Below are 57671 nucleotides of genomic sequence, written 5' to 3'. Positions count from 1 at the left end.
CGGTCCGGCGAATGGCGCATCTCCTCCGTCCCCAGCCCCATCATCTCTTCTTCGAGGGCGACAAAGCGGCCCGTATGGACCACCCGCCCCTGTTCGTAGAGCGCGGCGACCGGCTCGGCGCGGGCGCGTTTGCCGACGCGGGCGTGGACCAGTTCGACCGGCGCGTCGCACCCGGCACCGACCAGCACCTGACGGACCATGTCGCCGCCCTGATTGGCTTCGGCGACGACGCGATGGGCGTCGTATTCGGCGATCTTCGCCGCCACCACCGCTGCCCAGCCCTGCGGCGTGGCCCCCGACAGGGTCGCGTCTTCGAGCACATAGGCCCGATTGTCACGTCGTCCGGCGACCACGATCCCGCAGGCGTCGCCCGTGCTGGACACAGGCGGATCGACCGCCACCACCAGATCGTCGAACGCCGGGGGCCGGTTGCCCAGACAGCGGCTGAGATCCTCGGCTCGCCACAGGGCGCGGCGGTCGTCCTCGACCACCAGCCCTTCCAGTTCCTGCGCCGCCAGCCGCGTCCCGCCGTAGAGCCCTTTCAGGCCCTCCAGAAACGGATCGGCCAGATTGAAATAGTTGCTCGCCGTATTGGACCGCGTCATCACCGTGCCTTTTTCGGCCATCAGCGTCTTCAGCGCCCGCCCCGGCTTCGGCGTCGTCGTGACGCACAGTTGCGGTGCATTACCCAGTCGCAACCCCATCCGTAACATCGCCAGAACCTCCGCCGGTTGCCGCCAGGCGCAGAACTCATCCGCCCAGGCGTAGTGAAATTGCGGGCCGCGCAAACTTTCCGGGTCTTCCGCCGAATAGGCGTAGGCCACGGCCCCGTTCGGCCACCTCAGCCGCTTGCGCGACACCTCGTAAGACGGGCGATTTTTCGGGTCAGCGATGGCCTTGAGGCCCGACGGCCCTTCGATCATCACCTCGCGCACATCGTGCAGGGTCGGCCCGACGAGGGCGAAGCGCAGCCCCTTGGCGATCAGCGACTTGACCCACTCGGCCCCGGCGCGCGTCTTGCCCGCGCCGCGCCCGCCGAGAAACAGCCAGGTCAGCCACTCACCCGGCGGCGGCGTCTGGGCCTCGGTCGCGTAAAACGCCCACTCCGTCATCTTGGGCCGCCAGGTCGCGCTGTTCTGCTGCTTCCGCCAGAAGGAAATTTCTTCGTTGCTCAGCCATGCCAAAGAGCTTGCGTTCAAGCTTGAGTCCCCAGCTTTCGCGAGCGTCCTGATCGTCTCCAGATCCGTCGGTTTCGTCGGTTTCCATGTCGTTGTCTCCGTCATCGCCCACCATTTTGTGGATTTGCTCGGCCGCCTTGGCGACGACCAGAACGACCTTGGCCCTTTTTTCCAGCAGATTGAGCGCGTTCAGCGACGGTGCCTGTTCGGCATCCTTAATCAGGCTGTCAGCCAGCGTCATAAGCTGGCTGATCTGCTTTTGGCGGATGACCTTGAGGTCGGCGGGTTTGAAAGGCGTGTCGTTTTCCATGCCTCAACAATAAGCCGCCGCCGGAGTGCGGGGAGATTTGGGCGTGATAAAAACGCAACCCTCTGATCGGATTTATATAATTCTTATCTGAGCCGGGGACAGGCCTATGTCGCGCTTATCCGCTGCGGTGCAAAAACTGTCACACAATTCGCCTATAACGACGTCATTGGAACTTCTTGATGCGGGCGTATTCAGCATCGCGACTTTAGTTTGCGTCTTTTTATTTAAGTGTTTCAAAACCAAAACAAGCCGCGGTTCGCCGCGGCTTTTTATTTGGACAAAGGTGAGGCTTCCCCCTTCATACCTCCCCGGTGTACCGGGGAGGGGGACCGCACGACGCGCGAAGCGCTAGATGCGGTGGTAGGGGCCTTCTCTGTCGTGACACCGCGCTCATCGGGCCACAGATATATTCGCGACCTCTACGCGAGCCCCCCACCGTCTGCTCACTTCGTTCGCTTCCACCTCCCCCGGCACGCCGGGGGAGTAGAAGATGCTATTCCTCGTTATCCGTCTTGTCTTCCAGCAGGTCGAACGCCGCAAAATCAAGCGCGTCTTCCGGGTCATCCAGCGCGTCTTCGGAGATCGTCTGACCGCGCACCGACACCCCCGCGCGGTGGACGCTTTCGCGGTCCCCCGTCAGCAGATAGTGCCAGCGCGGCAGGTCCTTGCCTTCGTGCAGGCGACGATAGGCGCAGGACTGCGGCATCCATTCCAGCGCCTCGATGTTGTACGGCGTCAGCTTGATGCAGTCGGGGACGTATGTGTGCCGCTGCGGATAGTTGGCGCAGGCGCAGGTCTGGCTGTCGAACAGCTTGCAATGGACGCGGGTGGGGATGATCTCGCCGGAGTCTTCGTCCTCCAGCCGGATCAGGCAGCACAGACCGCAGCCGTCGCAGAGCGATTCCCACTCAGGTACGGTCATTTCAGCAAGCGTTTTGGTCTGCCAGAAGGGTTGGGTCATGGAGGTTTTCATCCTCCCCTGTAGCGCAGCGTACGAGGGAGGTGGCTGCGAATGGAATGAGCAGACGGAGGGGGGCAAACCTTGTGGCCTGCCCCCTCCACCACTTCGTGGTCCCCCTCCCCCGCTCCGCAGGGGAGGATTTAAGCGGCTTATCTCTTTGACAGAGGATAAAATCAAGCGCTTTGCAAAATCCCTTTCACCCTGTACACCGCCGCCATGAACGCACGTGCCCCCCAAAAAGCCCCGCTGATCGCCCTCAAAGACGTCCGCCTGATGGACGGCATGAACCCGCTGTTCGACGGTGTCGACCTGGCGCTGGACAAGGGCGTGCGCGCCTGCCTTGTCGGTAAGAACGGCGCGGGCAAATCCACCCTGATGCGGCTGATGGCCGGGCTGATCGACGCCGACTCCGGCGAGCGCGTCGTCATGCAGGGCCTGCGTTACGCCTATGTGCTTCAGGAACCCGAGCCCGTCGGCGAGACCGTGCTCGACTGGCTGGTCTCCAACGGGGCCGAACACTACATGGCCGAGGCCGAACTGTTCGCCTTCGGCCTTGCGCCCGACACCAAGTGCGCCTCATTGTCCGGCGGGGAAAAGCGCCGCGCGGCGCTGGCCAAGGCCTTTGCCGAAGAACCCGATCTGATCTTCCTCGACGAACCGACCAACCACCTCGACATCTTCGCCATCGAGACCCTCGAAGACCAGTTGCGTCAGTTCAAAGGCGCGGCCCTGATTGTCAGCCACGATAGAACCTTCCTTGAGCGCGTCACCCAGCGCTGCTACTGGCTCTACGACCGCAAGATCATGCGGCTCGACAGCGGTTACACCAACTTCGAGGCCTGGTCGGACAAGATCGTCGAGGAACAGGCCGAGTCCCTGCGCCGTCTCGAAAAGGCCATCGAGCGCGAAACCAAGACCTTCTATAGCTCGATCACCGCCCGCCGGACGCGCAACGAAGGCCGCGCCGCGCGGCTGAACGCCATGCGCGCCGACGCCGCCGAACGGGTGAAGAACCTCGGCAAGACGATGGAAATGAGCATCGATTCCGGCAGCACCTCGGGCAAGCTGGTCGCCGAACTGAAGCACGTCTCGAAGGGCTTCGGCGACAAGGTTCTGCTCAGCGATTTTTCCACCCGCATCATTCGCGGCGACCGGCTGGCCATCGTCGGCCCGAACGGCGCGGGCAAATCGACCCTCGTCAAGCTTTTGATCGGGCAGATCGAGGCCGATGCCGGGGAGATCAAGCTCGGCACCGCGCTGGAAGTCGCCTATCTCGATCAGGGCCGCGACACGCTGAAAGGCGACGAGACCCTGTGGGACGCGCTGGCCAATTCCGGCTCGGATCAGATCATGGTGCAGGGCAATCCGCGCCACGTCGCCGCCTACGCCAAGGACTTCCTCTTCCGCGACAATCAGTTGCGTCAGCCGGTCAAGTCGCTGTCGGGCGGGGAACGCAACCGCCTGCAACTGGCCCGTTCGCTGGCCAAGGCGACCAACCTGCTGGTGCTCGATGAGCCGACCAACGACCTCGACATGGACACGCTCGACCTGCTCGAAGACATGCTGTCGGATTACGACGGCACGCTGATCCTGGTCAGCCACGATCGCGATTTTGTCGATCGTCTGGCGACGTCCACGCTGGCCCTGAACGGCAAGGGCCGCGCGGTCGAAACCCCCGGCGGCTGGCAGGATTTCCTGCGTCAGAACCCGGATTTTTTCGAGGAGCTAAGCCATAAGGCCCCGACGGTGAAGGCGGTTAAAGCCGCACCGAAACCCGTGGCTGCACCGGTCAAGGCGCCTGCCAAGAAGCTCAGCTATAAGGATCAGAAGCGCCTCGAAGACCTCAACGCCTTCATGCCGAAATGGCAGGCCGAGATCAAGAATACCGAAGCGGCATTGAGCGATCCGAACCTCTATGCGCGTGATCCGAAAAAGTTCGATGCGCTGATGACGGCGCTGGATAAACTCCGTACCGATCTCGAAAACGGCGAGATGGAGTGGTTGGAGCTTGAGGAAAAGCGCGAGGCACTCAACCGCTGATAAAGACGGGGATAAGAATCGCGTGACTTTTTGAGTGGGATATGATAACTCTAAACGGCAAGGCGAGAGGCTTTACGGCCCCTCACCCCGCCGCTTAGAGTTTGAGTCTCACTTGACTGATAATCAATTTGCAGGTGACAATCAGTTTTGTGAGGCTCAACCTAGCGGAGACGCTGAAACGAAGTTTCATAGCGCTCTCCATTAAGCTACCGGATGAAATTACCCGGCGCACCACCATAACGCACATGGTTAAGGCTGCATAGAAAATCATTTCAACTTATGATTGCGCGCCTGATGCGGCATCCTGTCACCGCAAAAAAATCACTGTTCCATTAGGTCAATATTAAATCGTCTTGGTTAAGCTCGTGAGGTTGCAACACCTCCGCTTAAGGCCCCAGCCTATGATGAACCGCTTTCACACGCCGTATCTGACCGTCACTTTGACGGGGATAGGCCTTGTGCTGGGCGGTTCCGCGCTGGCCAATCCGGGCCAGTTGACGTGGTCGAACAAGCGTCCCCTGCCGTCTTCGGTCAGCGAGACTACTCCGGCCCCCGACGCTCAAAAATTCGAAAAAGCCCTGCCCAATGCCGCCACCGGCAACGAGGGCTTCCAGATTCCCCCCTCACCCTATGGTCAGGTCGGCAATCCCTATCGCCGCGAACTGAACTGGTCGAACAAGGGCAAAGCCCCCACCGAACAGGTCGCCCGTCAGGTGCCCGCGCCACAGCCGCAAATGCAGTCGCAGCCTAAATTAGAGGCACGCGCCGAACCGAAGCCAGAGCCTAAGCCTGAGCCAAAAGCGGTTCAAAAGGTTGAAAAGCCGGTCGAACTGACCGCGAACTGGACGCCCGCCCCAACACCGCGGTTTGAGCCGAAAGCGCCTGAAATCAAACCTGATATCCGCCTTCAGGCCGCGCCTCAGCCAAAAGTCGAACCCAAGGTCGAGCCGAAAATCATTGCCGCACCAACGGTCGAGACGGTCAAGAAAATCGACTCGCCGATACCGCTGCCGACGCCCAAGCCCCCGGTCGTCACCGCCGAAAAGCTGGGAACGCCCAAACCTGAGGTAAACCCTCAGCCGAAACCGGCGACCGACGGCACCTATCAACTGCCGGCCAACAGCAAATACGCTGGCAAGGTCGCGCCGGTACTGGAAGGCAAGGAAGTGCCGAAAGTCGTGGCAAAAGCCGAACCAAAGCCCGATCCCAAGACGGTCTCTGCCGCTCAGAAGGAAGTCGCCAAGCAAGCCGACGCCGCTAAGACCGTGGCCAAGACCGACGCGAAAAAGGCCCCAGAAAAAGACCTGAAACTGGCCGCCGCGACCGAAAGCGAACCCCTCACTCAGGCCGTCGAGCAAGACCCCTACGTGCCCTTCGTCCCGGGCAGCCGCGCCACCAATGCGTCGCAAACGCCGCGCTATTACTCCTTGCACCGCGCCTATGGCTACGAGCCCGATCCCGCCCCGCACGCCGGTGGCGAACTGGCGCTCGATCCGGCTACGGTTCAGACCAAAGACAAACCCAAAACGCCTGCCAAAGACGAGGTGCAAAAAGCGCCCGTTCCCACATCGCAAGATACCTCTAAGAAATAGGGCCGCCTCCATGTCCGCAACGCTCAACCATCTGATCGAACTGGCTCAGGAACCGTCGTCGGCCAAGCGCCGCGAACTGCTGCGTCAGGTGACCAACGTCTTCATGTCGCACCCCGAAGAGATCGCGGGTCCGGAAATGGCGCTGTACGACGAGGTGATGAGCCAGTTGTCGGCCGAGATGGAAACCGTGGTCCGCGCCGAAATCGCGCTGAAGCTGGCCAATGCCAAGACCGCGCCTCTGGGCCTTCTGCGCCGTCTGGCCTCGGACGACATTTCGGTCGCCGAACCGATCCTGACGCGCTCGAAATCCCTGTCGGAAACCGACCTGCTGCACGTCGTCTCGACCCAGGGTCAGGACCACCTGCGCGCCGTCTCGCGCCGCGAAGACGTGCCGGAATCGGTGTCGGGCGTTATCGTCGAGCGCGGCGACGACACCACCGTCAACACCCTTCTGCGCAACGATGGCGCGCGCCTGTCGCGGGCGACCAACGAAGCCGTCGTCCAGCGCGCCCAGACCAGCCCCGCCCTGCACGAAGCCGTCGTCAACCGCAAGGACATGCCGGCGGATCTGATGAACGACATGTATTTCGTCGTCGAAGCCCGTCTGCGCGAACGCATCATGCAGGAAAACGCCAAGCTCGATCCGTCGGTGATCGAACAGGCCCTGTCGAAGAGCCGCAACACGGTGGCCATCGCCAACGGCTCCTTCCCGGCGGACTATGAGAAGATCTGCGCCGAGGTCGAAGCGCTTTATACCAACCACAAGCTGACCCCGTCGCTGCTGGCCAAATATATGCGCGACCCGAACCCGACCTGGTTCCTGTGCGCCCTGGCGACCATGGCCGACATCGATTTTCTGACGGCGAAACACGTGGTCGAAAAGCGCGAGATCGACGCTTTGGCCATTGCCTGTAAAGCCGCCGACCTCGAAAAGTCGCTGTTCCTGACCTACGCCATGATCATGCTGGCGACGCAGGAAAACGCGATGGGCCGCGCCTCGGAATACGGCAAGCTGTACGAAGCCCTGCCGAAGGAAACGGCGATGCGCACGATCCGCTTCTGGCGCCTGCGCCGCGCCGAAGGTCACGCGGCGTAAGTCAGGTCTCTGTTTCCAGAGCCCTTCGGTCCTCGGCCAGTTTAACGAGATCGGCAAGGATGCTTTTATCGGTTCTTTGGGCCGCCGCATCGCCGTGGGACCGCGACAGAGCCCAATGAAACGCCAGTCGAGCCAATTGAAGACAGTCTTTTGACCGAAAAGTTTTACCGAGTTCCCAGTACGCACCGGCAATCGTCTGGTAAACGCTCTGGATCATAAAATCATCCTGATGGCTCTGCGCCAAACTATACTGCGTATCGAAACGAAGCCCCGCCATGGCCAGTTCAAGGTCGTCGCGTTCGACGCCTCTGCGATAATAGTAAGCCCGGTTATTCGGGTTTTCCCCCAGTGCCAAAACCACCGCATAGGCCTGATCTGATTTTGTAGGGAGTGGCAGCAAGGGCAGATTTTCCCCCTTGCGCAATTTCCATACCGTCGCATCTTGATAAAGGCGGTCGGCTTCCATTTGGGCTTCTGAAGCTGCCGGATAGAAGATCTGACGATTTATACGCACGCCATTCCGATCTTTCGTAGGCCGTATAATCAGCAGTCCCAGAAAGATTCCCCCCACCGCAACCAGCCACCACACATGCGGAGCAAGACTTGTCATCAACGCTTCGATAAACGCTATAGCTGACGTAATCATCTTTCCCCCATCCATCTCAATCGTAAACTGGCGTCCAGAGAATGACAATATCGGGCGATGATTAATGGGGTATGGCGCAGGTTGCAATTCCACACTACGCTCTCGCTTATGACATCCCGCCTGAAATACGAACTCGCCCGACAACAGCGCAGGGCCATGAGCCCGCCAGAGGTACGGCTTTGGGTCAGGCTGCGCAGTCGCGCCACGGGCAATCTGGTCTTCCGACGGCAGCATCCGGTCGGGCCATATGTGCTGGATTTCTACTGTGCCGAGGTCAAGTTGGCCGTCGAAGTCGATGGCGTTCACCACACCGAAGACGACCGGCGTGTGCGCGATGAAATGCGGGATAAGTGGTTGGCCGAACAGGGTATCCGCGCCCTGCGCATTCCGGCGTTCGAGATCATGCTCGATGCCGACGAGGTTGCGACGGGTGCCTATGCGGTCGCTCTGGAGCGCGTCGGGAAGGTCTGAGTCATACCCCTCCGTCAGCCCTGCGGGCTGCCACCTCCCCACTGCGTAGGGAGGAGGGAGCGTGTTGAAACGCCCTCCTCCCTATCGAGCGTTAGCGATGATGGGGAGGTGGCAGCGAGCCAAAGGCGAAGCTGACGGAGGGGTATCTAACCTATTTCTTCTGCAATTCCGCCTTGAACGCCTCCAGACTCAAGGGCCGCCCAAGGAAGTTCTGGATCAGCACATTGGCGTCCTGCGACCCGCCGGGCTCAAGGATTAGTTTGCGGTACTTCATCGCTACCGCCGGGTTGCGCATCCCCTGCGCCTTGAACTGCGTGAACAGGTCGAGCGCGATCGCCTTCGACCACACATAGGTGTAATAGATCGCCGAATAGCCATCCAGATGCCCGAAGCCCGCATAGTCGTGCGTCCCCTGCATCGGCGGGAAGTTGGAATAGCGCGCGATCTGGCTGTTGTACATCTGGCTGAGGTCGAAGTCCGGCTTGCGGTTATAGAAGTTGAGCGACACCGCCGCCAGACCGAGCTGACGCTTCCACTTGCCCGGTTCGCCGAAGCGCCGTCCGGCGTTCATCTTGTCGACCAGCGCCTTCGGAATCGGCTCGCCCTTCGGGTTCGAGGCGAAGGTTTTCAGCGTATCGTAGTCCCAGGTCCATTCTTCCAGCAGTTGCGACGGGGCCTCGATGAAGTCCCATTGCAGATTGCCCATCGACTGGTTCGCATACTGCGTATGGCCGGAATAGAGGCTGTGGATCAGGTGCCCGAATTCGTGCAGGAAGGTCTCGGCGTCCTCGTGGTCCATCGGGCCGGTGGCCGGGAAGTTGCAGATCAGCGCGCCGATGGGGGTCTGCTTGCCCTTGACGCCGGTGCGGATCGGGAACTGCGCCGCGTGGTTATACTTGCCGTCGCGCGGGTGCATGTCGAGATAGAAACGGCCGATCAAAGCCCCGCCCTTATCGTGCAGCTCCCACGCCGTGACGCTCTTGTCCCAGACGGGTGTCGCCCACGGCTTGAACTCGGCGCCGAACAGGTCGGAGATCAGACCGAATATGCCCTTGCGCGTTTTATCGTAGGTGAAATACTGCCGCACCGCCTCGGCATCGACGGCGTATTTCTGGATACGCAGCTTGTTGCTCATGTACGAATTGTCGTAGCGCTCCAGCGTCGTGATCGACGGATCGACAGTCTTGGCGAAGGCCAGAAGCTCGGCATAGTCGGCATCGGCGGCGGGCTTGGCGGCGACATTGACGTCGTCGAGGAACTGCGCGGCGCGTTGCGGCGAGCCGATCATCTTGTCGGCGGTGATCAGGGTCGCGTAGTCGGGATAGCCGAGTGTGGTGGCCAGCTCATACCGCTTCTCAAGCAGCGATTTCAGCACGGCTTCGTTGGCCGGATAGCCGCGGTTGGCAAAGCCGGTGACGGCCTTTTTCCGCGTGGCGCGCACATCGGCAAAGTCCATCAGCGGGAAGATGTCGGGATAATCATAGGTAACGTGGATCAGGCCGTCGGCACCGGGCTTATGCGCGTCGAGATAGTCCTGCGGCAGGCCTTTGAGATCTTCAGGTTTGAACGTCAGATCGCCCTTGTCGTCGCGGATATTGGCGCCGAACTTGATACCGATTTCGGTGATTTCGGTCTGGAGCTTCGTCACCTTGGCGCGCGTCGCGGCGTCCTTATCGACCCCCGCCAGCTTATAGTTGGTCAGCACCTTTTGCAGCGTAAACAGGGTCTTGGCATCCAATCCCTTCTGCGGAATGGCCGACAGGCGATCATAGATCGGCCGCGACAGAGAGATCGAGGTGCCGAGGTCCGACAGCTTGGGCAGGACGGCTTCGGCGGCGTCGCGCACGGCCTTGTCGGTCGCGGTCTGCGACAGGAGGTACATGTCGTTCGAGCCGTCGCCCAGGACCATGACCAGCGTATCGAAGGCGGCGAAATCCCCGGCGACGGTCGCCGGTCCCTTGCGCGCTTCGAGGGCGATTTTCAGCTTGGTCGACAACGCCAGGAGGGCCTCGGCGCGTTTGGTGACGCTGGCCGCCGTCTGCCCGGTCAGGGGCCGGATCGCGAGGAAGGCCAGCACCTCGACATCCGGTCCGGCGGTCGCCGCCAACGACGGCGAGGTGAAGAACGTGGCGGCCATAAGGCCCGCCATAAGCGAACGACGCGAGGTGTGCATGGTGGCTCCCAACCCTGATTGAACAGGCGCGAGGCTATGCCGAACTGTTTTCTTTGGCAACCATCCTTTAAAAAGGCACAAATTCAGGGGTGAAATCAATTTTCATGGACGGATTTTCTTTTGCGCTGCGTAATGCTACCTATAGCAAAAATCAAAATACTCAGGGAAAACGCCATGAACCGCCGCCATCTGCTCGCCAGCCTTGCGCTGATGCCCCTTCTGCCGGTCGCGGCGCAGGCGGCGAAAATCGGCACCAATACGCCGTTCCTGCCGTTGAGCGCCGAACGCATCGCCAAACTGCCTGCGGCCGAGCGGGCGGCATGGACGGCCTATCTCAAGCGCTCGGCGGCCCAAATGGCAGCGGACAAGGCCGCCTTGCGCGCCGAGCGCACCGGGCTCAAAGAATTCCCTGCCGACCCCAAGGACGGCAACGGCAAGCCGACCATGCCGCTGGATAAACCCGACGCGTGGTACGCCTCCGACGAAGCGAAGATCGTCACCGCCAATATCCTCAGCTTCCAGACCCCCGCCGGCGGCTGGGGTAAGAACCAGCCGCGCAACGCTCCGCCGCGTCAGCGCGGTCAGGCCTATGTCATCGGCGAAGAACCGGTCAAACCGGCCGGCGATTTCGACATCCCCGCCGATCCGAAGTGGCACTATGTCGGGACCACCGACAATGGCGCCACGATCATGGAGACGCGGTTTCTGGCTCGCGTCGCCACCGCGACCGGCGACAAGGCCGCGCAAGCCGCCGCCATTCGCGGCCTCAACTGGTTCCTTGAGGCACAGTTCCCCAATGGCGGCTGGCCGCAGGTGTGGCCGGTCGAAGGCGGCTACCACGACGCCCTGACGCTCAACGACAATGCCATGATTTCGGTCGCCTCGATCGTCGGCGACGCCGGAACCGGTCAGGGCGATTTCGCCTTTCTGCCCAAGGATTTGCAGACGCGATTGGCCGCCGCCGAACAAAAGGCGCTGGCGGTTTTCCTCAAAACGCAGGTGATCATCGACGGCCAGCCGACGCTTTGGGCCCCGCAATACGACGCCCTGACCCTGACGCCCTGTTCGGCGCGCAATTTCGAGATGCCGTCGCTCAGCTCGACCGACAGCGGCGCGGTGTTGCTCTATCTGATGAAGCAATCGACGCCGTCGCCAGCCTTGAAAACCGCCATCCACACCGGTATCGCGACCCTGCAACGCCTCGCCATCCCCGACATGGACTTCACGTATGTCGAGGCCATCGACGCCCGCCGCTTTATCGACAAGCCCGGCGCCAGGCCGATCTGGGGCCGCTATCTCGATCTGAAGACGCTGAAACCGATCTTCGGCGACCGCGAAAAGAACATCTACGACTCGGTCGCCGACGTCGAAAAGCAGGGCAAAAAGGGCTATGCCTGGTACAGCCGCAACCCGCAAAAGGCGCTGGACGCCTATGTGGCGTGGAATGCGGCAAATAGCTAAACGCAAAGGCCATAAATCCGCTTTGGCGCACTTGCCTAATTTTTCCTTTATAATATTTGCGGCATAACCTTATATAATATGCGCGCAGTCAGCCGCGGCATTATCGACAATCCGAGCCCGGTCCCTGTATGCGTCTTCTCGAAGCCCTCCGTCTCCATACCCGCGCTCAGCACGACGCCCTGCACCGGCATCCTCTGCTGGCCGGGCTGTCGCCGGACGGACCGGCCCTGACCCTCACGGACTTCGGTCGCATCGTTCAGGCCTTCGAGGCCTGCTACCGTCACGTCGAAGCGGCCTTGACGACTCCGCTGCCCGACGACGTACCCGATGCGCCGGTCCTCGACTGGCTGAGCCGCGACCTGAGGCATCTGGGCCTCCCTCACCGCACGATCGCCTTCGATCATCCGCCGGTCGATAGCCTCGCCAAACGGCTTGGCTATCTCTATACCAAGCAGGGCTCGACGCTCGGCGGCCACGTCATCTCGAAGCATCTGGAGCGGCAACTGGGCCTCAGACCCCATGTCGACCAATGGTTCTTCGCCGGGTACGGCACCGACAACGGCCCGCAGTGGAAGCGCTTCGTCGCGGCCTTGGACCACCATGCTGCCAAGGTCTCCGCCGACGAGGTCATCGCCGCCGCCGCCACGGCCTTCGAGACCATTGCCCATTTTTGCGACACGACCCTCCTCCAGACGACAGAGACCCTGCATGAAGCTTGAGCCCCGCATCGAACTCAGCGAGACCGAGCTGGAAGACGCGCTGAAGGAATGCGCCCGCGAACCGATCCACATTCCGGGCTCGATCCAGCCCTACGGGATGCTGTTCGTGCTGGAAGGCGACGACCGCCGCGTCATTCAGGTATCGAGCAATGTCCAGACCTGGCTGCCGCAGTCGTCCGTCGAAAGCGTGCTCAATCGCCGACTGGAGGACATCATCGGCAAGGAACAGGCCGAGCAGATCCACCACATCATCGTCGAACGCAGTCTGATGCCGATCCAGTCGACGATCATCAGGATCGACGACCTGTGGTTCGATGCCGTGGCGCACCGTGCCGGGGACAATGTCATCCTTGAGCTTGAAATCGTCGACGACAAGAAGGCGATCGTGCGCGACTTCTTCTACGACGAACTGCGCGATTTCGCGGTCGGCCTGCGCAACGCCGCAACCCTGCCGGAGCTGTTCGACTTCGTGACGGGCAAGATCCGCGACCTGACCGGCTTCGACCGCGTCAAGCTCTACCGCTTCGACGAGAACTGGAACGGCGAGGTGGTCGGCGAATCCAAGGCCGAATACATGCCCAGCTATCGCGGCCTGCACTTCCCCGCCTCCGATATCCCGGAGCAGGCGCGCAAGCTCTACATGACCAACTATATCCGTCAGATCGCCGACGTGAGCTACGCACCGGTGCCGATCATCCCGCCGCTGCACCCCGATACCGATCAGCCGATCGACATGAGCTTAAGCGTCCTGCGCTCGGTATCGCCGATCCACGTGCAGTATCTGGCCAATATGGGCGTCGCGGCTTCGATGTCGGTATCGATCATTCAGGACGGCAAGCTGTGGGGGCTGGTCGCCTGTCACCACAATGTCGGCTACCACGTCCCTTACCGCGTGCGCATGGTGTCGGAAATCATGGGCCATATCTTCTCGGCGCAGCTCTCCTCGATGGAGGGCCTGCGCGACCGTCAGGCGCAGGAACGGCGCAACCTGATCGTCGAGCGCCTGAGCGCCGGACTGAAGACCGATTTCAACCTCGAAGAACTGCTCAAGGGCCGCCAGACCCTGGCGCTCAGCGCGCTCAACGCCACCGGTATGGCCGTCATGACGCGCAAACGCCTGCTGCGCTTCGGCGACACGCCATCGGAAGAGACGATCCACGCCCTGGCCGACTGGGTGCAGGACCAGACCAGCGGCACCTATTCGACGCAGGAGGCCGATGTCGCCTGCGCCGGTGTCCCCGCTCTGGCCTTCCTGAAAGGCGGTTTCCTCGCCGCCCCGATCAGCACGACCAAGAAGGACTATATCGTCTGGTTCCGCGGCTCCGAGCAGCAGCAGGTGAGCTGGGCCGGCACGCCGGAAAAGACCTCGGTCAAGACCAAGGCCGGCTACCGCCTGATGCCGCGCTCGTCCTTCGAGCTGTGGAAGGAAACCGTTCAGCACCGCTGCCTGCCGTGGACGCGCGACGACATGGAAACGGCGCAGAACATCGTGCAGGTCGTGCTGGAAGGCGAGCGCCTGACCGCCGAACACGCCAATGTCGCCAAGAGCGAGTTTCTCGCCAATATGAGCCACGAACTGCGCACGCCGATGAACGCCATCATCGGCATCGTCTCCCTGCTCGACAGAGGCGCGCCGCTGGACGACAAGCAGAAAAAGCTCCTCAGCGTCCTGCGCCTGTCGTCGGATTCGCTGCTCAACCTGATCAACGACCTGCTCGATGTCGCCAAGATCGAGAGCCACGAACTGGTGCTCGAATCGAGGCCGGTCAATGTCGGCGATATCGTCGCCGAGGTCGGCTCGATCATGAGCGTGCGCGCCGCCGAAAAGAACATCATGCTCAATATCAAGAGCGCCCCACGGTCGACGCTCGATATCTATGGCGACCCGATGCGCTTGCAGCAGATCATCACCAATCTGGTCAGCAATGCGGTGAAATTCACCGACGAGGGCTTCGTCAATATCCTCGTCAAGAGCGAGCCGGACGGCACGGGCCAGCGCCGCATCGTCCTCGACGTCGTCGATTCCGGCATCGGCATGTCGACCAAGCAGGCCGACAAGATCTTTGAAAAATTCACTCAGGCCGACCCCAGCATTTCGCGCCGCTACGGCGGCACCGGACTGGGGTTGGCCATCACCAAACAGCTGACCGAGCTGATGGGCGGCACCATCACGGTGCAGAGTCGCGAAGGCATGGGCAGCCGCTTCACCGTCAGCTTCGCGGCCAGGGCCGTGGCGTCCGCCGCCGCGCCGGACGAAGAGACGCCTGAGGCCGAAGTCCCCGACCGCCGTGACGACGCTCGCGGTCGCATCCTGCTGGCCGAAGATTACGAGGGCAATATCATCGTCGCCACCGCCATGCTTGAAGCGCAAGGGTTCGAGGTCGTGGTGGCGCGCAACGGGCGCGAAGCCGTCGAAGCGGTCACCTCGTCCGACTTCGACCTGATCCTGATGGATGTTCAGATGCCGGAAATGGACGGCTACGAGGCGACGCGCCGTATCCGCGACAGCGACAAGGGCAAGGCGATCCCGATCATCGGGGTGACCGCCAATGCCCTGACCGGCGACCGGCAGAAGTGCCTCGACGCGGGCATGGACGAATATGTGTCAAAACCGTTCAGCGCGGCGCAGCTCGACTATCTGATCGGCAAGCTTTTGTCGGCATGATCAACCGGCGGCGCGGACGCGGCTGAGGTTCTCTTCCGCCGTCGCCGCCAGCGCCATCAGGCCGTGTTCGACGAAGATTTCCTGCGCCGCTTCGAGGGCATAGGCGGCCTCGGCGCGTTCCATCATAAAGCCGGTAATGTCGCCGCGCGCCACGTAAAGCCGCCCCAGATTGGTTTGCAGGATCGCCCAGCCGACCGGGTCCTCATCAGGTTTCACCAGACGCAGTTCGCTTTTGAACGCCGTCTCGGCAGCGTCCAGCGAGACAAGATCGCCCTTCAGCTCGGCGCGGCGCGCCAGACAGCCGGCACGGTTGTTGACGATCTGCGCCCGCAGGCTCAGTTCCTTTTGCAGCGGCTTTGCCAAGGCCAGATCGTAGGCCTTCAGCGCCTGCTCCGACAGGCCGTCCTCATTGATCAGTTCGGCCAGAGACTGCAAGGCCAGCGCCCGCGAATGCGTATTGACGACCCAGTCGACCGGCGAATGCTCGTAGAACATCAGCTCTTCCTGCGGCGTCAGGGCGGCAATGCCTTCGGAGATCATCTGCGGTACGCCGTCGATCTGCCCCATCCACACATGCGCCATTGCCAGTCGCTGCGAGACGCGGCTGAAGGTCACCGGCTCGTAGTCCGGATCGAGGCGGGCCTTCACCGCACTGAGGTCGCGGATCACCGCCCCGATCAGGCGGCTGTCGCCCCGGTCGAGCCCGACCAGCACCAGCAGATCGGCGCGCTCGATACGGGCATCGGCGGCGTTGATCTTGTCGCGGGCGGCCTTGGTCAGGCGGACCTGCGCGTCGAAGCGCTCGATAGCGCGGTCCAGATGCGCCATGGCCAGCAGCGCCGGTTCCAGTTCTTCGCCGATGCCCGACCGGACGGCCAGACGCGCCGCCAGCCGGCCCTCGGCGAGCGTATAGGCGGCGATCAGGCCGGGTTCGCTATCCAGCACCGCACGGCCCGTGGCCAGCAGGGTTTCCGCCGATTTCAAGAGTTCGGCGGTCTCGAACAGGTCGTAGCCCAGCACGCAGATTTCGGCCTGAACCAGCGCGGCGTGTGCGGCTTCGGGGACGGTGCGGGCGGCTTTTCCGGCGGCTTCGGCGGCGGTCGTCGCCTTGCGCATGGCCAGGGTATCGCCGGTGCGGCGGGCATATTCGCGCCAGATCAGCGCCGATTCGAGGTACGGATCGTAGCGGTTCTTGGTCGAGACCCGGCCGCCTTCGATATCGAGGCCGCGCCCCTGACTGATCAGGAGTTCGAGATTCATCAGCTCATAGAGGCTGATATCGGGCTCGTGACGCCCGTTCTGACCCAGTATGCGCCTCAGTTCGCGACCGAATTCGAACATCGTGGATAATCCGCTGGCTGAAGATCACACAAACGTCCCACAACGGAACGCTCGGCCTTCGCTTGAGGGATCAGATGCAATGGGGATGCCGCTTAGTTACCCTCGCCCCTACGGGGAGAGGGGATAAGAGGAAGGCCTCAAACATCTTCCCCGCCTCGGTCAGATGCCCCGGCAGACTATAGCGCGGCGTGAACAAGGCGATCGTCCGCCGATGCGCAAACCCTTCCAGCGCAACCTTCGCCACACCTTGCGCGGCAAAGCTTTCCGGCATGACCGTCGCGCCAACGCCTGCCGCGACCATGCTCAATGCCCGCTCGTCGTTTGCCGTGCGATAGGCCAGCGGCGGCCTGACATTGCGGTCGGTGAAATAGCGGCTGGTTTCCGACAGGACCTCGCAGCGCGAGCGCACGATCATCGGCTGATCGGCCAGTTGCTCCCCGCGCACGGAGGCCTCCCCGGCCAGCGGATGCGTGTCCGAAACCGCCAGCACATAGCCTTCGTCATAGAGTGGGATCGAGGCCTTATCATCGACGCGGCGGATCGACAGGGCGTAATCTATCCCGCGTTCATCGAAGCGGTTTTGCAGTTCCTGTTCGGTGCCGTCGAACAGGTCGAACCGCACCTCCGCACCCGTTGCCGCAAAACCTTTCAACAGCCCTGAGACCCATGCCGACGGCAGGGTCTGCAACACCCCCAGCCGCAAAACCTTGGCCTGTTCGGACGCGGCGAGCTCGGCCAGCGCCAGATTGCATTCGTGCAGGATCGTCTTGGCGCGCGGCAGGAACCGCGCCCCGGCAGACGTCAGGAACACGCGCTTGTTGTTGCGCTCGAACAGGGCGACGCCGAGCTGTTCCTCAAGCCGCTTTATCCCCGCCGACAGCGACGGCTGAGTGATCAAACACGCCGCCGCGGCCTTGGTGAAGGAGCCGGTTTCAACGACGGCGAGGAAGTAACGGAGAAGGTAAGGTTCCAAAACGCGCCTCAGTTCTTATACCTCCCCAACTTGTTGGGGAGGGGGACCGCACGAGTTCGCGAAGCGAATGAGATGTGGTGGTGGGGGTTCTTGCTTTCTGACGACAGCAGACGTTGAAGCAAAGTAAGACACCCCACCACCACGCCTTTCAGGCGCGGTCCCCCTCCCCAGCAAAGCTAGGGAGGAATGAATAAGTGTGCATCCATTCATAGCCAATATCTATTCACTTCATTTTTATTATCGATTTTACCAATGGTCAAGCGAAGCGTAGGCTTCCCTTAAAGGAAACGCCTGTAATGCGCCTCAACAGCCAGATCGACACGGAAAGCGCCGAGTTCATCGCCAACGCATCCCACATGCGTGGACTGGTCGCCGACCTGCGCACCCTGACCGCGACCATCGCGTTCGGCGGCTCCGAAACCGCGCGGCAAAAGCACGTAGCGCGCGGCAAACTTCTGCCGCGCGAACGCATCGACGCCCTGCTCGATCCGGGTTCACCGTTCCTCGAACTGTCGGCGTTAGCGGCGCATGAGGTCTATGACGATGCCGTGCCTGCTGCCGGGATCGTCACCGGCATAGGGCGCATCGAGGGCACCGAATGCGTCGTGGTCTGCAACGACGCGACGGTAAAGGGCGGCACCTACTACCCCCTGACCGTCAAGAAGCACCTGCGCGCACAGGAGATCGCCCAGACCAATCGCCTGCCCTGCATCTATCTGGTCGATTCCGGCGGCGCCAACCTGCCCAATCAGGACGAGGTGTTTCCCGACAAGGACGACTTCGGGCGCATCTTCTTCAATCAGGCGCAGATGTCGGCGCGCGGCATCCCGCAGATCGCCGTGGTGATGGGCTCGTGTACCGCTGGGGGAGCTTACGTTCCCGCCATGTCGGACGAGAGCATCATCGTCCGTAATCAGGGCACCATCTTCCTCGCCGGCCCACCGCTGGTGAAGGCCGCCACCGGCGAAGTCGTCTCGTCCGAAGACCTCGGCGGCGGCGATATCCACGCGAAACTGTCCGGTGTGGTCGATCATCTGGCGGCCAACGACGCCGAAGCCCTGATGACCGCGCGGCGCATCGTGCGCAATCTCAACCGCCGCAAACCGGACGCGCTGGCTTTGCGCGAACCCGTCGAACCGCTGTACGACCCCCGCGAATTGTACGGCCTGATCCCGGTCGACAAACGCGTCCCGATCGAGGCGCGGGAAATCATCGCCCGCCTCGTCGACGGCTCGGACTTCGACGAATTCAAGGCGCTCTACGGTGAGACCCTGATCTGCGGTTTTGCCCATATTCACGGCATGCCGGTCGGGATCGTCGCCAATAATGGCGTGCTGTTTTCCGAGAGCGCCGTCAAGGGCGCGCACTTCGTCGAACTGTGCTGTCAGCGCGGCATTCCGCTGGTCTTCCTGCAAAATATCACCGGCTTCATGGTGGGGCAAAAGTACGAAAATGAAGGCATCGCCCGCCACGGGGCCAAGATGGTCACCGCCGTTGCCTGCGCCAATGTCCCGAAGCTGACGGTGGTGTTCGGCGGCTCGTACGGGGCGGGCAATTACGGCATGTGCGGCCGGGCCTTCGATCCGCGTTTCCTGTGGATGTGGCCCAATGCGCGAATCTCGGTCATGGGCGGCGAACAGGCGGCCAATGTGCTAGCCACCGTCAAACGCGACGGCATTGAGGCCAAAGGCGGCACGTGGTCGGCGGACGACGAAGCGGCGTTCAAGGCCCCGATCCGCGAAACATACGACGCGCAGGGGCATCCCTATTACGCCTCGGCGCGGCTGTGGGACGACGGCGTGATCGACCCGGCGGATACGCGGAAGGTGCTGGCCCTGGGCCTGTCCGCCGCATTGAACGCCCCTATCGAGCCGACGAAATTCGGCGTGTTCAGGATGTAGCCATGTCCACACTGACCCTCGACATTTCCGCGCAGGGCATAGCCCGTGTCACGCTGAACCGACCCGACCGGCACAACGCCTTCGACGAAGCGATGATTGCCGATCTGAGCCAGACCTTTGCCGTCCTGTGCGACAATCCCGCCGTGCGCGTCGTCGTGCTTTCCGGTGCCGGTGAAAGCTTCTGCGCCGGGGGCGACCTCACCTGGATGAAGCGCGCCGCCGAGCGATCCGAGGCCGAGAACCACGCCGACGCGCTGAAGCTGGCGCAGATGCTCAACACGCTCGACACCTGTCCGAAGCCGCTGATCGGCCTGATCCATGGGATGTGCCTCGGTGGGGGTGTCGGTCTGGCGGCGTGCTGCGATATTGTGGTCGCCGCACCGGATGCGCGCTTCGGCCTGACCGAGGTGCGGCTGGGCCTGACGCCCGCGACGATCTCACCGTTCGTAGTGACGAAGATCGGCGTCTCGGCAGCGCGGCGCTACATGCTGACCGGCGAGCGCTTCGATGCGGATGAGGCCCGCCGCATCGGTCTGATCCACAAGATCAATCCCGCGCTCGACGCCGCCACCAAACCGCTGATCGAGGCGTTTTTGCAATCCGCACCAGGAGCCGTAGCCGACGCCAAGGCGCTGATCCGCGACGTCAGCGGACGCGAAGTCGACGAGGCCCTGCTCGACCTGACGGCGTCGCGTATCGCTGCCCGCCGCGCGTCCGACGAAGGCCGCGAAGGGATCGCATCATTTCTGGAAAAACGGAAACCAGGATGGGCGGAATGAGATATGTTGTAATAATCCCCTCGCCCCTTGGGGGAAAGGGTGGCGCGCAGCGCCGGGTGAGGGGGAGCCCCACGCATCGACGGTTATCCCCCTCACCCCAACCCTCTCCCCAGTGGGGAGAGGGGGAAGCAGCATCCCATGTTCCGTAAACTCCTAATCGCCAATCGCGGGGAAATCGCCTGCCGCGTCATCCGTACTTGCCAGCGTCTCGGCATCCGCACGGTCGCCGTCTATAGCGACGCCGACGCGAACGCCCTGTTTATGCGCATGGCCGACGAAGCCCATAACATTGGCCCGGCCCCTACCACACAAAGCTACCTGCGCGGCGACGCCATCATCGCGGTCGCTCAAAAAACCGGCGCGGAGGCCATCCATCCCGGCTACGGCTTCCTGTCGGAAAACGCCGATTTCGCCGAAGCCTGTGCCACTGCCGGGATCGTCTTCGTCGGCCCGACGCCCGACGCCATCCGCGCTATGGCCCTCAAAGGGGCAGCCAAATCGCTGATGGAAGCCGCCGGCGTGCCGGTCACGCCGGGCTATCACGGCGAGGCTCAGGACGAACAGACACTTCTGTCTCAGGCGCGTGACATCGGCTATCCGGTCCTTATCAAGGCGGTGGCGGGCGGCGGCGGCAAAGGCATGCGCCGCGTCGATAACGATTCCATTTTTATGGAATCGTTAGCCTCCGCGCAGGCCGAAGGACGGTCGTCTTTTGGCGACGATCGCGTGCTGATCGAGAAATATATCGAGGTGCCGCGCCACATCGAAATCCAGCTCTTCGCCGACAGCCACGGTAACGTCGTCCACCTGTTCGAGCGCGACTGTTCGCTGCAACGCCGCCACCAGAAGGTTATCGAGGAAGCCCCCGCACCCGGCCTGCCGGAGGCTATGCGCGCAGCCATGGGAGACGCCGCCGTGCGAGCCGCCAAGGCCATCGGTTATCAGGGCGCGGGCACCATTGAGTTCATTGTGGACGTGTCGCAGGGCATCGAAGCCGCACCGTTCTACTTCATGGAAATGAACACGCGGCTTCAGGTCGAACACCCGGTGACCGAGATGATCACCGGCCTCGATCTGGTCGAATGGCAGTTGCGCGTCGCGGCGGGCGAACCGCTGCCGAAGACGCAAAACGACCTGACCCTGACCGGTCACGCCATCGAAGCACGGCTCTATGCCGAAGACCCGGAAGCCGACTTTATGCCTGCGACCGGCACACTTGAGCGCTTATCGTTTCCGCCGTCAGTGCGCGCCGATTCCGCCGTCGAACAAGGCGACGAGGTCAGCGTCTTTTACGACCCGATGATCAGTAAACTGATCGTCCACGGGCGCGATCGCGACGAGGCTTTGACCCGGATGCGCGACGCCCTGATCCGCACACGGGTCGAAGGTCTGCGCACCAATCTCGGCTTTCTGCGCCGCATCGTGTCGGATGTGGATTTCCGCCAAGGCCATATCGATACCGGCTTTATCGGACGGCATATCGAACGCCTGACGGCACCGTGGCCAGATGCCGAAACCACAAGTAGATCGCCGTGGAGCGACCCCACAGGCTTCCGGCTCAATCTGCCGCCTGCCGCGCCGGTCGATCTGCGCCGGATGACCGTGGCTGCCGATGACCACAGCACCTCAGATGTCATCGCCCCCATGCCGGGACTGGTCGTCGCGGTGCATGTCAAAAACGGCGATGTGGTCGAGAAAAACACACCCCTGATCGTGCTCGAAGCCATGAAGATCCAGATGACGCTGAAAGCCCCGCGCGCCGGAACGGTGACAGGGATGACGGTCTCAGTCGGCGATCAGGTGAAGGAAAAAACGGTGCTGGCGGCGATAGAGTAGCCCCCTCACCCGGCCTTTCAGGCCACCCTCTCCCCATAGGGAGAGGGGATTATTGGCGGCCTCTTTTCTTCCCCTCGCCCCTGCGGGGAGAGGGTGGTGCGAAGCACCGGGTGAGGGGGGAAAGCCACACAAAGAAAGGAACGCGCCCATGACCGACTTTCCGCATCTGACCTTCAACCACGGCGACGATATCGACGCCTTGCGCGACACTGTCACCAGATTCGCCGCCGCCGAAATCGCGCCTCTGGCCGCCGAAGCCGACCGCACGGATCAGTTCCCCATGCCGCTGTGGGCCAAGATGGGCGATCTCGGCGTGCTGGGCCTGACGGCGCCCGAAGACTATGGCGGCGCGGCCCTGGGCTACCTCGCCCACACCATCGCCATGGAAGAAATCTCGCGCGCCTCGGCCTCGGTCGGCCTCTCTTACGGCGCGCATTCCAATCTCTGCGTCAACCAGATCACCCGCAACGGCAGCGACGCACAAAAAGCCAAATATCTGCCGAAACTGATCAGCGGCGAACACGTCGGCGCGCTCGCCATGTCCGAGACTGGCGCAGGCTCCGACGTCATGTCGATGCAGCTTCGCGCCGAAAAACGCGGCGACCGCTATGTGCTTAACGGCTCGAAGATGTGGATCACCAACGGCCCTGACGCCGACGTGCTGGTCGTCTATGCGCGCACCGGCGAAGGGACCAAGGGCGTCACCGCCTTCCTTATCGAAAAGGGCTTTCCCGGCTTTTCCGTCGCGCAGAAACTCGACAAGCTGGGGATGCGCGGCTCGCACACCGGGGAACTGGTTTTTGAGAATTGCGAGGTCCCCACCGACCATATCCTCGGGGCCGAAGGGCGTGGCGCGGGCGTCCTGATGTCCGGCCTCGACTACGAGCGCGTGGTGTTGTCCGGCGGGCCGCTGGGGATCATGCGCGCCTGCCTCGACGTGGTTATCCCCTATGTCCATGAGCGCAAGCAGTTCGGGCAATCGATCGGCACGTTCCAGCTGATGCAGGGCAAGCTGGCCGACATGTACGCGACCTGGGGCGCGTGTCGTGCCTATGTCTATGCCGTGGCGCAAGCCTGCGACCGGAATGAGACCACGCGCAAGGACGCCGCCGCCTGTATCCTTTACGCGGCGGAAAAGGCGACCTGGATGGCCGGCGAAGCGATCCAGTGCCTCGGCGGTAATGGTTACGTCAACGAATACGCCACCGGGCGGCTGTGGCGCGACGCCAAGCTGTACGAGATCGGCGCGGGAACGAGCGAAATCCGCCGGATGCTGATCGGGCGGGAACTGTTCGAGGAGACGAAGTGATGCACCTTTTCAGCTTCCCCCCTGATATCAGGGGGGATACCGCCGGAATCGGCGGAGGGGGGTTAAGCGGTGGAAGTAACCCCACCCGGCGCTTCGCGCCACCCTTCCCTGACATCAGGGGAGGAACTTTGTCATGACCCGCCCCTCTCACGTCACCCTCTACGAAGTCGGGCCGCGCGATGGCTTGCAGGCCGAAAAAGCCACCGTTGCCACCGCCGACAAGATCGCCCTGATCGACCGCCTGTCGCAGACCGGCCTGCGCTTCATCGAAGCCGCCAGTTTCGTCTCGCCGAAATGGGTGCCGCAGATGGCCGATGCCTCAGAGGTCATGGCCGCGATCGCGCGCCAGCCCTATGTCACCTATCCCGTCCTGACGCCGAACCTTCAGGGCTACACCGGCGCCATGATGTCGCACGCCCAGAGCGTCGCCATTTTCGCCTCGGCGTCGGAGACCTTCAGTCAAAAGAATATCAACTGCTCGATCCGTGAAAGCCTCGACCGGTTCAAACCTGTCGCCGAAGCCGCGCGAAACGACGGCACGGCGCTCCGCGGTTACGTGTCATGCGTCGCCTTTTGTCCTTACGAAGGCCGTATTGCGCCCGCCGCCGTGGCCGAGGTCGCCGCGCGTCTGGCCGATCTGGGCTGCTACGAAATCAGCCTCGGCGACACCATCGGCCGCGCCACCCCCGCCGATACCGAACGCGTGCTTGAGGCCGTCCTTAAACGCGTCGAAGCCGCCAAGCTGGCCGTGCATTTTCACGACACCTACGGGCAGGCCCTGGCCAATATTTTGACCTCGCTCGATTACGGCATCGCGACGGTGGATGCCTCGGTCGGGGGACTGGGCGGTTGTCCCTACGCACCGGGCGCGTCAGGCAATGTGGCGACCGAAGACGTGCTCTATATGCTCGATGGCATGGATATAAAAACCGATGTCGATATCGACAAAATTATCGAGACGGCATGGTTTATCTCGGACGTTCTGGGCCGTCCGCCACGCTCGAAAACCGCAGTGGCACAGGGTCGCTAACGCCCTCCTCCCTAGCTTTGCTGGGGAGGTGCCGAAACGCGTAGCGTTGAGGCGGAGGGGTATCTTGCTTACTTAAAGCAGTATCCGTTGAACCTCCGTAAAATACCCCACCACCCCGCGATAAATCGCGGCGGTCCCCGGCACCGGCCGCCCGGCTCCCCACTTCGTAGGGAGGAGGCAGACCGTAAATTACACCTTCTTAGATTCCCGCCATCTTCATGTGACGCCCGAACACCTGCGTCCAGTAATAGCGATAGGGCTGGGTCTCCGTGCCGACCGGCTGGTCGTCGGGATCGTAAATATAACCGATGCCGACCTCTTCATAACCGCAGTTGAGGATATTGGCACGGTGACCGGGGCTTTCCATCCAGCCGGTGACGATCTCCTGCGGGGTCGGCTGCCCCGCCCCGATATTCTCGCCGAGCAAGGTATAGATATAGCCCGTGTCCTTGACCCGGTCCTTGAGCTTTATACCGTCGGCGCCGTAGTGGTAGAAGTAGTTCTGCTGCGACATCGACAGGCTCTGGCGCTGCGCCGCCTGCATCAGCTTTTCATTGATCTTCACCTCGCCGCAGCCCGCCTTGACGCGCTCGACATTGATCAGGGCGACCACCGCCTCGGATCGTTGCCGCGCGTCATCGTCGATCAGATAGGTGATGGCGTTGATCACCGGTCCCAAAGGTTTGGGCACCGGCGGCGGCAGGGTGTCGATGGTCGAGGCTTCGACCTTTTTCGGCGGTGGTGGGGGCGTTTTCTTGCCCGCAGGCTTTTTCGTCGCCGGTTTGACCGGCGCTTTCACGGGGGCCTTCGGAGTCTGTTTCGGTGGCGCGACCGCTTCGGGGATCAGGTCGGGCAAGGCCGGTTGCGCCTGCCATTGCAACGCGTCGATCAAGGCCTCGGCCTCCGAGCGTTCGATCATTTCCTGCGCCGATGACGCACCTGCACATGCGGCCCAGATCGCTGCCGCCCAGATTAGCTGTTTCATAGAGTCGCCCCGAAAGTCCCGCCCTATGATAAGCGCAACTCACGGAACGTTGCTACCTCAAAATGGCAGATGTCGGCATTTGTAATTCCCGCCGAGCCGGGGGGAGACAACCGTCACCGTCCCGCGATCTTGATGTGCCTGCCGAAGACCTGCGTCCAGTAATACTTATACGGCAGGGCCTGACCGTCGATCGGCCTGTCGTCGGCCTGATAGACGAAGCCCAGTCCCATATCCTCATAGGCGCAGTTCAAAATATTGGCGCGGTGCCCGGAACTGTTCATCCAGCCGTCGACGATCTCCGCTGGCGCCTTTTGTCCGGCCCCGATATTCTCGCCGAGCAGCGTGTACATATACCCCGCTTCATCGACACGGTTCTTCAGCTTCACCCCGTCGGCGGTGTGGTGGTAGAAATAATCCTGCTGGGCCATCGACAGGCTCTGGCGCTGCGCAGCCTGCATCAGACCCTCGTCGAGATTGAGCGCTGCGCACCCGGCTTTGACGCGCTCGACATTGACCATCGCCAGCACGCTCAGCGCATAGGCGCGCGCCTGTTCGTCTATGGTATACACCGTGCGCGGCCCGAGCAGTTTCTGACTCAAGGCCGGGCTTTTGACCGTGGTGCTGACCCGTTTGTATTTCTCGACGGGTGCCGACGCCGTGCCGAATAAAGCCGCCAAGGCGGCATCGGCTTGAGGGTCCAGTTTTTGAATTTTTTCATCCGCACAGGCCGGCCCCGCGCACACCGGCACCCACAGGGCAGCCAGCAGGCCGAGCCCTTTTAAACGCTTTACTGTCATGATCTTGTCCCGCCCCGCGTGGCGTCCATCTCCACCGGGTCGGACCATGATTATGACGCAGGCCTTAACGCGTCCCTAAGCAACAGGCCTAATCGGGCTTAACCCTGCCGGTCCGCGCTTTCCAAAATGTCATGCCTTACAGTATATTTAAGCTGATGTGTCCGGCAATATCCGCTTTAATGTTTTCGGATGTCACAACAGGGGTTTGACATGAACATGCCTATGAAACACAGACGCCTCATGCTGCAGGGCCTGGGAGGCGCTCTGGCGGCCGCAGTAGCGCCTGTGCCCGCGTCGGCGCAATCCGGCGACGGCTGGGCCTATCTGGCCGGACGCAAGTGGCGCGGCAATATCGGCTGGAGCGACCCGACCATCGAAGGCGGCAGAGCCACAGCGCTTTTATCGGTAACCTTTCCTTTTGTCGGCACAGGTCCTCAGATCGAGGGAGAACTTGTCATCGACTTCAATCTGGGCGGCAGCCATTACTACGCCACCTATACGATCAGGGGATACTGTGACCGCGCCAATCAGACACTGGTGATCAGCGACGGCCCGCTGGCGCGCGCCGATACGATCGAGCGGCGCTCCTGGGTCACGAATCTTGCCGGTACGCTCAAATTCACCAAGTCAGCAACTTACCCCGGGCATTTTGCCTTGAAGGGTACCCTGTGGGAGCCGACGCATCAGGTAGGACTGGACGTTCAGTTGCTTGATATGAACAGCTTTACCGAAGAGTTTCCGCCCCGAAAGTGAACCCCCTCGTGCCTAACTGTGTTCCCTCAGACAGGGGAGACATCCTTGCCCACAGACCGTCGGCGCACAAGGCCTTGTACATCGCCCGCGCCCCAGCCGCTTCATCGAGGGCGAAGGCGCGTACCGTATGACCGGTAGTACACAGAGTATAACGCGGTGGCCACGGTCGGCCTCAGTCATAAAGCTCCCGCGTCAGCGGTTGAAACACCGCCTCGACGCTGGCCGCGCTGACGCAGCCGATGGCATGCGGATTCCATTGCGGCGAGTGGTCCTTGTCGTCCAGCACGGCCCGCACGCCTTCGAGGAAATCGTGGCTCTGACAGACGCGCGAGGCGATGCGGTATTCCATCTGCATCACGTCCTCGAAGCGATCCATCTGACGGCCTTCGCGCAGTTGGCGCAGGGTCACGCTCATCGAAAAGGGCGAGCGTGTGGCCATGACCTCGCCCTGATGCTGCGCCCAGTCGCTGTCTTCCAGCTTGAGCGCGATGGCGATATCAGCCAGGGTCGCCTTGCCGAAGATGCGGTGGATCGCTTCTTCGTGTTCCGCATAGGTCGGTGTCCCGACGGGCCGGTCGTAACGGTGCAGGATATTGTCGATATCGCCGCCCTTGAGCAGTTCAGCCTTCAGATCGGGCAGATCGGCATTGGCGACATAATGCGTGGCGATCCCCGCCGCCTTGACCTCAGGCCCTTTCAGTCGGGCGCCGGTCAGGGCCAGCCAGGTACCCAATTCAGATTGATTTTGCGCATCTTTGGATCCGAAAACCGGTTCCCACTTTTCGGAAGATGCGCCGAGGCGCGGCAAAAACCAGCCGCCGCCGACATCGGGGAACAGGCCGATCCCCGTCTCCGGCATGGCGAACAGGGTGTTGTCGGTGGCGATACGGTGCGATCCGTGAACGCTGATGCCCACGCCGCCGCCCATGACGACGCCGTCCATCACGGCGACGAACGGCTTGGGAAAATTTTTGATCAGGGTGTTGAGCCGGTATTCCGTGCGGAAAAACTCCCGCGCCGCCATCCCGTCGCCGCGCCCGGACACCGCCGCCGCCCGGATATCGCCGCCGGCGCAGAAACCGCGTCCCTCGGCATGATCGATTACGACATAGGCGACGCTATCGTCTTCGGCCCAGCGGGTCAGTGCCTCGGCCATGTCACGGCACATACCGGTGGTCAGAGCATTGAGCGCTTCGGGTCGGTTGAGCGTGAGCCGCCCGACGCCGTTTTCCACGCGTGTGAGAAGGGGTTTTTCCGCGACGATTACGCTGTCCATCCGTCGTCTCTCCTGTCGTCTTTATAGTTTTTTATTGCGCAGCAAATCAGTGCAGCATTTTCTTGACCAAACCACAAAACGCGAGTTTTTGGAATCCTTTTTTGTTTAATTACTTTCCCCTCGCCCCTATGGGGTATAGCGCCAGCGAAAGTATAGCTTTCGCCAGCGGTGGGTGGCTAAAGCGTAGCGAAAGCCGGGTGAGAGGGAGTCACGCGCACTGACGGCAGCCCCCTCACCCCTGCGCTACGCGCTTCCGGCACCGGCCGCCCGGCTCTCCCCATAGGGGCGAGGGAATTATACCCGCACCATCTTCGCTCGCGCCAGCGTATCCGCCACGTCCTGCGTCAGGCGATGTTCCTTGCGCGCGCGGTCGAAGATATCATGCAAACGCGGGCCAATCGCTTCGATCTGAGCATCGATAGCGGCGAGGTTGCTCTCACCGTGATACTCTGCCGAGACCGCGATAATCCCGCCGGCATTGATCACGTAATCCGGCGCATAGAGCACGCCGCGTCGTTGCAACACAGCCCCGGCGTCCGGCACCGACAACTGGTTATTGGCCGCCCCCGCAACGATTCCGGCGCGCAGGTTTTCGGCGATCTCGGGCGTAATGATCCCGCCCAAGGCACAGGGCGCGACGACATCGGCTTCGATGGTCAGGATGTCTTTGACATCAACCACTTCCGCGCCGAAACGGTCGATCATTTCCTCGGCGCGGGCCGCATTGATATCGGCGACGATCAGCTTCGCCCCACGTTCATAAAGCTCCTCGCACAGATAACCGCCGACGTTGCCGAGGCCCTGCACGGCGACGCGCAAACCCTCCAGCGAGTCGCGGTTCAGCCGCGCCTTGACGGCGGCCTCGATGCCGATGCGCACCCCGCGCGCGGTAAAGGGTGATGGATCGCCACCGACCTGCCCCTTGGCTTTGGCCAGTCCCGACACGTACTTCGTTTCGCGCGCCACGACCATCATATCGGCTACCCCGACGCCGACGTCTTCGGCGGTGATATATTGCCCGCCGAGGCTGTCCACCGCGCGCCCGAAGGCGGCGAACACCGCCTCGCGGTTTTGCGGCTCGACCGGCCCCATGATCACTGCCTTGCCGCCACCGAAGGGCAGATCGGCCATGGCGTTCTTGTAGCTCATCCCGCGCGATAACCGCAGGGCATCGGTACGCGCTTCGGACGGTCCGGCATAGGTCCACAGGCGACAGCCGCCCGCCGCCGGTCCGCGCGCGGTCGAATGGATGGCGATGATCGCCTTTAGCCCCGTCTCAGGGTCGTTGACGTCGACGACCTTTTCATGGGCGTCATAGGCGGGCAGATCAAACATGGGTAACTTCCTTCATAGATTCGGCGGCATGGAACGCCGCCAGCAGTTCAGCGCGCGTCGTGTCGTAGGTTTCGGCGCTGGCCGCCTTGACGTGACCGAAGCCGCGCACGGTTTCCGGCAGGCGTGCCAGGGCTACGGCAAGGCTGAGATTGTGCGGCGCGACGGTGCGCAGCAATTCGGGGATCAGGGCGAGATAGTCGTCGCGCAGACGGCGCTCCATCCGGCGCTCTTCGCTGTAGCCGAACAGGTCCAAAGCCGTGCCACGCAAGCCTTTCAGGCCTTTCAGCAGACCGAAGGCGGTGAACATCCACGCGCCGAACTTCGCCTTACGCGGCAATCCGGTCGACGGGTCTTTTTGCGCAAACAACGGCGGCGCGAGGAAGACGGAAACCTTGTCAGGATTCTCGAATTGCGCCGCCATCTGCGCTTTGAACGCCGGATCGCTGTGCAGTCGCGCGACCTCATATTCGTCCTTATAGGCCATCAGTTTGAAGGCGTTGCGCGTCACGGCTTCGGTCAGGGCATCGTGCCCGGCAGCTTTCACTTGCGCAACCAAGGCCGCATATGGCGCCGCATAATCTGCGTTTTGATAGGCCGTCAGATCGGCGACACGACGCGACACGAAGCCATCGAGGTCGAACACTTCCGGTTTTGGCGCTTCGGTTTTGAACCGTCCCAGATGCAGCGCGCGACCCAAGGCAAAGGCCTTGAGATTATTGGCCGATTCCGCGCCATTCAACACAATCGCACGCTCGATGGCCGAACGGCTGAGGGGGATCGCCCTCGCCTGCCACGCCGCCCCAAGCAGGATCATATGGCCATAGACCGCGTCGCCGAGATATTTCCGCGCCACGCCGCCCGCATCAAGCGTCTCGACCGATTTCGCCGCGCGGCGCAGTTTTGCCGTCAGGCCGAACCGGTCGAACACCTTGTCACGGTTGAGCGTAAATTCCGCCGTCGAGGTCAGGGCGCCATTCAAAAACACTTTCGTGCGGGCAGTATCAAGCAGCGGCAGGGCCGACTTGCCCTGCGCCTGCACCATGTCGGCGGCCAGTAGCACATCGGCTTCACCGGCCACGATGCGCGGGGCCAGATCGCCCGTTCGCGACAGCCGCACATGGGCGTCAACGCCACCGCCGCGTTGCGCCAGACCGGTCTGATCGGCGACCGATACGCGTAGCCCGTCCAGATGCGCCGCCATGCCCATCATGGCGCTCAGGGACGTAACGCCCAACCCGCCGATCCCGGTCAGCAGCAGATTGACCGGCGTCATCCCCACCACCGGCGGCAGGATATTCGGCAAGCCGCTGATCAGCGGTTCGATGTCCGGCGCGGCGGCTTTTTTCAGCTCCGCACCTTCGATGGAGACGAACGACGGGCAGAATCCTTTCACACAGGCCGTGTCGATATTGCACGCCGACTGATCGATTTCGCGCTTGCGCCCCAGCTCGGTTTCGAGCGGATTGATCGCCACGCAGTTCGACTTGACCTGACAATCGCCGCAGCCTTCGCACACCGCCGGATTAATGAAAATTCGGGCTTTCGGGCGTATCTCGACATTACGCTTGCGGCGACGGCGCAGTTCCGTGGCACAGGCCTGATCGAACAGCAGGACCGATACGCCTTTGAATTCGCGCAATTCTTTTTGCACGGCATCAATGTCGTCGCGATGATGATAGCTGACGCCCGACGGCATCTCACCGGCCCAGCGGTCGGGGTCGTTCGACACGACGGCGATGCGCTCGATGCCTTCGGCGCGGACCTGTTCGGCGACCATGACGGGCGTAAGTTGGCCATCGACCGACTGCCCGCCGGTCATGGCGACCACGTCGTTATAGAGTACCTTATAGGTAATATTCAGCCGTGCCGCGACCGCCTGACGGATGGCCAGCAGCCCCGAATGGAAGTAGGTGCCGTCACCCAGATTGGTGAAGATGTGCGGTTCGTCGGTGAATGGCGCCTGCCCCATCCAGGTCACGCCTTCGCCGCCCATATGGGTGCAGACCTCCGTCTGACGCGGCATGAAGGTGACCATGTAGTGGCAGCCGATCCCGGCCAGACCGCGCGACCCTTCGGGGATGACGGTCGACGAATTGTGCGGACATCCCGCGCAAAAAAACGGTGTGCGCACGGTGTCGGGTTTCACCGCATCCTTGCCCATCAAACGCGCGCGGAAGGTTTCCGTCATCGCCTGACGTTCCGCCGTCGGCGGCAGCAGATCAGCGATGGCCAGAGCGATGTGCAGCGTATCGAGTTCCAGAACGTCGGAGATTAGCGGCTGACCGTTTGACCCGCGCTTGCCGAGGATTTTCGGGCGGTTCGACAGATCATACAGCGCGTTGCGAAGCTGATGTTCGATCACGTCCCGGCGTTCCTCGACCACGAGCAGCGTGTCGAAGCCAGAGGCGAAATCCTGCGCGCCTTGCGCATCCAACGGCCAGACCAGACCGACTTTCCAGATCGACAGGCCGAGATCGCGCGCGACGGCTTCGTCGATGCCGAGCAGATCGAGCGCCTCCAAAACTTGCAACCAGGCCTTGCCGCTAGTGGCGATACCGATGCGCTTTTTGGTCGTCGGCCACACCACGCGGTCGAAGCCGTTGACGCGCGCAAAGGCCTGTGCCGCCGGGACTTTATAGTGGCGGTGACGGGCTTCCTTGGCGGCGGGGGTATCGCTGGCGCGGATATGCAGGCCATCGGCGGGCGCAGCGAATTCCGGCGTCTGGATGGCATAATCGAGCGTCAGATCGACGGTCGCCGACGCGTCCATAAGGTCGGAGATCGTCTTCAGCGCCACCCAGCACCCGCTGAAGCGCGACATGGCCAGACCCTTGACGCCAAATTCCAATACTTCCTGAATAGTGGACGGGACAAGTGTCGGCATTTCGGCATCGATAAAGGCCAGTTCCGACTGGTTCGGCAGGGTTGAGGACTTGCAGGCATGATCATCGCCGACGACCGCCAGCACGCCACCCTTTTCCGACACCCCGGCCATATTGGCGTGTTTCAGCGCATCGCCGGAACGATCGACGCCCGGCCCCTTGCCGTACCAGATGCCGAACACGCCGTCATACCGCGCGCCCTCGAACAGCGGTACGTGCTGCGAGCCCCAGACGGCGGTCGCCCCAAGGTCTTCGTTGATGGCGGGTTTGACCACGACATTGAGCGGATCGAGCCAGGCTTTGGCCTGCGCCAGTTGCATGTCGTAATTGCCGAGTGGCGAGCCGCGATAGCCGGAAATGAACCCCGCCGTATTGAGTCCCTCGCGCCGGTCACGCCGCGCGATCACCATCGGCAACCGAACCAGAGCCTGCACCCCGCTCATGAAGGCGCGGCCTTCGTCAAGCGCGTACTTGTCGCTAAGGGAGACCTCCGGACGATGGTGCATATCGTGCATAGGCGTTTCTCGATTCCTGCTGATATTTTCGTCTATTGCGAAATTTTTTTGCAGGATATCGCGAAAGTGAGAGAATGAATTTCCGCATTTCGTGCTATTAGAGGCAAATACAAAATGACATTCTGCTGCGATAAAGCGTCGCGGAACAGGATGCTGGAAACAGGAAACGCGCCCATGCACCGCCATTCGGACGGCAAAAGCCTCGACGAGACCGACCGCAAGATCCTGAGATTGCTGCGCAGCAATTGCCGCCTGACGACGCAGGAAATCGCCGATCAGGTGGGCTTATCCGCGACGCCCTGCTGGTCGCGCATCAAGCGGATGGAAGAGTCCGGTGTCATTACCGGCTACGTCGCCCTGCTCGATCCGGAGCTGGTCGGCCGCCCCGATACGGTGATCGTCGAGGTCAATATCGAGCAGCACGACGACGACAAGATCGAGGCTTTTTCCAAATATCTGCTGGGGATGCCGGAGGTCACCGACGCCTATCTGACCACCGGCGAATACGATTACGTCATCATCGCCGCGGTCGACGGCACCGAAGGCTACGAACAGTTCTTGCGCAAAAAGCTGCTGAAATTCGGCGGCATCCGCCACACGCGCTCAACCTTCTGTCTGCGCCGCCTGAAGCGCGAACCGTCACCATCGGTGTAGGTATAATCCTATCCCCCCGCTGGCGGGGGGAACCCGGCGAAGCCGGAGGGGAGTGGCTGACACGGCTATCCACCCCACCTTCCGGCCTTCGGCCTCCCTCCTCCCCGCAAAGCAGGGAGGTATAATTTTAACGTTTAAGCTTCGGCGACGACGTGTCCGCCACCATCCGCACGCCGTCGATGACGATTGGCGACGCGACGCCCGGTACGCCGTCGAGGTCTATCCTCATCCCCCGATGGACGATCTGAGGGTCATTGAACACGTCCTCGACGGTGTTGATTGGTCCCGCCGGAACGCCTGCCGCTTCCAGTGCTACAAGCAGGTCCGCGCGGGTCCAGTTGAGCAAAAACGGCGTCAGTTCGACCTCTAACTGATGCCGGGCGGCGATGCGTCCGGCATTGGTCAGAAAACCCTCATGTTGCGCAATATAATCGGCCTCCAGCACGTCGCACAGCCGCAGAAATTGCTGATCGTTGCCGACCGCGACGATGACATGACCGTCCTTGACCGCGAAGACCTGATAGGGGGCGATATTGGGATGCGCGTTGCCCATCCGGCTGGGCGGTACGCCCGACGCCAGATAGTTCATCGCCTGATTGGCCAGCATGGCCGTCGCTACATCGTATAGCGCCAGGTCGATATGACACCCCTCGCCGGTCGCGTCGCGCTGCCTGACCGCCGCCAGAATAGCCGTGGAGGCATAAACGCCGGTGAACAGGTCGACCACCGCCACCCCGACCTTTTGCGGCGCGCCGTCGGGTTCGCCGGTGATGTCCATCAGGCCCGACATGCCCTGAATGATGTAGTCGTACCCGGCGCGCCCCGCATAGGGACCGTCCTGCCCGAAACCGGTGATCGATACGTAGATCAGGCGCGGATTGACGGCCTTCAGACGGTCGTAATCGAGGCCGTAGGCGCCTAGTCCGCCGACCTTGAAGTTCTCGATCAGCACGTCGGATTGCGCGACCAGATCGCGCACCGCGGCCTGACCGTTGGCGGTCGTGATATCGATGGCGACGGATATCTTGCCACGATTGGTCGCATGGAAATAGGCCGCGGCATCGCCGATAAACGGCGGCCCCCAATGCCGCGTATCGTCGCCGGTGCCGGGACGCTCGACCTTGGTTACCTCGGCGCCGAGATCGGCGAGAATCTGCCCGGCCCACGGCCCGGCCAGAATGCGCGCCAGTTCGAGGATTTTGAGGCCTGAGAGGGGTTTCATGACAGAACCTCCGTAAAACCACCCCACCACCACGCCTTTGGCGCGGTCCCATCGCTCGCGAAAGCTATACTTTCGCTGACGCTATACCCCGCCAGCGGGGAGGTATAATAATATCTATATCCCCCCGCCGGCGGGGGGAACCCGGCGAAGCCGGAGGGGGGTGGGAACCGCTTTATCAATAAAACGCCTGCAAACCGGTCTGGGCGCGTCCCAAGATCAACGCATGGACGTCGTGCGTCCCCTCATAGGTATTGACCGTCTCAAGGTTCTGAGCGTGGCGCATGACGTGATATGCCTGATGGATGCCGTTGCCGCCGTGCATGTCGCGCGCCTGACGGGCGATGTCGAGCGCCTTGCCGCAATTGTTGCGCTTGATCAGGCTGATCATCTCAGGCTTCATCTGTCCCGCGTCGAACAGTTGCCCGACGCGCAAAGCGGCCTGAAGCCCCAGCGCGATCTCGGTCTGCATGTCGGCCAGCTTTTTCTGAAACAGTTGCGTCTGCGCCAGAGGTCGTCCGAACTGCTGCCGGTCGAGGCCGTATTGCCGCGCCCGGTGCCAGCAATCTTCGGCGGCCCCCATGACGCCCCAGGCAATGCCGTAACGCGCGCGATTGAGACAGCCGAACGGCCCTTTCAGACCCTCGACATGCGGCAGGATCGCGTCGTCGCCGACCTCGACATTATCCAGGACGATCTCACCCGTGATCGAGGCCCGCAACGACAGCTTGCCCTCGATTTTCGGCGCGCTGAGGCCGGTCAAACCCCTGTCCAGAACGAAGCCGCGAATGACGCCCTCGAGCTTGGCCCACACGACAAAGACCTCGGCGATCGGCGCATTGGAAATCCACGTCTTGCTGCCGTTGAGGACGTAGCCGCCGTCCACCTTGCGCGCCGTGGTCCGCATCGACCCCGGATCGGACCCGGCATCGGGCTCGGTCAGACCGAAGCAGCCGACCCATTCGCCGGACGCCAGTTTCGGCAGATATTTCGCCTTCTGCGCCTCTGAGCCATAGGCAAAGATCGGATGCATGACCAGCGACGACTGCACGCTCATCATCGAACGATAGCCCGAATCCACGCGCTCGATTTCCCGCGCGATCAGACCATAGGCGACGTAAGACGCCCCGGCCCCGCCATAGGTCTCCGGCAAGGTCGCGCCCAGCAGACCGCGCCCCCCCATCTCGGTGAAAATGGCGCGGTCGGTGTGTTCCTTGGCATAGGCCTCGATGACGCGCGGCAGGAGCACGCCTTGCGCATAGTCGTGCGCCGCGTTGCGGATCAGCCGCTCCTCGTCGCTCAGTTGTGAATCGAGCAAAAACGGATCGGCCCAGTCAAACATATTCGCACCCTGCGTTTTAGTCGCGGCCATGCTGCGCCAAAACGCCCGTTCTGGCAATTAGGCGATGGGGCAATCACGCGCTGACCTTCGGTCGCTCCGCCGGACAGTGGGTGCGCAGGAAGTCGCCATGCCCCGGCAATTGCGCCACGAACGGCGGCAGTTGCGTCCGCGCGGCGTCGAGCGTCGCGCGCAGTTCGGCCTCCGACAAACGGTCGACCAGCGGGCTGTGGCGGCGCGGACGCACGCCCATGCCCTCCATCACCGATTGCCACGACGGCGCGCGGAACAGTTCATCCACCCCTTCGCGCAAGGACCCGTTTTCGCGGAACAGGGCGATCTTTTCCCGCAGGGTCTGCGCCACCGGTGCCGCCTGAACATCGCGCCAGAACGGCGTGTCGTCGCGCTCGGTGGCGCAATAGTGCAGGACGACGAAATCCTTGATCTCGGCATAGTCGCCCGCCATGCGCAGATTGTAGTCGCGGATCAGGTTTTCATCGCAATCGGTGCCGGGGAAATAGCGCAGCAGGAAATCCATGCTGCGGTAGATCAGGTGGATCGCCGTCGATTCCAGCGGCTCGATAAAGCCTGAGGCCAGTCCGACCGAGACGCAGTTTTTCGACCACAACGCTTCGCGCATCCCGGTGCGGAACGGGATGACCATCGGTTTCATCAGGGGCTCGCCCTCGACCTGCGCCATCAGGGTTTTGATCGCGTCGTCGTCGCTGAGGTGCTTCGACGAGAAGACGTAGCCGTTCCCGGCCCGGTGTTGCAACGGGATGCGCCAGCGCCATCCGGCGTCCTGCGCTTCGGCATAGGTATAGGGGTGCGGATCGCTGACGTTTTCGGTCTGCACGGCGATGGCGCGGTCGCAGAGCAGCTCTTTCGACCAGTCGATATAGCCGACCTTGAGCGCCTTTTCGATCAGCAGGGCGCGGAACCCCGTACAGTCGAGGAACAGGTCGCCCTCCAGCCGCCGTCCGTCGCTCAGTTCCAGCGCGCTGATAAAGCCGTTGGCGTGGTGGTGAACCTGACCGATCATACCTTCGTGGCGGGTGACGCCGTTGGCTTCGGCGTGGCCGCGCAGATATTTGGCCACCAGGGACGCGTCGATGTGCAGGGCGAAGCTGGCCGCCGCGATGGGGGTGCGCGGCGCCTTGAACGGCAGCATGAACTTGTGGTGCTTCGCCATTTCGGTCGCCGGGGCGAAAGCCTGCAAGGGGGCGTCGTCGCCGAGCGCCTGAGCACGCAGCCAGTGTTGATAGAAGTCCTGACCCTCGATTATCCCGCCGATGGAGCCGAACGGATGGTAATATTCCTCGCCCTTGCGCCGCCAGTTTTTGAAGCGGATGCCGAGCTTGAACGACCCTTGCGTCTTTTGAATGAAATCCTGCTCGTCGATACCGAGACGGCGGATCAGTTCGAGGAACGGCGGCACCGTCGATTCTCCGACACCGATGGTACCGATCTGTTCGGATTCGACGAGGTGGATGCGCATCGATTTCGGCAGATAATGCGCCAGTATGGCCGCACACATCCACCCCGCGGTGCCGCCCCCGGCGATGACAATGGTTTTGATCTCAGACATGATTTTTCCTTATACCTCCCCAACTTGTTGGGGAGGGGGACCATGAGCGTAGCGAATGGTGGTGGGGGTTCTTGCTTTCAAGCGGACACAGATGGTGGATATTAAAGCAAGGCACCCCACCACCCCGCCCTCCGGGCGCGGTCCCCCTCCCCGCACTTTGTGCAGTGAGGTATGATACCGAGGCGCTCATGCCGCCTTTCCCTGTAGCAAACACCACGCGATGAAGTCGGCGTGACGCGGGGCGCGGGCAACGGTCCTGTCGATATAGTCGCGCATCTGGCTGAGCGCGCCGTCGATATCGGTGCGGCTCAGGGCCTGTGCAGCAGGGTCGACGCCCTCCGGCACGATCCCGAAGCCGTCATAGATGGCCAGCCAGCTTTGCGGATGGAACATTTCCCAGCGGTAGCGAACGAAGTGCCCGCGCGCCTTATAGAGTTCGATCTTGTGGCGCAGCGTGTCGGGCAGGGCGACGGCCTGACAGTCGCGCCAGAAGGCCGTGTCGGTGCGCCGCGTCGAACGATAATGCAGGACGAGGAAATCGCGCACGCGCTCGAATTCTCGCTGCGACATATCGTTATATTCCTCGGCCAGAATCGGATTGAATCCGTGATCCGGAAACAGTTGTTTCAGCTTTTCGATGCCGGTCTGGATCAGGGCGATGGAGGTCGATTCCAGCGGCTCCAGAAAGCCCGAACTGAGCCCGATAGCAACGCAGTTCTTCACCCACGCCCTATGCCGCCGCCCGGGCGTGAAGCGCAAGGGACGCGGTTCGAACAGCAGCGGATCGGGGATGCCAGCCTTGAGGTCGCGCAGCGCCGTTTCGTCGTCCGTGTGGCGGCTGGAATAGACGAATCCATTGCCCGTCCGGTGCTGAAGCGGAATGCGCCACGTCCATCCGGCGTCGCGCGCCGTCACCTTCGTATAGGGTGTATCGATGGTCCGGCTTTCGGACTGCACCGCCAGCGCCCGGTCGCAGAACAGCCTGTCAGCATAGGATTCGTAGCCGACGCCCAGCGCCTTTTCGATCAGCAGGGCGCTGAACCCGGAGCAGTCGATGAACAGCTCGCCCGGCACGCTTTCGCCGGTATCGAGGGCGAGGTGATCGATAAACCCGGTCTCCGGATGCAACACAACCTGCTCGACCTTCGCGTCGATGCGCTCGACGCCTGCGCCCTCGGCGTGGCGGCGGAGCAGGTCGGCGAACAACCCCGCATCGAGGTGCAGCGCCCAGTCGTAGAAGGCGCCATTGAAGGGCGCAGGGTCCGGCGCGAAGGCGAATTTCCCGGCACGGGCCAGTTGCACACAGAGGCTGTAACGCTCCAGATCGTGCGGCGTCCCCTCGGCGCGCAACCGGTTGAGGACGTGGTGAAAGCCGATATCGTCGCCGTCGAAGCCGTTGCGGAAATCCTGACCGTAGCCGGCAAAGGGATGGATGAAGTCGTGGCCTTTTTCGCGCCAGTCGACGAAGCCGATGCCGAGTTTCACCGTGGCGGCGGTGTCGCGGATCACCTCGGCGTCGCTGAGGCCCAGCGAGCGGTAAAAATGGCGGATCGTCGGGATGGTCGCTTCGCCGACGCCGATGGTGCCGATGGCCGAGGACTCGATCAGGCGGATGCGGACGGACGTACCGGACAGGTGACGCGCCAGAGCTGCCGCCGTCATCCATCCGGCGGTGCCGCCACCGACGATGACCACCGAACTGAGGGGGGCTGCGGACATGGGTTCCCTGTAAGGACGGCGCCATTCGTGGCGTCTGAATTATGGGATCAGAATGCGCGCAAAGACGGCGGCATTCCATATAAAAAAGCGGCTGCGGTACGCAGACGGGAGTGAAACTGCGCCCGCAGCCAGAGCAAAGTCAGATACAGTCACGTCCTGCCGTGAGGGCGGCAGGGTCTCGATATCCGGGGCCGCATGGCATAGGTTACGGCCCCGAATCTCAACCGAACCGGCTTACCACTTGGCGCGGACGCCGATGGTCAGGCGCGGTTCGAATTCGTTCTGGTGGGAGTACTGCGTCGCCCCCTCTTTGAACTGGTAGTAGTAGTCCTCGATCTCACCGGTGATGTTCGATCCGTTGACATAGATCGACAGCTTGTCGGTGACGTTATAGGTGGCGTTGACATCCACGAAGGCCGTTGTGTCGGCATATTGCGGGATATTGCTGCCGCTGAGGTTCGGCAGGCCGTTCAGGCGGGCGGAGCGGTAATTATAGGCCACGCGCGCCTGGAACTTCTCGTCCTGATACCAGACGGTGAGATTGTACTGGTGCTTCGAGTTGTTCATGAACGGCACCTTTTCCCCGTCGAGGCCGCGCCGCAGCTCGGTCGAGGGCGAATAGGTGTAGTTGGTATCGACGCCGAAATTCTCCCAGATGGGCGTCGAGATGAAATCGTTAAAGGCGAACTTGCCGCCGATTTCGATGCCCGACACCTTGCCGCCCTCGCCCTGGATCGGCTGGCTGACCGGTACGGTGCGCCGGGTGACGCCGTCCTGATCCGGGAAGCGCCCGGTGGTCTGACCGCCCGTGACGAAGCTTTCGATATCGAGGTGAAACAGCGCCACGTTCACCATCGAGGCGCGACCGACATAGTATTCGGCCGACAGATCGACATTGGTCGAGCGCCACGGCTTGAGGTACGGGTTGCCCGACCGCTCGGCCCCGGTGACGATACGCATGTTCAGCGTCTGGTCGTCGGCGGTATTGATCTTCAGCCCGCCGCCGTAGTTGCCCAGATCGAGCGGCTGCATGGTCTTGGCCGCCGCGAAGCGGAAGCGCAGCTTGTCGTTATAGTCATAGACGACGTTGAGCGACGGCAGAACGTCGGTGTAGCTGTTGCTGAAGAACTCGTCGCCGATATCCTCGTTGGTATCGCCGTAGGGATACTGCGTCGGGTCGGTGACGTTCTGACGCACATCGATATCGGTCTTGATGACGTGGACGCCGACATTGCCACGGATCTTGTCGCCGATCTCGAAATCGCCCGCCACATAGGCCGAGGTCTCGATCAGCGACACGTCGTAGGACTGACCCGGCACGTTGACGCGGTTGGCGCCGCCGAAGACCTTGGTCATGAAGGCCGCCGCGTCGTCGAAGTCGCGCGGATCGGCAGCCCAGAAGCCCGGCAGGCCGGAAGTGATACTACCGACATCGGTGACGAAGATGACGTTGTTGAATTCATCCAGACGCGTCGGCTTGTTGACCGTATAGGGCTGGAAGACCATCGCCGGATAGGGCTGATTGGTCGCTGGATCGATGCCCGTGCGCGGGTTCGGCACCATTTCGCCGCGCGCGCAGCGGGGGTTGTCCATCACCACGTCGATGGCCTTCCACTGCGCCGCACAGCCCGCGGTTTGCAGGACGCCGTTCTGGTCGCGCGTATTGGCGTAGAAGTCCGAGAACAGGTGGAACTGCTCGATGGAGACCGAGCGGTCGGACTTGCGCAGGCCCGCATCGACCTTGGTGAAGAGACCGAAGGCCTTGTCGTCGAAGCTGTAGTGAGCGTCGTAGCGCGCCACGGTCAGGGTCGAATCGGCCTCGTTATTGCCTTCGGACGAGAAGGCCCCCACGGCGTAGGAACCGATATTGGCCATGTAGTCCTTCAGGCTCTTGCCTGCGCCGAGCCCGCCGGAGATCGGCTTGTCGAAGCCCGTCCATACCGGGTGGTCGCCCGACACGTCGTAGTGCAGTTGCGGGTTCTGACCGTAGCCCTGCGGGTTCGGATCGATATAGCAGCCGCCCTGCGCCCCGGTGATGGCATTAGTCCGCCGCGCCGCCGGGAAGGTGTCGCAGATCGACTTCGGATAGAAGGTGCCGCGCGTGCGGTCGGCTTCGTTGCGGAACAGGGTGAAGCGCCCGTCGGCGTAGCGCCAGTTCGACAGGTCGCCCTGCACCTGACCGTTCATGCTCAGACGGTTGGCATTGGCCGCGATGAAGCGCGCCTCCGAGGTGAACTTGCCGCCGTTGTCGTATTTGAGTTCGAGGTTGTAGTTGTACGATTCCGACTTGGTCGTGCGGTTGACGGTGAAGGAATTTACCCAGTGCGCATTGACGTCGTATTCGTCAACGGTGGCCCACGGACGGCCATTGCCGCCGGTCAGGCCCGTATCGGTCGACTTGGTCGCCGTCAGCCAGGTGCCGAAGACCGAACCGTCCCAGCGGTTGGAAATGTTCATCCCGACCGCGCGATTATAGTCCTCAAGCTTGGCGTAGAAGCCCTCGGCGACGACGCTGAGGCCGCCCTCGAAGCGCATCTCGAACGAGGCATTGGCCCCGATCCGCTTGCGCTGGTTCTCGCGGTGGAAGCTTTCCCAGCCGTGCGGCGACAGGTAGTTGGTCGGGCGCGAACCGCCCCAGTCGTTATTGCCAGAAATGCCGCCGCCGACGCCGGAATAGTTGTTGCCGAGCGTGGTGTCCGACGCCGTGACCGCGAACAGCGCGCCGTAGCGATCGTCGCGCCACGAGGCCAGACCGTTGACCGAATAGTCGTCGCTTTGGGTGTGGTCGCCGCGCTGGAATTCGGCGGCGCCTGCTGCCGTCAGGCCTTGCTTGAACATGAAGGGCCGGCGCGTTTGCAGGTCGATCGTGCCGGAAATGCCGGACAGGGCGTTGCGCGGTTCGGTCGATTTGAAGACCACCACGCTGTTCATCATCTGCGACGGCACGTCGAGCAGGTTGGGCTGGGCCGAACCGAGATTGCCCGCCGACAGATACTGTTCGCCGTTGATCAGGGTGATGACCTGCGACAGGCCGCGGATATCCACCGTCGAGCCTTCGCCGGCGTCGCGGCGGATCTGGATACCGGACACGCGTTGCAGCGAGTCGGCAATGGTCGTGTCGGGCAGCTTGCCGATGTCTTCGGACGAGATCGCGTCGACGATGGCGACCTCTTTCTTCTTGATACCGATGGCCTTGAGCTGAGAGGCGCGCACGCCGGTCACCACGACCGTCGTCGTATCGTCAGCCGCAGCGTCCTGCGCGTGTACCGCCGTGCCGAGCGCCAGCAGCGACGCTCCGGCCGTCAGGCTCAAGGCGAACCGGCGCGCCGTGCCGCGCCGTTTTGAAATCTGTGTCATCAACGTCTTCCCTGGAGTGTGAGTTCTTGTTCTTTTTCACAACTGCACGCGTGTCCAACCCTGTTCGTCGAAACCCTTTTTATGTCCTGACCAGACATTTTATGCCTGAGCTTGTCTTGTTTTTGTCCGATTTATTGTATCTAATGGCGGACAGGACATTTTCGTGGAAGCCGGTCAATTTGACGTCGAATCGATTGTTTTCGACGAAATTGCCGGTGCTTTTGGCCTTCTTATGAGGCTTTCAGGCGCTCCCTGTGGTGTTTTTTCGCTATGAAGTACCCGTGGTTTCACAAAAAGGCCGGATTTTGTCAACCAAAAATGTCATCGATGTCATAAATTTTGACCCACCCGTCAATTTGAACTCAGTGGCTGTGTCCGGCGCGCATCAGATGACGTTACGGAACTTATTGAGGAACCGGCCCGTGTTTGATAGCGTGACCCCCGGAGCGCAGAATTTATGACAACGATTTACGATGTGTCGCGGCTGGCCGGGGTGTCGGCCAAGACGGTCTCACGGGTCCTGAACGAACCCGACAAGGTCAAGACCGTGACGCGCGAGCAGGTGCTCAGCGCGATGAAAGAACTCGACTACAGCCCCAACGCCTCGGCACGGCAGTTGCGGCTGGGCGGCTTCACCTCGCTCGGCCTGCTGCTCGAAGACCCCTCCTCCGGCTATCAGAGCCGCTTCCATCAGGCGCTGCTGACCGCCTGCATGGAGGCCGGAAAACACATCACGGTCGAGCTGTTCGAGGGCGTCAAGCCCGACTGGAAGGCCCGCGTCGATCGCTTCCTGACCGAGGGCCGCGTGCGCGACCTGATCCTGCTGCCGACCCTGTGCGACTTCACGCCGCTGAAAGCGCATTTGCGCGACCGCGACGCCCGCGCCGTGCTGATCGCGCCGTCGGTCTTCGATCCCTACTTCCCGTCGGTGGTGATGGACGACCGCGCCGCCGCCCGTCAGATCATCGAGCACCTGTTCTCGCTCGGCCATACGCGTATCGGCCACATCAGCGGCCACGCCGACCACTCGGCCTCGATCCTGCGCCGTCAGGGGATTTTAGAAGCCTATGATGCCGCCGGTCGTCCGCGCCCCGGGGCCGAATTGTTCGCCAGCGGCGATTTCCAGTTCCGCAAGGGCATCGCGGCCGCCGAATCCCTGTTGTCGCTGCCGGAACCCCCGACCGCCATCTTCGCCGCCAATGATGAAACTGCCGCCGCCGTCAGCATGGTGGCGCACAAGCGCGGCCTGAGCATCCCCGAACACCTGTCGGTGGTGGGGTTTGATGATGCGCCGATCGCTTCGGCGGTGTGGCCGCCGCTGACGACCATCGCCCAGCCCTATCTCGACATGTCGCGCCGGGTCGTGCAGATCGTCGACGCCTGGGACGCCAGTTTCAGCGGCGGCACGGCGTCGACCTACCTGACGAAGCATGAGCTGATCGTGCGGGAATCGACGGGACCGGCGTCGAGATAAATGTTACCGCCGATACTTACCTTTAGTTAACTGGACCCCGCGACGGGTTTGTGACATTTCCCAAATCAGGCGTTTCTGTGAAAAACGCATGAACGAGGGGACCATGCCGGTCAGTTGTCAAAATCCGTTGGGACTGGAAGGATTCGCCTTTGTCGAATTCACCGCACCCGACCCTGACTCTCAGGGGCGGCAACTGGAGCGACTGGGCTTTATCGAGACGCACCGCCATCCGGGCCAGAGCGTCAGCCTCTACCGTCAGGGCGACATCCATTTCATCCTCAATGCCGAACCGTTCAGCCACGCGTCGGATTTCGCCACACGGCACGGGCCGTCGGCCTGCGGCATGGGCTTTCGCGTCTCAGACGCCGCCCGTGCGCACCGGCTGGCGCTTCAGCACGGGGCGACACCGGTTGAGGGCGTCTATACGCCGTTCGGCGACGACCTGCTGGCGCTGGAAGGCGTGGGCGGCACGCTGATCTATCTGCTCGATGACTCGCAGTTTTCCGACGACGTTCTGTCGGGTTGGGTGCCATTGACCCAGCCGCCGGTGCGTCAGGTTCACGGTGCAGGTCTGACGCGCATCGACCACCTGACGCACGACCTGCCGGCGGGTCAAATGCAGGTATGGGCCGATTTCTATACCCGCGTCTTCGGCTTCGAGTCCCAGCGCTATTTCGAGGTCGACGACCGCCTGATGGGGGTCGACAGCCAGACCCTGATCGCGCCGGACGGCCATATCCGCATCCCGCTGAACGAAAGCCGCAACGCCTTCAATGCGACCGAGGCGTTTTTGAGCGCCTATGGCGGCGAAGGCATCCAGCACATCGCACTGGAGACCCGCGACATCTACGCCACCGTCGAAGGTCTCCGCGCGCGCGGCGTGGCGTTTCAGGCCGTGCCCGATCCCTACTACGAGATGCTCGACCGCCGCGTGCCGCACCATAACGAGGACGTGGCGCGGATGAAGACCGACGGCATCCTGATCGACGGCAATGCCCGTCGCGACGGAATTTTGTTGCAGGTCTTCACCGAAAACACCTTCGGCCCGGTCTTTTTCGAGATCGTCCAGCGCAAGGGCGGCCACGGCGGTTTCGGCGGCGGCAACGCTCAGGCCCTGATGGAGGCGGCGGGACTCGATCAGATGCGCAAAGGGTTGTTGCGGGTTTAGATTACTTCACTGCGTATTGAAGTCGTTCCTGAACCTCAGACGGCGTCAGATCATATCCAGTGGCGCATTTACCTGTCCAATTGAGTCCAACCTTTAAGCCATCTGCCTCCATTCCCGGCAGCCAGCGGTCTTGAAATTCAGGCAACGTCAATTGATGCGGTGAGAAACCCTGATAAGCTTCAACATTGGCGATAACTATCTTCGCACGATTTTCTGTTGACCAGAATGGCATTGCCGTTTCGCCAGATAGGTTTGTCGAGGTAGGAAAGCCGCCTTTATCGCGTATGGTCCAAACAGTGTTCGACTTAGCCACATCCAGAAAGAACTGATGCGCTTGTGCGGCGGATTGGCTTGGCATTATCCAACCTTTCGCACAAAACTATCATAGACATGTGTCACGTCGTCGAAACGCACACGCGGCGGCTGACCGGCAAAAGGCTGAGGCGTGAAGGCGGCTTCGGTCAAACCGGCGGCGACTGGATCGTCGATCTTGTCGGTGTTCCAGCCGAGTAGCAGCGGTGCGCCGGGTTTCATGATGTGGCTCAACACATCGAGCGCCTTGACCTGCTGCGGGACGGCATCGACGCCATAGCCCAGCACGCCGTTACAGATCACGCCGTCAAAAGCGATATCGGCGAACAGAGACGGATCGCAGATATCCCCCGTCCGGTGATGGCCCTTGCGTCCGAAACGTTCGGCGCGCGGGTCGATGTCGGTGGTCCACACCTTTGCACCTCTGGCTTCCAGCACGCGGTAATAGTCGCGCGTATAGCCCCGGCAGCCGACGAACAGGATCGAGCCGCCGACCTCGGCAAAGGCCGGCAGATAGGCCTCGCGCATCAGTTTACGGTCGGGAAGTTGGTGGATGGCCGCGCGCTTAGGCTGAAAAGTTTGGGTGATCCACTGCTGCAACGCGTTCATATCGGCTCCCTGAGTTGGGAGGAGCGTATAACAAAGGGCGAGTGTGTCAAACTCGTAATCCCCTCGCCCCTTTGGGGAGAGGTTGGTGCGAAGCACCGGGTGAGGGGGCCGGGTCAGAGAAACAAACGCCAATGCGCGTTGCTAAGAGCGCAGCCCCCTCACCCTCGCCGGGCCGCGCCCAACCCTCTCCCCGCAGGGGAGAGGGGGCTTAAAGGCCGCGTCTGCGCGATTTCCACAATCACATCCCCGGCTTTCAGCGCCTGCGCCTCCGGCTCCCAATAGCCGATCTGATGGTCGCCCCGGCATATCCGCACCCCCAGCCCGGTGGTGATCGCGCTCAGCGGCTTACCCACCTCTGCCGCCGTCACCACGCGGTCGCGCATGACGACCTTGCCGTCGGCCGAGGCCAGATCGCTGATGTAATCCACCACGTGGCGGCCTTCGGCGGCGCGGGCCAGCAGGTGACCGCCGAACGAGACCGGATTGATGATGTGATCGGCCCCGGCCTGGCGGATCAGGCTCTCGTTTTCGACCGCCCGCACCGTTGCGCTGATCGAGACGTCAGGGTTCATCGCCCGCGCCGACAACACCACAAGCGCCGTCGTGTCGTCACGCCCGGTCGAGACGATGACCGCCTGCGCCGTGTCGATATTGGCCGCGGCTTGCGTCGAATTATGCGTGGCATCGCAGTCGATGATCGTCACCCCGCGTTCCAGCGCCGCCGCCGCGCGATCTGAGTTGTAATCGACAACGACGATGCGCTCCGGCGCCATGTTCTGACGCAGCAGTTCGTTGACCGCCGCCTCGCCGCTGGCACCGTAGCCATAGACGATGATGTGTCCTTTGAGACCTTTGCGGATCATGTGCGTGCGTATCCTCTCCCAGGTGCTTTTGACGACGAAGCTATAGGCAGTCCCCAAGAAAATCAGCCAGATAAACAGGCGGATCGGCGTCACGACGAAGGTGTCGAACAGCCGCGCCCGGTCGGTCACCGGCACGATATCGCCATAGCCGACGGTCGAGACGGTGACGGCGGTGAAATAGACGACATCGACGAAGGACACCTCGCCGTCGGTATTGTCGCGCAAGCCCTCGCGGTCGCTGAGATGCCCGATCAGGGCAATACCGATGAGGATGAAAACCAGCACCGCGCGCAGGACCAGCGACTGCCAGATCGGCAGCTTGCCCTTGCGATTGAGGACGATCGCGGGCAGCACCTCATCGGGAATTTCGGTTACGGTACTGCGCGGTCTCAGCGCCATCGGTTTCCTCATGGGTTATGCCCGGAAACTATGGCGATTTTTATAAAAGCCCAAGGTGGAAATGGTGTGGTCCCGCCTGAGTCCCCCCCCTCCGTCACGTCGCTCCGCTCCGCGCCACCTCCCCATCTTCGCCAAGGCTCGATAGGGAGGAGGGAGACCGTCTCGCAAGCCTCCTCCCTACACAGTGGGGAGGTGGCATTTGCGAAGCAAATGACGGAGGGGTACGGCGCTGTGAGTACAAGGCACACCACTACCTCAGAGTTTTTGCCTGAATGTAAAAATCGGCCCGTGCACAGGGTGCTCCGTTTTGGCAAATTCCTTATTGCGCAAGAAACGCTGAAGCCGGGGATTGGGTATGACGCATGTCAGGGCATGAACATGCCAGTTCACCGCTTCATACCCTCTGTCCGTCGCATATTGCGCCAGTGCTTTCCACAACAGGACCAGAACGCCCTCACCGCCGCCGTCGATATGAGCAAGATTGACTGACAGTTCCTGTTCGGAGCGATTGAACTCGGCAAGGATTGTGGCGCTACCCATGCGAAACGTTACCGGCTTTCCAAACGCCAGAAACGCATCCTGCTCGTCTTTTGACAAGGCTTTCAGGACGCTGAGGGACAGGCCCTCAATGTTCATTGTAACACCATATCATGCGCAAAACGGCCATCCCTTTGTTCATGCCCTTTTGACAAGCGGTTTCATGCGGCTACATATCGCTTCGACTAGCACTGGCGCAGGTAATCATGAACTCTATCGATAGGCAAACGCTGGCCAGTTTTTTTGAAGATTGGCTGTTCGGACGTGATGTTAGGCACCAATGGGACGGTCTGATCGTCACTCATTATCGCGACGACGTAATGGAGAATGCCCGCATTGAGTTTGTACGAATAACGCTTCGGTACAACACAGTGCAGTCCCTTACGGACCTCGATCGAGAACGCGTTCTTTCGCTGGTTTACAAGCTTAGAAACACGGAAAAATAAACGCTCTCAAACCAAATACCTCGCCCCCAGTTCGCGGTAGGCGGTGACCTGCGTGGCTTGCCATTGCACATCGCGGCCCAGTTCGGCGGCCATCAGTTCGGCTACGCGCGGTGCAGCGTCCATGCTGGCTTTGGCATCGAGCAACAGGGCGCGTAAGCGGCGGCTGAGAACATCCTCCACCGTGCGGGCCTGCTCATGACGCACGGCGCGGATCACTTCGGCTTCGGTATAAGAAAACGCCGGATGCAGTCGCGTCTCACTCCCCTCCAGAACATCGCCAGTGTTCAGCGGCAAGGTTTCGGTCACGCTCGCTTGCGGCGCCAGACCCGCCACCGATACCGCGCGATCGACCGCGTCCTGCCCCATGCGGCGATAGGTCGTCCACTTGCCGCCGGTCAAGGTCAGAAGTCCGCTGTCCGAGACGATCAGGGCGTGTTCGCGCGACAGATCCTTGCCCGTGCCGTCGCCCTTGACCAGCGGACGCAACCCCGCAAAGACGCTCAATATGTCCGCTCGCGTAGGCGCAACCGCGAAATAATCCGCCGCCGTCCGCAGGATAAACTCGACCTCGGCATCCAGCGCGCGCGGCTCCAGAGCGGCTTCCGGCACCGGCGTATCGGTCGTCCCGATCAGGGTCTTGCCATGCCACGGCACAGCGAACAGCACCCGCCCGTCGGAGGTTTTCGGCACCATTAACGCAAACCCGTTGGGCAGAAACCGTTCGTCCACGACGATATGGACGCCCTGACTGGGCGACAGCATCGGTGCCGCCCCCGCCTCGTCCATCCGCCGCACGCCGTCGGCAAAAACGCCGGTCGCATTGATCACCACCTTGCCCCGCGCGGTGTAAGCGGCCCCGGTCTCGGCGTCGCTGAACGTGACGCCCCTGACCTTGCCGCCGGTCTTGACGAGGCCCGTCACCGGCGCGGCATTGAGCGCCACGCCGCCGTGCGTCTCGAAGGTCCGCAGCAGCGACACCGCCAATCGCGCGTCATCGAACTGCCCGTCGAAATAGAGGACGCCGCCGACCAGCCCGGCGCGCTTCAGCGTCGGCATGTCGGCCAGCACGGCTCTGCGGCTCAGGAAGCGGCTGGGACGCAGGTTTAGCCGCCCGGCCAGCGCGTCATAGAGCTTCAATCCCGCGCCATAGAACGGCAGCCGCCAGCCCTGATAAGCGGCGATGACGAAGCCCAGATCGTGGACCAGATGCGGGGCATTGCGTTTCAGAATCCCCCGCTCGTGCAGGGACTCGCGCACCAGCGGGATATTGCCCTGCGCCAGATAACGCACCCCGCCGTGGATCAGCTTGGTCGAGCGGCTCGATGTGCCCTTGGCGTAGTCGTGCGCCTCCAGCAGCAGGGTTTTGTAGCCGCGCGTCCGGGCTTCGACCGCCGTGCCGAGGCCCGACGCGCCACCGCCGATGACGATCACGTCCCAATGAACGTCGGCGGTCGCGGCGGCGACGGTGGCAAGGCGTGGGTCAGGCATCCACCCACCCTTTGCTGCGCTCGACGGCCTTGCGCCACGTCGCCAGACGCCCTGCCCGTTCGTCGTCGCTCATGGCCGGTTCGAACACCCGATCGACCTGCCACAGGGCGCGCAATTCCTCCGTATCGGCCCAATAGCCGACCGCCAGTCCGGCCAGATACGCCGCGCCCAAGGCCGTGGTCTCTGTCACGGTCGGGCGCACGACCGGCACGCCCAGAATGTCGGCCTGAAACTGCATCATTAGATTATTGGCCGAGGCCCCTCCGTCCACGCGCAGTTCCTTCAAATCGCCGCCATCGCGCTGCATGGCCTCCAAGACATCGGCGCTCTGAAACGCTATAGCTTCCAAGGCCGCGCGGGCGATGTGCGCCTTGGTTGTGCCGCGCGTCAAGCCGATCAGCGTCCCCCGCGCATAGGCGTCCCAGTGCGGCGCCCCCAGCCCCACAAAGGCCGGGACCAGACAGACGCCATCGGTATCCGGCACCGTCGCCGCCAGGGCTTCGATCTCACTACTCGACCGGATAATGCCCAATCCGTCGCGCAACCATTGCACCAAGGCCCCCGCGACGAAGACGGAACCCTCTAACGCATAGGTCGCGGTATCGCGCTGCCATGCCAAGGTGGTCAGCAGCTTATTAGCGCTCGGCATGAGGTCGCCGCCCGTATTCATCAGCATGAAACAGCCGGTGCCATAGGTGTTCTTGGCCATACCGCGCTCATGACAGACCTGCCCGAAGGTCGCCGCCTGCTGATCACCCGCCATCCCGGCGATGGGGATGCGCGCCCCGAACAGACCCTCGGCGGTGGTGCCATAGACCTCGCTGTTCGAGCGCACCTCCGGCAGCAGGCTGCGCGGAATTTCGAGCAGGCCGAGCAGTTCGTCGTCCCAGTCGCCGGTGTGCAGATTGTAAAACAGGGTCCGGCTGGCGTTCGACGCGTCGGTGATGTGCAGGTCGCCGCCGGTCAGGTTCCACACTAGCCAGCTATCGATGGTCCCGAACGCCAGCTCTCCACGTTCCGCCTTGGCCCGCGCACCATCCACGTTGTCGAGCAGCCACTTGATCTTGGTGCCGCTGAAATAGGCGTCGAGCAACAGGCCGGTCTTTTGCTGAAACACCGCTTCGTGCCCCGCCGCGCGCAAAGCGTCGCAGATCCCCGCTGTGCGCCGGTCCTGCCAGACGATGGCGTTGTGGATCGGCTGACCCGTCGCGCGGTCCCAGATGACGGTCGTTTCGCGCTGATTGGTGATGCCGATGGCGGCGATGTCAGACGCCCGCAGCCCTGCCCCTGTAATGGCTTCCTGCGCCACGCCGACCTGCGTGCTCCAGATATCGCGCGCCTCGTGCTCGACCCAGCCGGGTTGCGGAAATATCTGCCTGAACTCTTTTTGCGCGATCTTCTTGATCCGGCCTTTCGCGTCGAAGACGATGGCGCGGCTGGACGTGGTGCCCTGATCGAGCGCGAGGATATAGGACATTGAGCCTCCCTTTTTGGTTAGCCTACTCCCGGAATTCTAAACCGGCCATACGGAAAAACATTGCCCGTTGATGCCACCCGTTGCAGGGTGCGTCCGGTATAATCTGGAGACTCCCCATGCCCAAGATAGCGGTCCTGATCGGCAGTTTGCGCCGCGACTCGATCAACAAGAAGTACGCCTACGCGCTGGAAAAGCTGGCGGCGGGCAAGCTCGATTTCCATTATCTCGACGTCGATCTGCCGCTGTATAACGAAGACCTGTGGGAAAACCCGCCTGAAAAGGTCGTGCAACTCAAGGCCGATATCGAAGCCGCCGACGGCGTGCTGATCGTGACGCCGGAATATAACCGCTCGGTGCCGCCGTGCACGAAGAACGCGGTCGACTGGGCGTCGCGTCCCTTCGGGCACAATTCGTGGAAGGGCAAGCCCGTGGCGATCACCGGCGCGTCGCCCGGCCGTCAGGGTACCGCGGTGTCGCAGTCGCAACTGCGTAGCACGCTGGTCATCTCGGAGACCATCGTCATGGGTGGCCCGGAAGTCTATATGACCTTCACGCCGGACCTGCTGACCGAGGACGGGACGTTTGCCAGCGAAGGCACGCAGAAGTTCCTCGGCGGCTTTATCGAGAACTTCGCCCGCTGGGTCGATCTCAACAGCGGCAAGCTATGACACCGCGCGTCACCATTCTGTATTGCACGCAATGCCAGTGGCTGTTGCGCGCGGCGTGGATGGCGCAGGAACTGCTCTCTACCTTCGGCACCGACCTCGGCGAAGTCGCCCTGGTCCCGGCGACCGGAGGTCGGTTCGAAATCCATGTCGATGAGACCCTGATCTGGGAGCGCGTGCGCGACGGCGGCTTTCCCGGCCCGAAAGACCTCAAACAGCGCGTCCGCGACGTTATCGCCCCGGACCGCGACCTCGGCCATGTCGATCGCGATCATCGGCCATAGGCCGCCAGCAGGGCCTGCCGTGTCGTCAGATATTCCTCCGCGGTCAAAACCTGATGCCCGAACAGCAGGGCTTCGCCGCACTGGCGCGACTGCCAGCCATAAAGCGTCTCCGGGTCGTGTACCTCGGCCACGCCTTTGGTGACGGTGATGACAACGTGCCGGGTCTCGCCCTTCACGCGACCGGAAAAACAGGCGACTTGCCGGTCGGCCCGGTCGAGATAAACCGGCGGCAGGTTGCGGTCTCCGAACGGCCCGCTGTCGGCATCGAAGCGCACATAGGCGTAATAGCCCTCACGCAGCGGCGCATCGTCGCCGCGCTCGAACGCCGCCGCTTTTTCCTGCGACGAGCGCAGGTCGCAACCGCTTAGTCCGAAAAGCGCGCACACCGCCAAAAGCCCTGTCCGACGCATGATCATGAACTTCGGGGTGTCGGGCATTGCGCCATTTGCTGCCGGACGGGAAGATTGCGGAACCCCGGCGCTTGCTGGCATATCATATAGGCGTTGCCGTCGATCGACGCCCGCACCCAGCGATAGCTTTCGGTGGACGGCACCAGTTTCCCGATGCGCCGCATATAGGTCAGGCGGCTGGAGGTGTCGCGGCTGGCAGCGACCGCTTCGGCGCACCCGCTGCGGATCCAGTTGGCCAGCGGCACGTTCTGCATCTGATAGAAATGATCGTCGTTATAATAGACGATATCGTGGCTGCGGAACCGATCGGTCTTCAGACTGTAGCACAGGGCCTTGTGCGGCTTGCGATCGTCGTCGCGCGGATTGACCGCCTCGTAGCCCTGAGGCGCGATCGCGGCGTAGCGCGCCTCGGCGCCATTGCCGGCGGCGTCGGTTTTAGCGGCCTCCAGTTGCGCCAGCGTCACGAAAATATGGGCCTCGCGCAGGGTCTGCACGGCGCGGGCATCGTCCTTGCTGAGCCGCCCCTCGGCCAGCGCGATCTCGGCATCGGTCTTGACGCGCGGGGATATCTTCACCTCCGGAAACACCAGTACCGCCCCGAACAATGCCACGCCGACACCCCCGGCGATAATCAGGGTCAGGCGGTCCATTACGGTCGCTCGGCGGCATTCGTTGCGGCAACCATGCGCGCCAGAATGCGCCGCTGTTCTTCGAATTCAGGTTTCATAGGGATCAGCGAGCGTGTGGTTGCCAGCATCTGCACATAGCTGACCTGATGACGTTGCGCCGCCACCGCCGCAGCGCAGCCGCTGGTCACCCAGCTCGTCAGGCTGAGCGGTAACTGCACGAACCGGTCCTCGGTATAGAGGGCCGCCTGATGGAGGGTATAGCCGTTTTCCCGCACGCTGAAACAGGCCATTTTCATGCCGCTGACGTCTTGCCCGTCCGATTCCGGCAGCTTCACCGTCAGGCGCTCCACCGTGGCATGATGCGCATAACCGTCTGGCTTCGGCGCGTCGTTCTGCCCCGCGACGAGGTCGGCCTCGGATATCTTCTCGCCTTTTATTTTTGCAACGACCAGGGCCTGATTGATCTCGTTATGGGTCTGACCGGCCAACTGTTCCGCGCGCGCTTTCTTACCCGCCGCCGATTCCGGGTCGGCCTCGTTCCCGGTTACCTTGACGCGCTCGAATTTCGCATCGATGCGCGGGGTGAGTTCGCTGAATTCGGCCACCGCCGGCTGCGGCCGCAACAGGCTGTCGAACGGCACGAACAGCACCGCCAGAAAGATGGCAGCAAAAACACCCCCGACTATCATAAGAAACCGGCTATCCATAACGCCCCCTGTTTTGGTGGCGTTACGGTAGCCGGAAACCTCTCAATTTAAACTTAAACCGAAGGGTTAATTCTAGGAAAAATTGCATTTCCTGCGGTTAGTCCGCGAACTTGATCGAGCAGCCATAGGGCGGGGTAGCGGCCGGGGTTGGCGCCTTGCCCGCCAGCACGGCGTCGATGGCATTGGCCGCCAAAGGCGTGGCTTTGGGCAGGCTGTCGGCCTTGTTCGACGGGATCGAGTCGATGGCGCCGTTATATTTCACCACACCGGTCTTATCGATGACGTAGATCTGCGGCGTCGTCTTGGCCTCATAGAGGCGCGCCACCTTGCCGTCATAGTCGGTCAGGACGAAACTCGCCGCATTCTTCACGCGGACGTTTTCCTTCTTCATGTCTTCGGGCGCGTGATAGCCCTGCTTGCCGGGGGCCGAGGACTGCACCGTCAGCCACACCACGCCCCTGGCCTTGTACTTCGCCTGAAGTGCGGGGATATTGCCGCTCTCGTAGTGCATCTTGTCGAACGGGCACTGGTAGTTGGCCCAGTCGAGGACGACCGTCTTGCCCTTGAAACTCGACAACTTGACGTCCTTGCCGTTGACGTCCTTGACCGTGAAATCGGGTGCGGCGGTGCCGGGCTTGGCCGCCAGAACCGGGGTGGTCAGCAGAGCCGCAGCGCCGAGCGCCAGTACGAATGCTTTCATCATGATACGCCTCCTGTTTTTTCGATAATCAGTTGCGGGGTAAGGACCTGCGGCAGGACGACCGGATCGCCCGACGCAGGGTAGTAAACGTAAAGCGGCACGCCCGACCGCCCGAACCCGGACAGCCACCGTGTGATCGCCGGATCGGCATTGGTCCAGTCCGCCGCAATGACCGTGATACCACGCGCTGTGAACGCGTTTTTGACCTCAGGTGTATCCAGCGCCACCTTTTCATTGACCTTGCACGAGATGCACCACGCCGCCGTCGCATAGACGAAGACCGGCTTGCCAGAAGTGCGCGCCTGTTCGATCCGTGCCGGGTCGAAAGCCGTACTCGTCACGGGAGTTTTCGGCGACAGGTTCAGCAGGGACACGCCGATGATCAGCGCCGCCGCGACGCCGATTGCCACCCGCCACAGCCGCACCGTCGCCCGTTGCAGCAGCCAGACCGCGAAAGCGATGACGACCAAACCGGCGAGGATAACCGCCACGCCATCGGCGCCCGATTGCTGCGCCACCACCCAGATGAGCCAGACGAGGGTGAGATAAACCGGAAAGGCCAGAGCCTGACGGAAGGTCTCCATCCACGCGCCGGGCTTCGGCATCCAGCGCAGCAGCGACGGGAACCACGACAACAGCAGGAACGGGAACGCCATGCCGAGCCCCAGACACAGGAAAATCAACAGCGCACCAAGGGCGGGCAGCGTCAGGGCCGCCCCCAAAGCCCCGGCCATGAACGGCGCGGTGCATGGCGTCGCCACCAGTGTCGCCAACGCGCCGGTCGCGAAGCTGCCCAGCCAGTCGTGCCGCCCGGCGACGGACTGCCCGCCGCCGAAGCTGAGCGTAATATCGAAGACGCCCGACAGGTTCAGCGCGACCAGAAACATCAAATAGATCAACGCACCGACGAACAGCGGCGACTGCATCTGATACCCCCAGCCGACCGCCGCGCCTCCGGCCTTGATCAACAACAACACCGCCCCGACGATCAAGAAGCTGACCACCACACCCGCCGTATAGGCCAGGGCATCGGTACGGATACGGGCGCGATCGGTCCCGGCGCGGCTGATCGCCAGTGCTTTCAGCGACAGGACCGGGAACACGCACGGCATGGCGTTCAGAATAATCCCACCCGCAAAGGCCGCCAGCACGCCAAGCGCCAGGGTGAGCACCGGCACGGACGATGCCGTCGGCGGCATGACGCCGCTCAAGGCCGCCGGAGCTTGCCCGACGGCGTAATAGGTGACGCTGCCGTCGTGGACTTCGAGCAGGCCGTTCATGACCGCAGGCACATCGACGATTCCGCGCTTCATCGTGACGGTCAGGCTGCCATCGGCCACGATCGCACTTTGCGGCGCCGCGGGTTCGATGACGCCCGTCGTGTCGGGAAAGAAATAGGCCTCCCGCACCGTGCCGGAATAAGGAACATCGAGACGGATCTGCGTCTCGTCATGGGTGATCTTTCCCGCCGGCAGGACGGTCAAGGTCGCGCTGCGGATCAGCCGCTCGATGTCGCCCGCCCGTGCCGACGGCTGGTTCGCCCCAACGCCGAGCGTCAGGTCCAGCACCGTCTCTTCCGGCACGCACTCTTCGGCACAGACCAGCCAACTGGCGGCGAGTTTGAGGGGCACCTGCGCCCCCTTGAACCCCGGCGGCGGCGTGATCCTGACCAGATGATAGGCTGCCCCGCTATAGCCATAGTTCAGCAAGGGCCCGAACGGCTGGCGCTCCGGCGGCTGCCAGACAACGTCGGACGCGGTAAAGCCCTGCGGCAAGGTCCAGTCCAGAGTCGGTGCCAGACCGGAATCGCCCGGATTGATCCAGTAGGTATGCCAACCCGTGTCGATATCGAGCTGGAACAGCACCCAGAAGGCGCTCTGCCCATCGACACGATCGAATTGAGATCCCAACGACGCACGGGTATGGCCAAGCTCAGCCTTCGCCGCCGCCTGGGCTTTTAGCGGACATACGACGGCCCAAACCGTCAGCAGGAAGATCACCAAACGCCGCATGCTTGTCTCCGATGCGGCATATACGCATGGCGCATAGCGTTCCGTTCAGGGAATCTGATCGGAGCCTCAATTCAATCGATTGCGTAGGATCAATTCTTCGGGAGAAAGGTTTTCTGAACGCCATATACAAAAACACCCGCCAGCTACGAGACTGACGGGTTGTTTTAAATAAGATAATGGGTGCGGGAGCCAGATTTGAACTGACGACCTTCAGGTTATGAGCCTGACGAGCTACCGGGCTGCTCCATCCCGCGACACCTAATCCCGTAAAAGTATTCTCGGGCTTGCGCCCTGGGGTCCTTTGACGGGTATCTATACGGACAGGCTATACGCAAAAAGCGTTGTTTTTGCTCAGGCCTGATATTGATCTGATTTCGCAGAAAGCTGATCAGATATTAAAAAAGACCGGCAGCTTTTTGTGCCGCGCGGTCTTTGATGGGGTGTGTATTGAAGGGTTATGAGCTTGTGTTTGATAGACCTGGCGACGACCTACTCTCCCGCGCCTTAAGACGAAGTACCATTGGCCCTGGCAGGCTTAACGACCGAGTTCGGAATGGGATCGGGTGGGGACCAACCGGCATAGCCACCAGC

46 protein-coding genes, 1 tRNA gene and 1 rRNA gene (1 of these 48 running past the window's edge) are annotated in these 57671 nt (G+C 62.1%); 18 read left to right on the top strand and 30 right to left on the bottom strand.

The window, feature by feature from the left end; translation table 11 throughout:
* The 3 genes from AEYBE204_RS27400 to AEYBE204_RS27390 form a co-directional block, all read right to left on the bottom strand.
* A protein-coding gene (locus AEYBE204_RS27400; protein WP_023461649.1) for a DNA-packaging protein crosses the window boundary here: on the bottom strand, positions 1-1112 show its 5' portion. It extends 76 nt beyond the left edge of the window; the window shows 1112 of its 1188 coding nt (coding positions 1-1112); its start codon is at positions 1110-1112; its stop codon lies off the left edge, out of view.
* Positions 1060-1488 carry a hypothetical protein gene (locus AEYBE204_RS27395; protein WP_023461648.1) on the bottom strand — a complete coding sequence of 143 codons (429 nt, stop codon included), beginning with the start codon at positions 1486-1488 and terminating at the stop codon, positions 1060-1062. The genes AEYBE204_RS27400 and AEYBE204_RS27395 overlap by 53 nt, the downstream gene beginning before the upstream one ends.
* Before the next feature lie 493 nt (positions 1489-1981).
* Positions 1982-2449 carry a YcgN family cysteine cluster protein gene (locus AEYBE204_RS27390; RefSeq protein ID WP_031230157.1) on the bottom strand — a complete coding sequence of 156 codons (468 nt, stop codon included), beginning with the start codon at positions 2447-2449 and terminating at the stop codon, positions 1982-1984.
* 216 nt (positions 2450-2665) lie between these two features.
* Between AEYBE204_RS27390 and AEYBE204_RS27385 the strand changes: the two genes are divergently transcribed.
* The 3 genes from AEYBE204_RS27385 to AEYBE204_RS27375 all read left to right on the top strand — a co-directional run bounded on the left by AEYBE204_RS27385 (position 2666) and on the right by AEYBE204_RS27375 (position 7177).
* The gene (locus AEYBE204_RS27385) at positions 2666-4489 is read left to right on the top strand and encodes an ABC-F family ATP-binding cassette domain-containing protein (RefSeq protein ID WP_023461646.1); all 1824 of its coding nucleotides are present in this window, start codon (positions 2666-2668) and stop codon (positions 4487-4489) included.
* Positions 4490-4890: 401 nt separating this feature from the next.
* Positions 4891-6081, top strand: coding sequence for a hypothetical protein (locus tag AEYBE204_RS39435; RefSeq protein ID WP_023461644.1), 1191 nt, complete (start codon positions 4891-4893; stop codon positions 6079-6081).
* A 10-nt stretch (positions 6082-6091) separates the two neighbouring features.
* On the top strand, positions 6092-7177 hold the full coding sequence (locus tag AEYBE204_RS27375) for a DUF2336 domain-containing protein (RefSeq protein ID WP_023461643.1): 1086 nt from the start codon (positions 6092-6094) through the stop codon (positions 7175-7177).
* Position 7178: 1 nt separating this feature from the next.
* On the opposite strand, the gene AEYBE204_RS0120055 is transcribed toward AEYBE204_RS27375, so the two are convergent.
* The gene (locus AEYBE204_RS0120055; protein ID WP_155908299.1) at positions 7179-7916 is read right to left on the bottom strand and encodes a hypothetical protein; all 738 of its coding nucleotides are present in this window, start codon (positions 7914-7916) and stop codon (positions 7179-7181) included.
* Positions 7917-7931: 15 nt separating this feature from the next.
* Between AEYBE204_RS0120055 and AEYBE204_RS0120050 the strand changes: the two genes are divergently transcribed.
* Positions 7932-8294, top strand: coding sequence for an endonuclease domain-containing protein (locus AEYBE204_RS0120050; RefSeq protein ID WP_031230154.1), 363 nt, complete (start codon positions 7932-7934; stop codon positions 8292-8294).
* A gap of 151 nt (positions 8295-8445) precedes the next feature.
* Here the strand turns inward: AEYBE204_RS0120050 and AEYBE204_RS27370 are convergent, their stop codons facing one another.
* Positions 8446-10467, bottom strand: coding sequence for a M3 family metallopeptidase (locus AEYBE204_RS27370; RefSeq protein WP_023461640.1), 2022 nt, complete (start codon positions 10465-10467; stop codon positions 8446-8448).
* Positions 10468-10641: 174 nt separating this feature from the next.
* Between AEYBE204_RS27370 and pelA the strand changes: the two genes are divergently transcribed.
* The 3 genes from pelA (at position 10642) to AEYBE204_RS27355 (ending at position 15312) form a co-directional block, all read left to right on the top strand.
* Positions 10642-11928 carry a pectate lyase gene (pelA, locus tag AEYBE204_RS27365; protein ID WP_023461639.1) on the top strand — a complete coding sequence of 429 codons (1287 nt, stop codon included), beginning with the start codon at positions 10642-10644 and terminating at the stop codon, positions 11926-11928.
* 128 nt (positions 11929-12056) lie between these two features.
* A complete protein-coding gene (locus AEYBE204_RS39430; protein ID WP_023461638.1) occupies positions 12057-12647 on the top strand; it encodes a biliverdin-producing heme oxygenase in 591 nt (196 codons plus the stop codon).
* Positions 12637-15312, top strand: a complete 2676-nt coding sequence (locus tag AEYBE204_RS27355) for an ATP-binding protein (protein WP_023461637.1) — start codon at positions 12637-12639, stop codon at positions 15310-15312. Before AEYBE204_RS39430 ends, AEYBE204_RS27355 begins: the two co-directional genes overlap by 11 nt.
* Here the strand turns inward: AEYBE204_RS27355 and AEYBE204_RS27350 are convergent, their stop codons facing one another.
* Both AEYBE204_RS27350 and AEYBE204_RS27345 read right to left on the bottom strand, forming a co-directional pair.
* Complete coding sequence (locus AEYBE204_RS27350) at positions 15313-16653, bottom strand: hypothetical protein (RefSeq protein WP_023461636.1); 1341 nt, start codon at positions 16651-16653, stop codon at positions 15313-15315. It lies immediately after the preceding gene.
* A 70-nt stretch (positions 16654-16723) separates the two neighbouring features.
* On the bottom strand, positions 16724-17626 hold the full coding sequence (locus tag AEYBE204_RS27345; RefSeq protein ID WP_023461635.1) for a LysR family transcriptional regulator: 903 nt from the start codon (positions 17624-17626) through the stop codon (positions 16724-16726).
* Between the two features lie 296 nt (positions 17627-17922).
* Between AEYBE204_RS27345 and AEYBE204_RS27340 the strand changes: the two genes are divergently transcribed.
* The 5 genes from AEYBE204_RS27340 to AEYBE204_RS27320 all read left to right on the top strand — a co-directional run bounded on the left by AEYBE204_RS27340 (position 17923) and on the right by AEYBE204_RS27320 (position 24481).
* Complete coding sequence (locus AEYBE204_RS27340) at positions 17923-19527, top strand: carboxyl transferase domain-containing protein (RefSeq protein WP_023461634.1); 1605 nt, start codon at positions 17923-17925, stop codon at positions 19525-19527.
* Positions 19528-19529: 2 nt separating this feature from the next.
* Entirely contained in the window at positions 19530-20306 is a 777-nt protein-coding gene (locus AEYBE204_RS27335) for an enoyl-CoA hydratase/isomerase family protein (protein ID WP_023461633.1), read from the top strand.
* A 138-nt stretch (positions 20307-20444) separates the two neighbouring features.
* Positions 20445-22142: an acetyl/propionyl/methylcrotonyl-CoA carboxylase subunit alpha gene (locus tag AEYBE204_RS27330; protein ID WP_023461632.1), complete on the top strand. Its 1698-nt coding sequence runs from the start codon at positions 20445-20447 to the stop codon at positions 22140-22142.
* A gap of 148 nt (positions 22143-22290) precedes the next feature.
* Complete coding sequence (locus AEYBE204_RS27325) at positions 22291-23451, top strand: isovaleryl-CoA dehydrogenase (RefSeq protein ID WP_023461631.1); 1161 nt, start codon at positions 22291-22293, stop codon at positions 23449-23451.
* A gap of 133 nt (positions 23452-23584) precedes the next feature.
* Positions 23585-24481: a hydroxymethylglutaryl-CoA lyase gene (locus tag AEYBE204_RS27320; RefSeq protein ID WP_023461630.1), complete on the top strand. Its 897-nt coding sequence runs from the start codon at positions 23585-23587 to the stop codon at positions 24479-24481.
* A 199-nt stretch (positions 24482-24680) separates the two neighbouring features.
* On the opposite strand, the gene AEYBE204_RS39425 is transcribed toward AEYBE204_RS27320, so the two are convergent.
* On the bottom strand, positions 24681-25466 hold the full coding sequence (locus tag AEYBE204_RS39425) for a CAP domain-containing protein (protein ID WP_081724604.1): 786 nt from the start codon (positions 25464-25466) through the stop codon (positions 24681-24683).
* 113 nt (positions 25467-25579) lie between these two features.
* On the bottom strand, positions 25580-26263 hold the full coding sequence (locus AEYBE204_RS39420; RefSeq protein WP_023461628.1) for a CAP domain-containing protein: 684 nt from the start codon (positions 26261-26263) through the stop codon (positions 25580-25582).
* A 240-nt stretch (positions 26264-26503) separates the two neighbouring features.
* Here AEYBE204_RS39420 and AEYBE204_RS27310 point away from each other — a divergent pair, with 240 nt between their 5' ends.
* Positions 26504-27016: a hypothetical protein gene (locus AEYBE204_RS27310; protein ID WP_155908297.1), complete on the top strand. Its 513-nt coding sequence runs from the start codon at positions 26504-26506 to the stop codon at positions 27014-27016.
* A gap of 172 nt (positions 27017-27188) precedes the next feature.
* On the opposite strand, the gene AEYBE204_RS27305 is transcribed toward AEYBE204_RS27310, so the two are convergent.
* The 3 genes from AEYBE204_RS27305 to AEYBE204_RS27295 all read right to left on the bottom strand — a co-directional run bounded on the left by AEYBE204_RS27305 (position 27189) and on the right by AEYBE204_RS27295 (position 33024).
* Positions 27189-28292 carry an enoyl-CoA hydratase/isomerase family protein gene (locus tag AEYBE204_RS27305; protein WP_023461626.1) on the bottom strand — a complete coding sequence of 368 codons (1104 nt, stop codon included), beginning with the start codon at positions 28290-28292 and terminating at the stop codon, positions 27189-27191.
* Positions 28293-28586: 294 nt separating this feature from the next.
* Complete coding sequence (locus AEYBE204_RS27300; RefSeq protein ID WP_023461625.1) at positions 28587-29627, bottom strand: Glu/Leu/Phe/Val dehydrogenase; 1041 nt, start codon at positions 29625-29627, stop codon at positions 28587-28589.
* Positions 29620-33024, bottom strand: a complete 3405-nt coding sequence (locus AEYBE204_RS27295) for an indolepyruvate ferredoxin oxidoreductase family protein (protein WP_023461624.1) — start codon at positions 33022-33024, stop codon at positions 29620-29622. Before AEYBE204_RS27295 ends, AEYBE204_RS27300 begins: the two co-directional genes overlap by 8 nt.
* Before the next feature lie 174 nt (positions 33025-33198).
* Here AEYBE204_RS27295 and AEYBE204_RS27290 point away from each other — a divergent pair, with 174 nt between their 5' ends.
* Positions 33199-33678: an Lrp/AsnC family transcriptional regulator gene (locus AEYBE204_RS27290; protein WP_023461623.1), complete on the top strand. Its 480-nt coding sequence runs from the start codon at positions 33199-33201 to the stop codon at positions 33676-33678.
* Positions 33679-33805: 127 nt separating this feature from the next.
* On the opposite strand, the gene AEYBE204_RS27285 is transcribed toward AEYBE204_RS27290, so the two are convergent.
* The 5 genes from AEYBE204_RS27285 to AEYBE204_RS27265 form a co-directional block, all read right to left on the bottom strand.
* Positions 33806-34900: a CaiB/BaiF CoA-transferase family protein gene (locus AEYBE204_RS27285; RefSeq protein ID WP_023461622.1), complete on the bottom strand. Its 1095-nt coding sequence runs from the start codon at positions 34898-34900 to the stop codon at positions 33806-33808.
* A 175-nt stretch (positions 34901-35075) separates the two neighbouring features.
* A complete protein-coding gene (locus AEYBE204_RS27280; protein ID WP_031230145.1) occupies positions 35076-36269 on the bottom strand; it encodes an acyl-CoA dehydrogenase in 1194 nt (397 codons plus the stop codon).
* 43 nt (positions 36270-36312) lie between these two features.
* Complete coding sequence (locus tag AEYBE204_RS27275) at positions 36313-37824, bottom strand: tryptophan halogenase family protein (protein ID WP_023461620.1); 1512 nt, start codon at positions 37822-37824, stop codon at positions 36313-36315.
* Positions 37825-38010: 186 nt separating this feature from the next.
* Positions 38011-39543, bottom strand: a complete 1533-nt coding sequence (locus AEYBE204_RS27270; RefSeq protein ID WP_023461619.1) for a tryptophan halogenase family protein — start codon at positions 39541-39543, stop codon at positions 38011-38013.
* Positions 39544-39777: 234 nt separating this feature from the next.
* Positions 39778-42900, bottom strand: a complete 3123-nt coding sequence (locus AEYBE204_RS27265) for a TonB-dependent receptor (RefSeq protein ID WP_023461618.1) — start codon at positions 42898-42900, stop codon at positions 39778-39780.
* Between the two features lie 457 nt (positions 42901-43357).
* Here AEYBE204_RS27265 and AEYBE204_RS27260 point away from each other — a divergent pair, with 457 nt between their 5' ends.
* Both AEYBE204_RS27260 and hppD read left to right on the top strand, forming a co-directional pair.
* The gene (locus AEYBE204_RS27260; RefSeq protein WP_023461617.1) at positions 43358-44374 is read left to right on the top strand and encodes a LacI family DNA-binding transcriptional regulator; all 1017 of its coding nucleotides are present in this window, start codon (positions 43358-43360) and stop codon (positions 44372-44374) included.
* Positions 44375-44477: 103 nt separating this feature from the next.
* Positions 44478-45542: a 4-hydroxyphenylpyruvate dioxygenase gene (gene hppD / locus AEYBE204_RS27255; protein WP_031230144.1), complete on the top strand. Its 1065-nt coding sequence runs from the start codon at positions 44478-44480 to the stop codon at positions 45540-45542.
* A 1-nt stretch (position 45543) separates the two neighbouring features.
* Here hppD and AEYBE204_RS39885 read toward each other — a convergent pair whose 3' ends face one another.
* The 6 genes from AEYBE204_RS39885 to glpK all read right to left on the bottom strand — a co-directional run bounded on the left by AEYBE204_RS39885 (position 45544) and on the right by glpK (position 51673).
* On the bottom strand, positions 45544-45900 hold the full coding sequence (locus AEYBE204_RS39885) for a DUF2750 domain-containing protein (RefSeq protein ID WP_081724602.1): 357 nt from the start codon (positions 45898-45900) through the stop codon (positions 45544-45546).
* The gene (locus AEYBE204_RS39415) at positions 45900-46463 is read right to left on the bottom strand and encodes a bifunctional 2-polyprenyl-6-hydroxyphenol methylase/3-demethylubiquinol 3-O-methyltransferase UbiG (protein ID WP_023461615.1); all 564 of its coding nucleotides are present in this window, start codon (positions 46461-46463) and stop codon (positions 45900-45902) included. Before AEYBE204_RS39415 ends, AEYBE204_RS39885 begins: the two co-directional genes overlap by 1 nt.
* Positions 46464-46621: 158 nt before the next feature.
* Positions 46622-47725, bottom strand: a complete 1104-nt coding sequence (locus AEYBE204_RS27245; protein WP_023461614.1) for a TrkA family potassium uptake protein — start codon at positions 47723-47725, stop codon at positions 46622-46624.
* Positions 47726-47980: 255 nt separating this feature from the next.
* Positions 47981-48361 (bottom strand): hypothetical protein, encoded by a 381-nt coding sequence (locus tag AEYBE204_RS27240; RefSeq protein ID WP_023461613.1) that lies wholly within the window; start codon positions 48359-48361, stop codon positions 47981-47983.
* Between the two features lie 353 nt (positions 48362-48714).
* Entirely contained in the window at positions 48715-50196 is a 1482-nt protein-coding gene (locus AEYBE204_RS27230; RefSeq protein WP_023461611.1) for a glycerol-3-phosphate dehydrogenase/oxidase, read from the bottom strand.
* Entirely contained in the window at positions 50189-51673 is a 1485-nt protein-coding gene (gene glpK, locus AEYBE204_RS27225) for a glycerol kinase GlpK (RefSeq protein WP_023461610.1), read from the bottom strand. Before glpK ends, AEYBE204_RS27230 begins: the two co-directional genes overlap by 8 nt.
* A 116-nt stretch (positions 51674-51789) precedes the next feature.
* On the opposite strand from glpK, the gene AEYBE204_RS27220 reads away from it, so the two are divergent.
* Both AEYBE204_RS27220 and AEYBE204_RS27215 read left to right on the top strand, forming a co-directional pair.
* Positions 51790-52341 carry an NADPH-dependent FMN reductase gene (locus AEYBE204_RS27220; protein ID WP_023461609.1) on the top strand — a complete coding sequence of 184 codons (552 nt, stop codon included), beginning with the start codon at positions 51790-51792 and terminating at the stop codon, positions 52339-52341.
* Positions 52338-52622: a SelT/SelW/SelH family protein gene (locus tag AEYBE204_RS27215; protein ID WP_023461608.1), complete on the top strand. Its 285-nt coding sequence runs from the start codon at positions 52338-52340 to the stop codon at positions 52620-52622. Before AEYBE204_RS27220 ends, AEYBE204_RS27215 begins: the two co-directional genes overlap by 4 nt.
* Here the strand turns inward: AEYBE204_RS27215 and AEYBE204_RS27210 are convergent.
* The 7 genes from AEYBE204_RS27210 to rrf all read right to left on the bottom strand — a co-directional run bounded on the left by AEYBE204_RS27210 (position 52610) and on the right by rrf (position 57671).
* Positions 52610-53059 (bottom strand): hypothetical protein, encoded by a 450-nt coding sequence (locus AEYBE204_RS27210; RefSeq protein WP_023461607.1) that lies wholly within the window; start codon positions 53057-53059, stop codon positions 52610-52612. The genes AEYBE204_RS27215 and AEYBE204_RS27210 overlap by 13 nt on opposite strands.
* Positions 53035-53682: a hypothetical protein gene (locus tag AEYBE204_RS27205; protein ID WP_023461606.1), complete on the bottom strand. Its 648-nt coding sequence runs from the start codon at positions 53680-53682 to the stop codon at positions 53035-53037. The genes AEYBE204_RS27210 and AEYBE204_RS27205 overlap by 25 nt, the downstream gene beginning before the upstream one ends.
* Entirely contained in the window at positions 53682-54350 is a 669-nt protein-coding gene (locus tag AEYBE204_RS27200; RefSeq protein ID WP_155908295.1) for a hypothetical protein, read from the bottom strand. Before AEYBE204_RS27200 ends, AEYBE204_RS27205 begins: the two co-directional genes overlap by 1 nt.
* A gap of 115 nt (positions 54351-54465) precedes the next feature.
* On the bottom strand, positions 54466-55071 hold the full coding sequence (locus AEYBE204_RS27195; RefSeq protein WP_023461604.1) for a redoxin domain-containing protein: 606 nt from the start codon (positions 55069-55071) through the stop codon (positions 54466-54468).
* On the bottom strand, positions 55068-57080 hold the full coding sequence (locus AEYBE204_RS27190) for a protein-disulfide reductase DsbD (protein ID WP_023461603.1): 2013 nt from the start codon (positions 57078-57080) through the stop codon (positions 55068-55070). The genes AEYBE204_RS27195 and AEYBE204_RS27190 overlap by 4 nt, the downstream gene beginning before the upstream one ends.
* Before the next feature lie 177 nt (positions 57081-57257).
* Positions 57258-57334 (bottom strand) — tRNA-Met (locus AEYBE204_RS27185).
* 222 nt (positions 57335-57556) lie between these two features.
* A 5S ribosomal RNA gene (rrf, locus tag AEYBE204_RS27180) occupies positions 57557-57671 on the bottom strand.

This window comes from Asticcacaulis sp. YBE204 (assembly GCF_000495855.1).
In the GTDB taxonomy this organism is placed as follows: Bacteria; Pseudomonadota; Alphaproteobacteria; order Caulobacterales; family Caulobacteraceae; genus Asticcacaulis.
This window is presented reverse-complemented; position numbering and strand designations above follow the sequence as displayed.

Coding starts and splice junctions, on each gene's coding strand:
- AEYBE204_RS27395 (WP_023461648.1), bottom strand. CDS start 1,488: ATGGAAAACGACACGCCTTTCAAACCCGCCGACCTCAAGGTCATCCGC.
- AEYBE204_RS27390 (WP_031230157.1), bottom strand. CDS start 2,449: ATGACCCAACCCTTCTGGCAGACCAAAACGCTTGCTGAAATGACCGTA.
- AEYBE204_RS27385 (WP_023461646.1), top strand. CDS start 2,666: ATGAACGCACGTGCCCCCCAAAAAGCCCCGCTGATCGCCCTCAAAGAC.
- AEYBE204_RS39435 (WP_023461644.1), top strand. CDS start 4,891: ATGATGAACCGCTTTCACACGCCGTATCTGACCGTCACTTTGACGGGG.
- AEYBE204_RS27375 (WP_023461643.1), top strand. CDS start 6,092: ATGTCCGCAACGCTCAACCATCTGATCGAACTGGCTCAGGAACCGTCG.
- AEYBE204_RS0120050 (WP_031230154.1), top strand. CDS start 7,932: ATGACATCCCGCCTGAAATACGAACTCGCCCGACAACAGCGCAGGGCC.
- AEYBE204_RS27370 (WP_023461640.1), bottom strand. CDS start 10,467: ATGCACACCTCGCGTCGTTCGCTTATGGCGGGCCTTATGGCCGCCACG.
- pelA (WP_023461639.1), top strand. CDS start 10,642: ATGAACCGCCGCCATCTGCTCGCCAGCCTTGCGCTGATGCCCCTTCTG.
- AEYBE204_RS39430 (WP_023461638.1), top strand. CDS start 12,057: ATGCGTCTTCTCGAAGCCCTCCGTCTCCATACCCGCGCTCAGCACGAC.
- AEYBE204_RS27355 (WP_023461637.1), top strand. CDS start 12,637: ATGAAGCTTGAGCCCCGCATCGAACTCAGCGAGACCGAGCTGGAAGAC.
- AEYBE204_RS27350 (WP_023461636.1), bottom strand. CDS start 16,653: ATGTTCGAATTCGGTCGCGAACTGAGGCGCATACTGGGTCAGAACGGG.
- AEYBE204_RS27340 (WP_023461634.1), top strand. CDS start 17,923: ATGCGCCTCAACAGCCAGATCGACACGGAAAGCGCCGAGTTCATCGCC.
- AEYBE204_RS27335 (WP_023461633.1), top strand. CDS start 19,530: ATGTCCACACTGACCCTCGACATTTCCGCGCAGGGCATAGCCCGTGTC.
- AEYBE204_RS27330 (WP_023461632.1), top strand. CDS start 20,445: ATGTTCCGTAAACTCCTAATCGCCAATCGCGGGGAAATCGCCTGCCGC.
- AEYBE204_RS27325 (WP_023461631.1), top strand. CDS start 22,291: ATGACCGACTTTCCGCATCTGACCTTCAACCACGGCGACGATATCGAC.
- AEYBE204_RS27320 (WP_023461630.1), top strand. CDS start 23,585: ATGACCCGCCCCTCTCACGTCACCCTCTACGAAGTCGGGCCGCGCGAT.
- AEYBE204_RS39425 (WP_081724604.1), bottom strand. CDS start 25,466: ATGAAACAGCTAATCTGGGCGGCAGCGATCTGGGCCGCATGTGCAGGT.
- AEYBE204_RS39420 (WP_023461628.1), bottom strand. CDS start 26,263: ATGACAGTAAAGCGTTTAAAAGGGCTCGGCCTGCTGGCTGCCCTGTGG.
- AEYBE204_RS27310 (WP_155908297.1), top strand. CDS start 26,504: ATGCTGCAGGGCCTGGGAGGCGCTCTGGCGGCCGCAGTAGCGCCTGTG.
- AEYBE204_RS27305 (WP_023461626.1), bottom strand. CDS start 28,292: ATGGACAGCGTAATCGTCGCGGAAAAACCCCTTCTCACACGCGTGGAA.
- AEYBE204_RS27300 (WP_023461625.1), bottom strand. CDS start 29,627: ATGTTTGATCTGCCCGCCTATGACGCCCATGAAAAGGTCGTCGACGTC.
- AEYBE204_RS27295 (WP_023461624.1), bottom strand. CDS start 33,024: ATGCACGATATGCACCATCGTCCGGAGGTCTCCCTTAGCGACAAGTAC.
- AEYBE204_RS27290 (WP_023461623.1), top strand. CDS start 33,199: ATGCACCGCCATTCGGACGGCAAAAGCCTCGACGAGACCGACCGCAAG.
- AEYBE204_RS27285 (WP_023461622.1), bottom strand. CDS start 34,900: ATGAAACCCCTCTCAGGCCTCAAAATCCTCGAACTGGCGCGCATTCTG.
- AEYBE204_RS27280 (WP_031230145.1), bottom strand. CDS start 36,269: ATGGCCGCGACTAAAACGCAGGGTGCGAATATGTTTGACTGGGCCGAT.
- AEYBE204_RS27275 (WP_023461620.1), bottom strand. CDS start 37,824: ATGTCTGAGATCAAAACCATTGTCATCGCCGGGGGCGGCACCGCGGGG.
- AEYBE204_RS27270 (WP_023461619.1), bottom strand. CDS start 39,543: ATGTCCGCAGCCCCCCTCAGTTCGGTGGTCATCGTCGGTGGCGGCACC.
- AEYBE204_RS27265 (WP_023461618.1), bottom strand. CDS start 42,900: ATGACACAGATTTCAAAACGGCGCGGCACGGCGCGCCGGTTCGCCTTG.
- AEYBE204_RS27260 (WP_023461617.1), top strand. CDS start 43,358: ATGACAACGATTTACGATGTGTCGCGGCTGGCCGGGGTGTCGGCCAAG.
- hppD (WP_031230144.1), top strand. CDS start 44,478: ATGCCGGTCAGTTGTCAAAATCCGTTGGGACTGGAAGGATTCGCCTTT.
- AEYBE204_RS39885 (WP_081724602.1), bottom strand. CDS start 45,900: ATGCCAAGCCAATCCGCCGCACAAGCGCATCAGTTCTTTCTGGATGTG.
- AEYBE204_RS39415 (WP_023461615.1), bottom strand. CDS start 46,463: ATGAACGCGTTGCAGCAGTGGATCACCCAAACTTTTCAGCCTAAGCGC.
- AEYBE204_RS27245 (WP_023461614.1), bottom strand. CDS start 47,725: ATGGCGCTGAGACCGCGCAGTACCGTAACCGAAATTCCCGATGAGGTG.
- AEYBE204_RS27240 (WP_023461613.1), bottom strand. CDS start 48,361: ATGAACATTGAGGGCCTGTCCCTCAGCGTCCTGAAAGCCTTGTCAAAA.
- AEYBE204_RS27230 (WP_023461611.1), bottom strand. CDS start 50,196: ATGCCTGACCCACGCCTTGCCACCGTCGCCGCCGCGACCGCCGACGTT.
- glpK (WP_023461610.1), bottom strand. CDS start 51,673: ATGTCCTATATCCTCGCGCTCGATCAGGGCACCACGTCCAGCCGCGCC.
- AEYBE204_RS27220 (WP_023461609.1), top strand. CDS start 51,790: ATGCCCAAGATAGCGGTCCTGATCGGCAGTTTGCGCCGCGACTCGATC.
- AEYBE204_RS27215 (WP_023461608.1), top strand. CDS start 52,338: ATGACACCGCGCGTCACCATTCTGTATTGCACGCAATGCCAGTGGCTG.
- AEYBE204_RS27210 (WP_023461607.1), bottom strand. CDS start 53,059: ATGCCCGACACCCCGAAGTTCATGATCATGCGTCGGACAGGGCTTTTG.
- AEYBE204_RS27205 (WP_023461606.1), bottom strand. CDS start 53,682: ATGGACCGCCTGACCCTGATTATCGCCGGGGGTGTCGGCGTGGCATTG.
- AEYBE204_RS27200 (WP_155908295.1), bottom strand. CDS start 54,350: ATGATAGTCGGGGGTGTTTTTGCTGCCATCTTTCTGGCGGTGCTGTTC.
- AEYBE204_RS27195 (WP_023461604.1), bottom strand. CDS start 55,071: ATGATGAAAGCATTCGTACTGGCGCTCGGCGCTGCGGCTCTGCTGACC.
- AEYBE204_RS27190 (WP_023461603.1), bottom strand. CDS start 57,080: ATGCGGCGTTTGGTGATCTTCCTGCTGACGGTTTGGGCCGTCGTATGT.